Origin of the sequence: Halomonas sp. KHS3 (assembly GCF_000830495.1) — a bacterium.
GTDB lineage: Bacteria > Pseudomonadota > Gammaproteobacteria > Pseudomonadales > Halomonadaceae > Vreelandella > Vreelandella titanicae.
Genome location: NZ_JWHY01000001.1, coordinates 288,358 through 345,357 on the forward strand (window position 1 = coordinate 288,358; position 57,000 = coordinate 345,357).

Consider the following 57,000-nt stretch of genomic DNA (forward strand, 5'->3'; position numbering starts at 1 on the left):
ACCAGGCTGTACAACAACCTCAAACGCGGTTTTAGCTTCAGTATTGGGATTTTGCCCCGGCTCCCAATACTCCATGGAGAGACGCAACTCATGCTGCTCGTCAAATGGTTTGTTAGAGGGCACTGGCCAGGCATAAAACTGAACTTCATTACGACCATTACGTATGTATTGTGATGCTGGCAGCATCGTATTCTGATGTCCCGGCACACCTGAAAAATTCAGCATTATCTCTTGCATGTCCACTGAGGATGCTAACCCATTAACGCTCCAGCGTACGCCAAACTGGTACTCGGTTTCCTGTGCAATTAAGGGCACACTAATCAGCGTCAGCGCAACAATCCAAAAGTAAGCCACCCATTTTTTCATGCTGTTATATACCTTCAGCAACTCGATAAACTGACCTGATGCACTAAGGCTGCACCTTGGCACTGCTCGACGCCGTCATAATCTCGCCGCCGTGATCGGTTTTGCAACCCAGGTAGGCGGTGGGCTTACCATCATGGTTAGAGTGGCTTGAGCCTTCAATAATGGTGGCGCCGCAGCCGGTTTTATCACCCACCCGCGCTACGGGCTGGCCCTCTACTTTAGAGGACGAACCGGTGACAATTTCTGTGGTGCCGTGGCCGGGAATGGGGCAGCGGTGCAGATCGCCTTTGCGGGCAACGGGTTTCATCGGCAGATTTCCCACTGACCATCGCGGCGGATGAAGTAGAGACTTACGTAGCTAGCACGACCTTCCTGTGAAACATTATTAAAACGGATGGGTTCACTTACTCCTTTTGTGGTCAGCCATGCCACGCGATTATCTGCACCCAAGTTTAACGTCATAGGCTCTTCGGGAAAGTCGTCTAACTGGTAGAGATCAGGGTTATCGAAGTACATGGTGTAGCTGAACCTATCCCGCACGTATTCTTCTGGGGTGCCCGAGGCCAGAGCAAGCTCTTGTGTCCTTGTCGACGCGGCCTCTAACAGGGCATCGTTATCACCCGCTGCAAACAGCGCATGTAGCCGACGGTATTCGTGCGTTAGGCTATCGCGGGTGGCCTCGTTATCGCGCAATACCTCACCCTCTTCCCAGCACCAGGTGGGCATCACTTGGCGGTTGTTAAAGGGAACAGTTAATTTAAAGTAGTCCTTATCCCAGCTAATCTCGTTTTCTCGCGGCTGCACGGGGGCGGCCTGATCTATTGACACTATCTCGGGCTTAGCGTCTTCCACGCCCGGCATCATCACTACTTCAAACGCAGTTTTGGCATCAATATTAGGATTTTCACTGGGTTCCCAATACTCTACGGAGAGGCGAAGTTCATGCTGATCTTCAAATGATTCTGCAGATGGTACTGGCCAGGCGTAAAACTGAAGGACATTGCGACCATTACGGACATATTGGGTAATGGGCAACATGGTATTCTGCTCGCTCGGTACCCCTCTAAAATCGAGCATCACGTCTTGTATGTCGATTGATGACGCCAAGCCATTAACGCTCCAGCGAACGCCAAACTGATACTCGGTTTCCTGTGCCATTGCCTGTGCCCCCATAGTGAGTAATACCGATAAAACAAAAGTGATCAATAATTTCATGCGATGCCTTTAACCTGCGTTGTTAAATGGATGAAACGTCCCTGTCCAGCTATCGGCCAAGCGGTAGCGATGGGCCCCACCGTCTTCCTGCCAGCGAGTACCGTCGTCTGTTTCAACCACCTGAGAACTGCTGTGCTGAGTTTGTCGATTTGCTGAAGGCCGTCCACCGTCACTTGACTGGCTATTGCGATCACTTACATCCGCCTTTTTATACCCCTGAACACTCAGCATCGCACCGGCATGGGAAAGCTGGTAGCCCCACTGGCCGTTCTCGATGGCAATCGCGATACTGCCGCTGGTCGCTACCTGAACGCCGTACTTGAACACGGTTCGCTCGGTGAACAGGCTGTCGAAGTACCCCATCATGCCGCCGCTGACCAGTGCGCTTAGCGTGATACTCATTTGCCCTTCCGGCTTCTCGAAGGCGTTGGCCTGTACGTTGTAGGTGGCACGGAGCATGTGATTGCCGAGCGTATCTTCTGTGCCCTCGGGGCCAACCCCCAGCCCCACTTCCATGAACAGAGCAGGCATGAACTGGCCTTCGGCAAAGTACACATTAAAACCATCTTCGACACTTTCCAGAAACTTGACGAGCACAGCGCCACCGCCGGTTCCCCTGGCGGCTATTTTCAATGCTTCGTAGATATCGAGTTGCACCCCGCACTCATAAGCTAGCGAAAGCCCCGGCGTAATCTCCCAGCTCGTTCCGGGACCACCGCTCTCTTCCACCTGCTCAGTGGTCGCGCCCAGCATTAACTCCGGGCCACGGGTGTAGAAGCTGAATAACTTGCTACCATCGCTTTCTGTGCCACTCAGGTTTTTGGCGATACGTTGCGAGGCCTCGGTCAGAGTGCCAATAAATTGCTCAACCGTGTTTTGCTGTTGCCGCTGGTTCTCTGCTTGGCGAAGCGAGGGGCCGGTATCGAGGGTCTCGGTCTCGCTGGGACTTTTACCCACGGTGATTGTTGTGTTTTTAGCGCCACATACGACGGTGAGGTCAGCGTGGATGCCCCAGCCTTGCCGTGCGGTTACCTGCCTTACCCGCGATCCCATGCTCTGTTCTGCGGCGATCATACGGCCTTCCCTTTTTTCGACCGGGCGAGTATCGATCGTGGGCGGCGCGATGGTCACCAACCCATCAAACTTTAGCTGCGGTAGCGTCACTGTAGTGAAATGGAAGTCGTTCGTGCCATCGTAACTGATGCGAAAGCGCTCCTCGTTTACCATGGCGGTACGATTCATGAGTACATTCAGCAACATGACGGCGGCTTTAAAGGCGAGCTCTTCATTCGTTGAGATCACCCCCATCAGCACGCTGGGTAGGGTGATGGGCGGCACGGACTGGGTCATCACCGTAAAATCAACGGTGGAGGTCGCTCCTGAGGCGAGCGCAGTACCGTTAAGCTCGTCGGTCCAATAGAGCGTGTGCTGCTCATGGGGGCAGTTGCTGGCCAGCTTGATCGTTACTTGGCCTTCATCCTTGAGTTGCGTACCGGCTAGAAGATCTTCGAAGGTTCCCTCGCCCGTCACAAACTGATCCGCAACAAAATATATTTTACAGCCCGTAGCAGAGAGTTCATTTTCTCCTTGCAGTACTACCCGAGTATTCTCACCTCCGTGACAAACGACCTCCACCTGTTCGATACAGGGGGTCAGTGAGGCGCACTCAATGCACATGGCGCCAAATTCAGGATCCTGGCGGCTTTCTTCGTCTGCGGGTTCCGGAGGAATCGGGCTTTCAGTGAGTGCCTCCCCATCATTTGCCAAGAAGTCGTTGTAGTGGTTTTGGGCAGTTATCGCCTCCAGTGTTTCACGCTGAACCTCGTCTGCCTGCATAGCATTCTGGATCGACCTTAGCGTTGTCGCAGGGCTGGAGAAGTGCTCCGGTTGGTTCTGCGCTAAATACGCAATGTCTTCGATACTGGGTTGATAGCTCATGGACGTTCCTCGTCAGCGATGGGCCGATAGTTGTCTTCATGCTGACCGGCTTGTTGATAGGGAGCCAATAGCGCATGCCGTATACGCCCTCGGGGTAGCCACTCTTCCAGTAACTGGCACTTCCGCCAGCCAGCGAGTTTCGCGTTGCCGAGGATCCGCTGTGCATCGGGATGCAGCTGGGCAAAATCGGCACCCACCTCCAGCACACAGATGACCAGGGTTTGGATCTGTTTTTTAGAGGCAAGCCCATACCGCTTCCCTAGTTGTGTGGCGTCGATCACCGCACGCATCCGCTCGCCTTCTGATACCTGGGGATAACGTTCTTTTAATGACCTCGCGAGGGCTTGCCTCGCCCTTGACTGCGCAAGCTCCCCAAAGCGTTGATACTCCGCCCCCCCTATCGCAAACTGCCGCCCCTGGCCGTTGGCGGCGCGGGCATCGTCGCTAAGGCCGATGCGCACTAGGCGGCCTTTCACCTCACTCGCATCGGCGTCGAGTTCAATCTCAGGGGTTAGTGTCAGTTCAGAGGGAAACACCATTAAAGGCGAGGCAGGCACTATCACCGTTTCGAGTGGCGCCATAAAAGCCGCCAGCTTCCAGGGTTCCAGGGCTTGGCTCATATCCAGCGCCACCCGGGGGTCGTAGAAGCGGAAGTAGACCGGGGCCTGGTCGTTGGCGGGCGTCCAGAGCATGGTGAACTTGCGCAGGTGGCTGCGCAGTTGCTTGAGGGTGGCGTTGGATTGCAGCCATATCCCCCAGTGTTGATCCTGGGGCAGGCCTTCCAGCCAGGTGCGAATCTCGCTATCGGCGTCAATGCGTACGAGCCACGGGGCGTTGGCCTGGGTAGCGGTGTCGGTGGAGGCGTAGAGACAGGTATGCTGGTCATCGGCTTGGCTAAGGCGCTGCATTGCCTCGCGGCAGTTAACACCGTCGATGACCGCCCATAACGGTGGCTGATGAGGGGCAAACAGCGCCTGCCAGGTGGTCTCTTGATAGTTTACCGGCGGTGTCATCGGCGCCGGTTCAGGCTCAGGCACTTTCTCAGGTAAGAGGGGCAGCATCTCGCCATACGCCACCGGGCATTGCGACGAGGTGGTGTGGGCCAGTTCCACCAGCCCGTGGGCGATACCTTCGCGGCGGCAGCGCTGAAGCAGGGTTTCAATGGCATCGAGGCGGATCAGCCCCAGGCCATCATCGTGGCACTGCTGCTGTAACAGCGCCCTGACCTGGTCTGCGTCCTCGGCCAATACGGCGGCCACGGTGACTGCTTCGTCAGCCTCCTCTTCCCAGCGTCGGGCACTGGGGGAATAAGCCATCACATGGCAGCGGGCGAGCCAGTAGTCGGCCATTGCCATGGGTTATTCCCCTTCGAGCGGGCAGTGGGAGACAAACGGGCTGCCTTCCCCTGCAGCGGCTTCCAGCACAGCGGGAATACTGGGCAGCGCAGCCGCACTGGGCGATGCCGAGCCGACATTGAGTACCGGGGTGACATCCACACTGCCACCGCCGACCACCAGCGCGGCGCCACCAGCGACCAGGGTGATCTTGCTGGCATCAAGGATAAGCTCGCCATCGGCTTTAAAGGTGATATCGCCATTGGCGTGAGTCTGGTAGCTGCCGCCTATCGTTAGCCCGCGATCACCGTCCACCTGTTCGGTATGGTTAGTGCGAACGGTGATATCGCGATTGCCGTCGATGGTTTCGACGCGATCCTTGGCGACAGCCAGATGGGAGTTATTGCCAATGGTGGCGGTGTCGTCAAATTCGACGCGCTTCTGGCGGGAGTTGAGGACATGCAGCTCCAGGTTTTTCTGGGCATGCATGTAGATAAACTCTTCCCCGGCCTTGTCTTCAAAGCACAGCTCGTTGAAACCTTCGCCTTGGTGGGTCTGGGTTTTAATCGTGGTGCGGGTTTTGTGCTCCGGGAGGAGATACGGTGGCGTATTCACGGCATGGTAGGTACGCCCAGTGATCAATGGCTGGTCCGGATCTCCTTCAAGGAACGAAATTGTGACCTCATGCCCGATCCTCGGAATGGCGATGCTGCCGTAGCCAGCCCCTGCCCAGCCCTGGGATACCCGCACCCAACAACTGGCCGTCTCATTAGGTTCAGCGTCACGATCCCAGGGGAACTGTACTTTGACCCGGCCGAATTCATCACAGTGGATCTCTTCCCCTGGTGGCCCGACCACAAACGCCACCTGGGGGCCATCCACCCGCGGCTTGGGATTCGGCGTTGCCCGCCAAGCGGTACTACCTGGCCCCAGCACCAGCGTGTTGTGGTAGCGGGTCATCCCGCCCGTATCGCTACTGGAAATGCTGTCTTCTTCCAGCGCCTGGGGCTGTTCGCCGTAGTGGGTGACCTCGATCAGTTGCCAGTCGCGGTTGAGGGCATCGGCGTCGTGGTCGGTGAGGGTGAAGCGCGCGCCTGGGGCAAGCTCGGGTAGGTCACTCTCGGCGTGCGCCGTAATCGCCTCTCGGCGCAGGTATTCTAAGCGCGTGCGGGTAAACGGTTTGCCAGAGGCATCCTGCTTATAGCGCCCCGGGTAGTCGTAGTGTTCATAGTCGGTGCGCTGGCCGTGTTGCTCAACATCGCGGCCCTGGTGCTCATGCAGCTGTGCATAGGCCGGGTTCTTGAAGGTGTAGTCCTTCAATGTGGCGGAGGAACTGGCCACTCGCGCCGTCTGGCGAAGTTGTCGCACATGGCGGGTGGGCGGCGTTCCCCCCGCGCGGCTGTGATAGGTGCGCTCGCCCAAGCTGCTGAGCATTTTAGGGTCATCGCTAAAGACCAGTCGGTGGGCACCTGCCTCGAAGGTATGGTAGTAGAACAGCCCCTCTTCAGCCGCCAGCCGCTCAATAAAGGCAAGATCGCTCTCACGGTACTGCACACAGTACTCGCGCTCAGCCAGTTCACGGGTTACATCAAAGGTGACATCGCCAATACCGCGTTCCTGGCAGAGGGTGGTGATAATCGTGATGGGCGTGACTTTTTGGAAAATACGCGAGTTGTGCCGTAGCGAAAGCCGCCACAGCGCAGGGCGCAGTACCAGGGAGTAGAAGGTGCGGCGGTGGCCTCGATCGCCCTGGGAAAATTCGCTAACTATGCCATGGATGTGGCGTAGCGCTTCTCCGCTGTGCCACACGGTCAGGGTAGCATCACGATCCAGCAGCTCGGCGGCATTGAGTTGGCCATTGCGACTGGCAAAATTGAGGGTTAGCTCAAAGGGGGCGGAAAGGGCCTCACGGTGGGTAAAGTCCACGACGGCGACATCGTCTACGCCGGGCAGTGTCAGCGTAAAGGATAGCCCGTTGCCGTTTGCCATCGCCTCCCTCCTTGGATCATCGATTACGAATGAGAGGCGCTAGCGTAGCGAGATACCGTGAGGGCGCAACCGCTGGCAGATACACAGCGGGGATGATCTGAGCACGGCTGAGCATTTTAGAGCATGCAAAACCAGCAACAATCAAACAAAATCAATCGCTTGAAAAATAAAAGATTATTACCAGTGCCATATTTGTAAGAGATCTCTTACAAAATTTTCCGAAATGGCTTACACAAACTTTTCCTTCCAGTGCCGTTTAATCATCAGGCTGCTGTTCAGGATACTGGTACAAACCACCGAGCTCTTGATGCGTAGGTAGATACCACCTCAGACACACAAAAAAGCGCCATGACAGCATCACAGCGCTTTTATGTGTTGAGAATAACGACTTAAAAATCAAAAAACACCGTCTCGCCTTCGCCCTGCAGGCGAATATCAAAGCGATAACGCACCTTACCCTCCACCTCTTCGCGCTTGGCGATCAGGGTCTGGCGGCGTGCCGGTGATTCGATACGCGAAAGCACCGGGCACTGGGCATTCGCATCGGTCTCATCATCGAAGTAGAGGCGCGTCTGCAGGTGAATATTCACTCCGCGGGCAAACAGCGTGAGGTTAATGTGCGGGGCCATTGGCTGGCCGCTGGGGTGCTGCACCGCGCCGGGTTTAATGGTCGATAGCGACCACTCGCTACCGTGATCGAAGGTAGTCGCGGTACGGCCAAAGCTATTGAACGGCTTGCTAAGGCCGTAATCGGCTTGGTAGTCACCGTTAGCATCGGCCTGCCACGCCTCAATAAAGGCATCGCGCACCAGGTCGCCGTTACCGTCGATGACAATTCCGACCACTTCGATAGGCTCACCCTTGGCGTCAGGCTTAGCCATCTCGTTCCAGATCTCTTCATCCCTTACGGGGTTGCCCGCCGCAGCGAGAGCAAGACCAATATGCACGTAGGGGCCAGCGGTTTGCGAGGCGGTTTCCCGCAGCATCAGGTCGCTGGTCGGTTGGCTGTTAGGCTGATTCATGATGTATCCCCCTGCCCTTATTAGTTTTCGGCTATTGGTTTTCGAAGAAGGTTTGCAGTTCGCCGCGCACGACCACATCAAAGCGATAAGCTAAGCAGTCCATCGGTTTGCTGTGGGCCATATCGAGCCGTCCAATCATCGTCTCAACCGCAAGCGGGTCTTTCAGGGTATGCACGATGGGGCACAGGGGAATAAGCGGGTCGCCCTCAAAATACATTTGAGTAATCAGCCGGGTAGAGATCGAAGGCCCGGTCACCGATACGTGAATATGCGCAGGCCGCCAGCTGTTCATATCGTTTGGCCACGGGTAGGGGCCGGGCTTGATGGTGCGGAAACGGTACATACCCTGCTCATCGGTCAAGCAGCGACCTACACCGCCGAAGTTAGGATCTAACGGCGCCAGATACTTATCGTTTTTATGCCGGTAGCGGCCACCCGCGTTGGCCTGCCACATCTCTACCAGCGTGTGCGGTACTGGCTTGCCGAACTGATCGACTACCCGGCCAAACATAATAACCCGCTCACCCTGGGGCAGGCCGCCATGGCCCGGATCCTGGCGGAAATTCAGCAGCAGGTCGTTATCGTGGGGTCCCATGCGCAGGTGGCTGAAATCGGGGCCGGTCAGTTCGGATGCGGTTGGCTGCTGCATGCTCACTAGCGCCTGCTGAGGCGAGCGCGCCACCGAGGTTTTATAACCCGGCGCGTAGGCAGGCGGATGCCAGTTGCGGTCGCGGGCCACAAAGCGTTTATTGTCGTGGGTCATCGCCCTTTACCTCTCATCAATTATTTTGATTTGCTACTCACCCCAGCCCAGCTCTTTGGCAAGAGCAAAGGCGTGATTCGCCGCTGGAACGCCGCCGTAAATCGCCACGTGCATCAGCACTTGGCGCAGTTCAGCTTCTGTCAGCCCAATCCGCTTCGCGGTTTTTAGGTGCAGCGTTAACTCTTCACGGCCAAGCGCGGCGAGAATCCCGGTGGTGATCATGCTACGTTCGCGGCGGGTTAGGTCGTCGTTACTCCACAGCTCGCCCCAGGCCAGGCGAGTAATCATCTGCTGGAAGGGCGCATCCAGGCTGTTGGCATTGGCGGTGGAGCGCGCTACATGCTCGTCTCCCAATACCTGCTTGCGGGTTTCCAGGCCAGTGGCGTACGCCACGCCGTGGTTGGCCACATCGCCCAGATCCGTTGCCAGTACGGCGAGGAGCTTTTGCGCAAACAGCGCCGGGGCTTCGACTGCAGGTACGTGGCCGACGCCGTCAAAAATCTCTAGCGGTGCGCCATCTAGCTCTGCCGCCAGGCCTTCCAGCGTCGCGGGCGGCGTGGCCATATCTTCACTGCCGCCATACAGCTGTACCCTGACCTTATGAAGGGTGCTCTTACCTGAGAGCTTGCCGGTAAACGTATCGCGGCCAAGCATTTCGCACAGCTGGGCGTAGGACTCATCGTCGCCACGGCCCATTTGTACGCACCATCCCGCTTGCAGCGCCGGGCTTGTCTCAAAGGCCTTTGGTGCAAACCAGCGGGGAACTATCTCTTCAGACATCGCTGCCAGGCCCTCCTGACGCACGCGACCTGCACGGGTATTCCATAAGTCCGGATTACCGATCACCGCGCCGGTGTTGGTCAGCGTAGCGGAGAGCAGGCGATCACCATGCTCGGCAATCAACTGCTGGCCGACGACACCGCCAATGGAGGTACCGGCAAAGTGAAAACGCTCAGCGCCCGCCCGTTCTGCCAATGCCAGAGCCTCAGCGGCTAAATCAGCGGGAGTGATTTGTGCACCGCTGACTGCCTGACTAGCACCGTGGCCGGGAAGATCCCAGGTCAACACCCGGTAGCGGGGCAGCAGCGCGGGAATCACGTCATCCCATACTGCTTGGCTCATGCCCAAAGGGTGCGCCAGCACGACCAGCGGGTTCACTTCTGCGCCGAGCAGACGATAGGCCACGCTGCGGCCATTGATGCTATGAAATGCCATGACGATCTCCGTTAAACGCGTTCAATCAACGTAGCAATACCCTGACCCACACCTACACACATGGTACACAGTGCGTAGCGCTTGCCGCTGTTTTGCAGCTCATGGGCGGCGGTCAACAACAGGCGGGCACCGGACATACCCAGCGGATGCCCCAGTGCGATCGCACCGCCGTTCGGGTTGACGCGAGGATCATCGTCGGCCAGCCCCAGGTCGCGCATGCAGGCTAACGCCTGGGCGGCGAACGCTTCGTTAAACTCAAACACATCGATCTCATCCATCGAGATACCGGTGCGCTTGAGTAGTTTCTGCACTGCCGGTACCGGCCCGTAGCCCATAATCCGCGGCTCTACGCCTGCGGTGGCCATGCCGATAATTTTCGCCATCGGTGTCAGGCCATGCTGTTTAATCGCCGCTTCGCTGGCCACCAGCATCGCCGCCGCACCGTCGTTAACGCCCGACGCATTGCCTGCGGTCACGCTGCCGCCGTCACGGAAAGGGGTAGGTAGGCCCGCCAGCTTCTCCAAAGTGGTTTCCCGCAGATGCTCATCCTGATCAAAGATCAGCGGCGCCTGCTTGCGGCGCGGGATCTCGATGGCGGTGATCTCCTGGGCAAAGCGTCCGGCCTTTTGAGCGGCGGCGGCCTTCTGCTGGGAGCGCAGGGCAAAGGCGTCCTGGTCTTGGCGAGAGATATTGAACTGCTCGGCGACGTTCTCTGCCGTTTCCGGCATGGAGTCGACCCCAAACGCTTTCTTCATCAGCGGGTTGATCAAGCGCCAGCCAATGGTGGTGTCTTCGAGTTTTTGAGTGCGGGCGAAAGCGCTATCGGCCTTGCCCATCACGTAGGGCGCACGGGACATGGACTCCACGCCGCCAGCCAGCGCCAGCGCCATCTCACCCGCTTTAATGGCGCGAAACGCGGTACCCACCGCGTCCATACCCGAGCCGCACAGGCGGTTCATGGTCGTGCCGGGCACCGAGGTAGGAATACCCGCCAGCAGCGACGACATCCGCGCCACGTTGCGGTTATCTTCGCCAGCCTGGTTGGCGCAGCCCATAAAGACTTCTTCAATGGCGGCAGGGTCGAGATCCGGCGCTTCTGCCAGTACGGCTTTAAAAATCGTCGCGGCAAAATCATCCGGGCGCACGCTGGCCAGGGTGCCACCAAAGCGCCCAACGGCCGTGCGGCGGGGATGACAAAGATAGACATCACTCATAACAGACTCCTTATTCGCCAGCGTGGGCACGCTCGGTGCGCGCTTTTAGTTCGCGCAGGATGGTCAGCTCTTTCTCGCTGGGCTCAGGGGTGCTCTCAAGCTGATCGGCAAAGCGCACCTCCCAGCCGGTGGCGTCGATCACGTCGTCGCGACTCACACCGGGGTGCAGTGACACCACTACCAGCTCTTTGCTGTCCGGGTCGGGCTTCATCACGCACAAGTCGGTGATTACACGGGTGGGGCCTTTACCTATATTGGGCACGTTTTCGCGCCCTTTGCCGTCGCGGCCAAAGCCCAGAGTGGTGACGAAGTCGACATCTTTTACAAAGGCACGCTTGGAGTGCTTCAAAGTGATGAAGACTTCACCGGCGTTGGTGGCGATTTCCGGCGCACCGCCGCCCCCCGGCAGGCGAACCTTGGGCGCTTTGTAATCGCCGATCAGCGTGGTGTTAAGGTTAGCAAAGCGGTCGATTTGCGCGGTACCTAAAAAGCCCACGTCGACTTTGCCGCCCTGGAGCCAGTAGCGGAACATCTCCGGCACCGCCACGGTGGTGAGCGCCGATTCGCACAACTCACCATCGCCAATTGATAACGGCAGAATATCGGGCTTGGTCTGCAGCGTGCCGGACTCGTAAATCAGCACCACATCAGGGGCGTGGGTCAGCCGTGCCAAGTTGGCGGCTTCCGAGGGCAGCCCGATACCCACAAAGCAGGTCATGCCATTTTCCAGCGCCCGCGCGGCGGTCACCGACATCATTTCAGAAGAGGTATATTCCAGACTCATCAGCTGTTCTCCCCTGCATGATTTTGGGCAGCATTAAAAACGTTGTCGTCGAGCCACTGGGTAAAGGTGTCGCGATCGCGAGCGATGGCATCCCACTCTTTATAGAAGCGGTTGCTGCGGCCGTAATAGCCGTGGGTATAGGAGGGCAGCGCGCCTTTCTCGGCTACCGCAATAGCGCTGATGGCCCAGCTGGGAATCACACAGGCGTTGGGGTGAGCGTTGAGGTCATCGACGATCTCCTCCACCGTGACGATACTGTGCTTGGCCGCCAGTACCGCCTCTTTCTGCACACCCACGATACCCTCTACCAGCACATTACCCTGACGATCCGCCCGCTGGGCGTGGATGATCGAGACGTCCGGGCGCACCGACGGCACGGCGGCCAGGCGCTCCCCGGTAAACGGGCACTCGATGAATTTGATTTGATCGTTGACGCTGGGCAGTTCGCTGCCGATATAGCCGCGAAAAACCGCCAGCGGCAATCCTGCTGCGCCTGCTTCAAAAGCGCAGGCCATGGCGGCGTGGCTATGCTCAAGAATCTCGACTTTATGCGGCCAGCCTTTCTCAACCGCATCGCGCAGGCGGTGCAGTGAGCCTACGCCGGGGTTACCACCCCAGGAGAAGATCACCTTTTTAGCGCAGCCCGCGCCAATCATCTGATCGTAGATGATATCCGGGGTCATGCGGATCAGCGTCAGGTCGCGCTTTTTCTGGCGGATCACTTCGTGACCAGCGGCAAACGGAATCAGGTGGGTAAAACCTTCCATGGCCACGGTGGCGCCGTCTTGGACGTAGCGCGCTACCGCGTCATGCAGGCTGAGAAACTCGGCCATGATGGGTGCCTCTTAGCGGGTCGTTGGCGTACTTGTTAGCAAATTTCTGTCGATTGTTCGTTAAGCGAACATAGATCCTCTATACGAACAATCTACTGCTGAACATACATTGGGTCAAACCCAACGGCGCCCGCCTAACGACCTAGCGAACCCATCACCCATTTCACAGCCGAACTTAACGCTTTGTTTTTAAATAGGCTTATTGGGTTTCTAGCCATTTTCTGGCGCGCATGACCTGGGCTGCGCTGCTACCAAGGTATAAAGCGGGGTCGCAGGCATTACGCAGCGCATCGGGGTCTACGGCCCCTTTCACCTCAGGATGCTCGGCAAGCACCTCTGAATAGGGGCGTGCTTCCCGGCGTGAGGTTTCTGCCGCTTCCGCGCTAACCGCTTTGGCTCTCTCCACGCCTAGCGTAGGCGCCAGCAAGCGTGCGACGGGCTCGGCCATAATGCCGCCGCCGGTGGCCGCCAGGTTTCGCCACATATTGTCGGGGTAGACCTCGAGTCCTTCCAGCAGCACGGCCACTTGCTCTAGCGCACCCTCTACCAGCAGAGCGCTCTCCATCAGCGGCGCCCACTCCGCATGCCACTCGCCCAAACCACGTTCAAGGGGTTGGGCGGCAGCGTTGATCAACACGCTGGTGTGGCCATGCACTTGTCGCGCCGCGCCGCGAATCAGCGCGCTGCGTACCGGGTTACGTTTATGGGGCATGGAGGACGACTCCCCCATCCCTGGCGCGGAGGGTTCCGCCACTTCACCGACTTCGGTTTGGGTGAGCAGCGAGACATCCAGGGCGATTTTTTCAGCAGCCCCGGCGACAGCGTCTAACCCCGTGCCGAGGGCATGAATGGGGTAGCGGTCGGTATGCCAGGGCAGTACCGGTACCGCCAAGCCTAACCGTTCGGCCAATGCATCCATCCACTCAAGCCCGAGGTGATCCCAACCCGAGTGCACGCCCACCGCACCGCCAAACTGAACAGGTAGCTCAACAGCGCTTAAACGGCGGCGCGCTTGCTCCAGGCCGATTGCCCAGTGAGCCACCTTCACCCCAAAGGTGATCGGCAGCGCCTGCTGCATTAAGGTGCGCCCCACCATGGGCGTATCGATGTGAGTCTCCATAAGTGCTACCGCCGCCGAACGGCAGCGCAGCAGTAACTCATCCAGCGCCGCTAAGCGTGGCTTAAGCAGCAGCATCAGCGCGGAGTCGACCACGTCCTGGCTGGTCGCGCCTTGGTGCCAGTAGCGCTTGATCTCATCGGCGAGCAGCGCACGGCTCTGTTTAACGAAAGGAATCGCTACATTACCACCGCTGGCGATGCCCTCAGCGATCTCAGCGACATTAACGTTGGCGCGTTCAAGCTGCTCACGCATTTGCTGGCTAACCCCGGCAGGCACGGCTCCGCTGGCTTCTTGAACCTCGGCCAGGGCCAACTCGAAGGCCAGCATGGCGCCCACCATAGCGTCATCGTCACACTCAGCGACGGCGCGCTGGCTCATAAAGGGGTGTTTTAAAAATGCAGAGGGCATGGCGGTAGGCTTCCTATTAACGCTGTCCAGCGCCTCAAAATAGCGTATAAGCAGGGCCCAGGACAAAATTGCACATATGTTCGCTCTTCGAACTATACGCTAACTAGGTAGGCGTGAACTCACAAGCGTCGCCCTGCTTCGGAAGGCAAGCGTGCGGACTAACATGAACTGACTTTTGCTCACCATTAAGGGTCGCCTAGTCAGGACGCACGTAACGCAGCACCATATCGGTAACATGATCTTCTAATTTTTGCTGATTCTCTGGCGCGGCTTGGTGCCAATCAAAAATTCGCGAAAAGGTGTGCTGATTCGAGACATTGAAAAACGACAGCGCGCTAATCAGCCAGTGCAGCTCGCGAGGATCCAGGCCTTCACGAAAACAGCCCGCCTCTACACCGCGGCTATAGACGCTGGTGAGTACATCAATCACCCCGGCATTGAGTGATTGAATCAACTCTGACTGCGCCAAAAAGCGGCCATGATGAATATTTTCGATCATTACCAGGCGAATAAAGTCAGGGTTTTTGGCGTGATGACAAAAGGTAAACCGCACCAGTCGGCTAAGCGCCTCAAGCGGGGCCAGGTGGTCAAGATCCAGCTCAGCCTCCTGCAGACGCACTTTCTGGTAGGCGGCTTCCAGAGTGTGCAGGTAGAGCGTCTCTTTATCATTAAAGTAGTAGTAAATCATGCGCTTGGAGGCGCGGGTTTTCTCGGCGATCTCATCGATCCGGGCCCCGGAGAGGCCTTTCTCTGAGAATTCGCGGGTAGCCACCGCCATAATATCGGCGCGTACGGATTCGGGGTCATTCTTACGCCGTCGCCGCGTGGCAGGGGGGCTGGTCTGGGTCGAAGGGGCTGTCATAGAGCGTGCCTTTTATTGTCGTGGTCGTCTTTTGTCTAGTATGCCACAGCTTGACTGAACGTACCATTTCGTACATTGTTGATTATGACAGGATGAAAAGGCCAAGCACGCCATCGTTTATGGCTTTTTCAAACCCCATGACAACGGCCCGATAAGAGGACAACAACAATGTCTCCAGTGTTTTCACTAAAACAAATATCCATGAAGCGCACGCTGACGGTAGCCGTCGCTGCCGCTACCCTCATTGCCGCAGCAAATGTCTCTGCCCAGACGCTCCGCTTCGCCCACGTTGACCCAGATGACTGGACTACTTCGAAAAAAGGTGCTGCTGGTCAGGTGTTTAAAAACCTGGTGGAAGCCGAAACTGACCTCACCGTAGAGCTCTACCCCGCGGGCTCGCTAGGTGGTGAAACCGAGCTGATTGAGGGCGCCCAGGATGGCACCATCAGCATTGCAATGGTCTCCGGCGCCTACGCCAATTTCTGCCCGGCGGTCGCCGTAACGGATATCCCTTACACCTTCCCCTCAGCGCCAGTGGCGTGGCAAGTGATGGACGGCGAGTTTGGTACAGCACTAGCCGAACACTGCTTGCAACAGACTGGCCTACGCACACTGGCTTACGGCGAAACGGGCTTCCGCCACTTCACCAACTCCGTGCGCGCGATTCAGTCGCCGGAAGATATGCAGGGGCTGAAGTTCCGCGTTCAAACCATTCCGCTCTACCTGGAAATGGTCAGTGCGTTGGGCGGTGAGCCCCAGGGCATCGCCTGGGGTGAAGTACCCACAGCCCTTGCCACCGGCGTAGTCGATGGCCAGGAGAACCCCATCTCGGTGATCTACGGCAATAACTTCTATGAGTTTCAGGATTACTTGACCCTGGATCGCCACGTTTACGGCGTTGATCACCTGTTGATTAACGATGAGATATTCCAGTCGCTTAGCGAAGAGGAGCAAGCTGCAGTGAAGCGCGCCGCTGTGGTCGCCGGCACCACCGGCCGTGCCATTCAGCAGTTCAATTCGGCAGAGGGGATCACCAAACTGGAAGCAGAGGGCATGGAGATCACCCAGCCCACCGCTGAGCAGATGGAGGCCTTCCGCGAAGCCGCCCAACCACCGGTTCAGGCGTACCTGACCGAAGAGCTCGGCGATGACGCAGAGTGGATCGAGCGCCTCTCTTCCGCTGTGGAAGAGGCTTCCGCACGCTTCTAACCCCCGCCGAACCAAAGCGCTTGCGAGTGGGCCTTCGGAGGTTCACTCGCAACCCTGCGTGCCTGACTATCGATCGAAGGTGCTCCTATGTCTCCTCTTCTCACCCGGTTACACCGCAGCCTGATCCTGTTCAATGGCAGCTTGGCAGGAGTTGCCATGGTGTTGATTTTTCTGCTGGTCGCAGGCAATGCCTTTGCGCGCTACACCTTTGGCGGCTCCATTACCTGGGGGGAAGATACCGCCATCTACCTGATGATTTACGGCCTGATGTTTGGCATGTCCTGGGCGTATCTACAGGACAAGCACATCGGCTTTGACCTTATTCGTCGTTTGCTGCCGCCGCGCTGGGTGCGCTGGCAAGCCGTGGCTGTCGACCTGATAGTGCTAGTAGTGGGCATTGGCTTGATGGTGTCAGCCGTTGAATTTATCGCCTCCCGCGGAGGCCGCACCTCGTCGAGCACAGGAATGCCAATGTGGCTGTTTCAAGCCTCCATGCTCATCGGTGGCGGGCTGCTCAGCCTCTCTGCCCTGGTAATGGGCGCACTGCGTTTGAGCGAGCACGCCAGTGAGGAGGCCTCCTCATGATCTTTGTACTGCTTTTAGCCCTTGTGCTGCTCGGCGTGCCGTTTGCCTTTGCCATCCTCGGCTCATTGACGGTGTTAATGAGTAGCGGCGATTTGCCCTACCACATCCGCATCGTTTCGCAGCAGTTTTTCGGCGGCATGGAGTCCTTCCCACTGCTGGCGATCCCGCTGTTTATTCTGGCCGGCGAGCTGATGAATGAAGCGGGTATCACCCACCGAATTATTAACCTGGCCACCGCCATTGTCGGCCGCCTAAAAGCCGGGTTGGCACACGTTAACATCTGGGCCTCGGTGATTTTTGCCGGGCTTTCCGGCTCAGCGATTGCCGACACCTCTGCACTAGGGCGGGTGTTTATACCGTCAATGGAGAAAGAGGGCTACCCCCGGGATTTTGCCGCGGCGCTCACCGCTGCCTCTTCGGTGATTGGCCCGATTATTCCACCCAGTATTCCGGTGATTATCTATGCACTGACGGTGTCGGGTGTGTCGGTACCGGGGCTGTTTTTAGCCGGTATCGTGCCGGGCTTTTTGCTGGCATTGGGGCTCTCCATCTACGTCTACTTTTTTGCCGGTGACCTTGGCGCCACCCAGTCAAAACAGCAGTCGCGCCGCCACGCCCTTCTCCACGGCCTGCTGCCCGCGCTGATGCCGGTGTTTGTGGTCGGTGCCATTCTAGCCGGTATCGTCACGCCCACCGAGGCGGCGGCCTTTGCCGTGGTCTACGCGCTGATTCTGGGCGTGGTGCTCTACCGCAATATCAAGCTGGTGAACCTGCCCGCTATCTTCGCCCGGGCCATGCGCGACAGCGCCGTGATCATGGTCATCATGGGCGCCGTTGCCGCAGCCAACTGGGTATTAACCTTCGAGCGCGTGCCCAACATGCTCACCGAGTGGGCGCTGATGAGCATCGATACCCAGTGGACTTTCCTGATTGCCGTCATTCTCCTGCTACTGGTGGTGGGGCTGTTTTTGGAGGGCATCGCGGCCATTTTGGTACTGGTACCGATCCTTCACCCCATCGCCATGGCGCTGGGTATCGACCCACTGCACTTCGGCATCGTGGTGATCTTCAACCTGATGATGGGGCTGATCACACCGCCCATGGGGCTCTGCCTGTTTGTCGCCGACTCTGTCTCCGGCGTGGGAATGGGGCCGATTATCCGCCGCATTCTGCCGATGCTGGGCGTGCAGTTTTTGATTCTGCTGCTGATTACCTTCGTACCAGCGCTGGTCACTTTCCTGCCGCGCTTGGCGGGTTACTGATATTCCTCAATGTAAGGAGCGTAATGCCATGTACTCATCCATTGCCACGGTTTGCCTAAGCGGCTCCCTGGAAGAGAAGGTAGACGCCATTGCTCAGGCAGGCTTTGAGGGGCTGGAGCTGTTTGAAAATGACCTAACTGCGTTCACCGGTACGCCACGGGAGGCGGGTGAGCTGATTCGCTCCCGCGGCCTTAAGCTGGTGACGCTCCAGCCGTTTCGCGATTTTGAGGGTCTCCAGGGCCGCGCCCGGGAGCGGGCATTTGACCGCGCCGAGCACAAGTTTGACCTGATGGAGGAGCTGGGTACGGATCTGCTTATGGCGTGCAGTACCGTTCACCCTGACTCACTACCGGGGTTAAGCCGCGCCGCCGATGACTACTATGAGCTCGGAGAACGTGCCGCGCGGCGCAATCTGCGCGTGGCCTATGAGGCGCTGGCCTGGGGTCGGCATATTCACGACTACCGCGACAGCTGGGAAGTGGTGCGCCGTGCCGCCCACCCCAATGTCGGCCTGGTACTGGACACCTTCCATATCTTCTCCCGCCAGACCGAGCTGGGCACCATTGGCCGCATTCCGGGGGATCGCATCTTTCTGGTACAGACCGCCGATGCGCCGCGTCTCTCCATGGATCACCTATCATGGAGCCGCCACTACCGCTGCTTCCCCGGCCAGGGCGAGCTGCAGATGGATAAGTTCATGGCCATGCTGGATGAGACCCGCTACGACGGCCCGCTCTCTCACGAGATCTTTAACGATGTTTTCCGCATGGGCCACAGCGACCAGACGGCCCGGGACGGGCTGCGTTCCTACAACCTGCTGCGCAGCATGCAGGGCGACAGCGGTATTCCCGCGCCACAGCCGATCGAGTCGGTCGCCTTTCTGGAAATCGCCGTTGAGCCTGACGATTTAGCCTCGCTGCGCGAGCTGCTCAGCGCGTTGGGCATGGCCTGCGTGGGGCGCCACCACACGCTTAACGCCGAGCGCTGGGCGGCAGGTGACGTTAATCTGGTGCTCAACACTGACGCGAGTTTCACCGGCCGAGTACCGGGACGTGACGCTACCGCTGTCACCGCCATCGGCCTGCGTGTGGGTAACGCTTATGAGGCGTTTAAACGTGCAGACAAACTTGGCTACGATATTGTCGAGCCTGAAGAGGTGGGCGCCAGCCACCGCATGAGTGCGCTGCGCAATGTGGATGGCAGCCTCTCCTATATTATTGATGACTCGCAGCTAAGCCGCACCTGGGATCGCGAGTTCCCTGTCGATGTACAGCCGGTTCCTCAGGGGGCGCTGGTGGATATCGACCATATCAGCGTGGCGCTCTCCTACCACGACTATCTCTCACTAATGCTGCAGTACCGCGCTATTTTCCAGCTGTCGCCCACGCCCTCCTTCGATGTCACCGATCCCCGCGGGCTGATCCAGAGCCAGGTGCTGCAGAACTACAATGGCCGCTTTCGCCTGGCGCTTAACGCCAGCGCCTCGCCGGATACCGCCAGCAACCGCTTCGTACGCCAGTACGGGGGCTCGGGGATCCACCACGTCGCCCTGCGCACCAACGCCTTGCGCGACACCAGTACGGCGCTGCAGCAGGCGGGCACGCCGGTACTGCCGATTCCCGGCAATTACTACCGCGACCTGGCCGCGCGCTTCGACCTACCGGCGCAAACCCTGCAGTGGATGCAAGCGCACCATATCCTCTTTGATCAGGATAGCGACGGCGACTTCCATCAGCTCTATACCCAACCCGGCCGCCAGGCGTTCTTCTTTGAGCTGGTGCAACGGGAGGGTTACCAAGGGCTGGGCGCGCCGAATGCCTTTGTGCGCGTCACTGCACAGCAACGCCTGGAAGCGGAAATTGATGGTATTGCCCAAGAGACGGAAAACCACGACACGGGAGAGAGCCAAGCATGATCAAACTCGGACTGGTGGGCGAGGGCATCGCCAAATCGCAATCCCCGGATTTGCATGAGCGCCTGGGTGCCTCACTGGGCGAGCCGGTACGCTACGATTTAGTCGATAGCCGGGGGGTGGCAGATTTTGACTTCCCCAATGCAATACAAAAGCTGCGTGCCGAGGGCTACCGGGGTACCAACATAACCTTCCCCTTTAAGGAGAAAGCCGCACAGCTGGCCGATATTCGCGGCGAAGGCGTGCGGCGGGTAGGCACCGCCAACACCCTGCTGTTTGACGCTGACGGTCTACGCGCAGAGAACACCGACTACACCGGTTTTATCAGCGCCTACCGCCACTCGTTCGGCAGCCAGCCCGCGGGGGAGGTACTACTTATTGGCGCCGGAGGCGTTGGGCGTGCGGTGGCGTGTGCGCTGGGGGTGCTTGCCGTTAGCCACATCCATATTCTCGAACACGATGCTTCCCGGGCAGAGAGCCTCAGCCGTGATCTTAACGCCATGGGCATTAACGCGGCGTGCATCACATCAGAGCAGGCGCAGCGAGAACTGCCCCATTGGCAGGGCGTGGTCAACTGCTCCCCCATTGGTCACATCAACCACCCCGGCTGCCCCATCGATACCGCTGGGCTGGGCACCCAGCACTGGGTCTTCGATGCGGTCTACATCCCCGCCCACACCGAGCTGTTAAACGCCGCCCACCGGGCGGGCGCCAAAACGCTCTCGGGTGTTGACCTGTTTGTGTTCCAGGGCGTGGATGCGTTTCGCTTTTTCACCGCGGACCGCCTGAACGCTGACACGATCGACCCACACGTCATCCCGTTGCGAGCGCATTATATCGAGCGACTGGTTACCACATTGCCGCGTCAGTAAAAGGGGTAGCAAAAAACCGTTAAACGCAGGCCTTATCCCTAAAGATCCTGCGTTTAGCGGTTATATTGATGCGCTGTTGTTAAACAGTTTTTTCAAATCCTCGATAAAACAGCTACGACTTACTGACTGGAAAGAGGCCCGAGTGGCTCCCCTGGGTTTCCGTTAATGGCGTAACCCCCATCCACCAGCCAATCCGCTCCCGTGATAAAGCCGGAATTCGGCTCGGCTAGAAACCTGACGACACGTGCGATTTCAGCGGGATCGGCCCATCGGCCCACCGCGCTTCGCTCTGCAAACAGCGCATAATCCAGCGTGCCCTCCATCATCTTTTGACGCAGCGGAGCCGTCAACGTGTAGCCCGGTGATACGGTGTTGACGGTAATCCCTTGGCGGCCGTATTCCAGCGCCAGCCCTCGCGTCAGCCCACCGATGGCAGATTTCGCCACGGAGTAGGCAGTACGCCGCTGGAGCCCCACGTGGCCGATGACCGAACCGATATTGATGATCCGCCCGTGACCGCGGTGACTCATGGCTGGCAGTACGGCTGCGGCCATCCGCGATGCCCCACTGACATGAACGTCCAGCATTCTGTCCAGCACCCGCGCTTCCTGTTCATGATGCGGGGCGATTTTAGGCTGCATGATGCCTGCATTGTTCACCAGAATATCGATCCGCGCCTCGCTCTCGATCACGCGCGCGATGGAGGCTTCGTCCGTTACATCGAGCGTGCAGGGCTGACACTCGATACCGCTTTTTGCAAGCCTTTCGGCCAGTGCTTCGGGAGCGGACAGATCCCCCAGGATGACGCGAGCACCGCAGCGCCCGAGTTCCTCGGCGAGCGTCTCGCCGATCCCGCCGCCAGCGCCCGTAATGAGTGCCACCTGATTCATCAATTCCTTGCCTGAAGTATTCATGCCGAAGGCCCCTTGGGTATCGAGTAGTACATCTATATGCAGGATTACTGCATGTGGTACGTTACATGCTAGGTATGATCACTTTTTGCTCACTGTGTGGAACACTCATGTCTTCTAAATCACTCAAGATTCAGCGCCCGCAGTCCTTGGCTACACTCGTGACAGAGCGAATTCGCGACGCCATTGTTTCGGGTGAGTTCAGTCTGGGTGAGAAAATTTCTGAAGAGTCACTGGCCGAAACCTTCGATGTCAGCCGTTCGCCGGTACGCGATGCCCTCAACGCGCTTCAATTTACCGGCCTGGTCGAGATTCGCCCCAAGCGCGGCAGCTTCGTCTTCAATCCGACCATTCTGGATATAGGCCAGCTTTGCGAATACCGTGAAATGTTGGAGCGAGAGGCTTGTATCCTTGCGATGCGCGATAGCCGCGAGGCGCTGCTTCAAGCACTCCAGGGGCTGTTCGATGAAATGACCAGCGTCCACAAAAACGGCGACACACGACGCTATGCCACGTTGGACACGGCCTTTCACAAGGCTTTCTTTCAGCACTGCTCCAACGCGCTGGTACAGGATGCTTACGCCTTGGTCGAGGCGCGGCTGGCCACCATCCGAACCGTGCTGACTTCCGCCCGTCAAGAGCGTCGCGACGCTAGTTATGACGAACATGGTGAAATCATTGACGCTCTGACGCAGCAGGACATGACGAGATTCGAGAACGTGCTGAAAAAGCACGTTCATCGAACCCAGGTCGTTGCCGTGGAACGCTTATCGGAAGTCGATCACGAAACGGCATCTCCTATCAACGCTTGAGATAATCGCGCACGGCCGGGTTGGCCAGGTAAGTCGGTTCGCGTCCTTGCAAGACATCGACCACGTTCTGAGCCGTTTTCGAGCGAATCTCGAACTCGCTACCTTCCGAGTACCAGGCGCAGTGCGGGCTGACAATGACATTTGGCAGCGACAGCAAGGGGTGGTCGGCGCCAATCGGCTCGACCTCGAAGACGTCTAGCCCGGCGCCGGCTATCTGTCCCTCTTTCAGCGCCCGCACCAGCGCCGCTTCATCGATCACCGGGCCGCGAGCGGTGTTGAGTATCAGCGCCGTGGATTTCATGGCCGCGAACTGCTCGTCCGATACCATGTGCTTGGTTTCGTCGGTCAACGGTACGTGCACCGACAGAATATCGGATTCGGCGATCAGCTGATCGAAATCGACCAGCTCCACCCCGGCCTCCGTCGCCACCGCGTCATCGGCGTAGGGGTCGTGGGCGATCATGCGCAAACCAAACCCCGCCATCTTTCTTGCCATGCGCTGGGCGATCTGCCCGAAACTCAGAAAGCCCAGGGTTTGCCCGCGCAGGCGCGACAACGGCTTGGCGGCGGTATAGTCCCAGCTACCGGATCTCAGCGCGCGATCGTAGATGCCGATGCCGCGCTTCAGGCCCATCATCAGCGCAATGGCATGATCCGAGACTTCCTCCAGCGACCCATCGGGCACGTTGGCCACATAGATGCCGGACGCCGTCGCGCGCGGTACGTCGATGGTGTTAAGCCCGATCCCGTATCGTGAAATGACCTTGCAGCGCTCCAGCTTGTCGATCACCCCAGCGGTGAGCTGGCAATACTGATTAATAATGGCATCCGCATCGGCGCAGGCTGCAATGGCCTCGGCTTCGGTCTTGCACTGGGCTTCCACCAGCTCGAAACCCGCCGCTTCGATGACCGCCCGCTCTGGGGCCAGATCGGGAAATTCGAAATCGGTGACAACGATCTTGGGACTCATGAACGCGCTCCATACTGGTCGTCAAATCTGTTAAAGAAGTCTTGATTGACGATATCGGTGAACTGACTGTAGTTGTGCTGGTCGCCGACATTGGCGGGCGTGCCGTCGTCGCGAAGGCGAACCAGCGCGTTCTCCATGGCCTTGCTGGCAGTGAAGAGAAGCGTGACCGCGTAGAACACGACCGAAAATCCCATCTCCTGCAGCGTGGCCCGGTCGAGCTTGACGGTTTCGTTGCCGTCTACAATCGACACGACCTTTGGCCCTTCGACCGCTTTGGCCACCGCTTCGATTTCAGCGATGGTCTTGATACCGTCGACAAATACCAGGTCGACGCCTGCATCCTGGTACATCTTGGCGCGGCGAATCGCTTCCTCGGGGCCAGCGGCGGGCATCGCATCGGTACGCCCGATGATCAGCATGTCCTGATTGCCTCGGGCGGCGACAGCGCCTTTCAAGCGCCGCGCGTTGGCCTCGGCGTCAATCAGGCGAACACCCGCGCGCTGACCGCAGCGCTTGGGCGCTTCCTGATCTTCCAGGTGTATCGCCGCAACACCCGCTTGCAGGTACTCCTGCACGGTGCGATAGATATTGTTGGGGCCGCCGTAGCCGGTATCGGCATCGGCGATGATCGGGATATTGACCGCGCGCACCATGTTGCGGGCGTGCTCGGTCATCTCGGTCTGGGATAAAAGCCCGATATCCGGCATGCCCAGACGGCTAGCAGTGGCGCCGAAGCCCGTCATGTAAATAGCGGGGAAGCCTGCTCGCTCGACCAAGCGCGCCGACAGCGAGTCGGGGGCACCGGGTGCGGCGACGATATCGCCCTTGGCAATAAGGGATCTGAGAAGAGCAGCCTGGGTAGTTGGCCGTGTGTCAGTCATTGGGCACCTTTGAGTGATGGGAGTAGTACGTGTGTGTCAGCGCCGCCCACCGGCGACGCGTAGCACTTCGCCAGAGGTATAAGGCGCATCGAGCAGCAGCCATTCAGCGGCGCCGGCCACTTCCTCGGCGCTGCCCGCCCGACCGAGCGGGATAGCCTCGGCGTTCGCCGCCCCGCCTGGCGCGCCGGTCTGCATGGCGGTTTGAATGATGCCGGGCGCCAAGGCGTTGACCCGAAGCTCCGGGGCCAGATCGCGAGCCATCGCGCGGGTGAGCGCCAACAATGCGCCCTTCGAGGCACCATAAGCGGCAAAGCCCGGCGCGCCTCCGTTTTCACCCGCGATAGACGCCATATTGACGATCGCCCCAGGCGTATCCAGGGCGCGCGCGTTCAGAAAGGCCTTGGTGGCCAGCATTGGGCCTGTCACGTTGATGCGTAACAAGCGCTCGATTTCAGCGGCCTCCAGGTCGAGCCAGCTGCGCTTTTGGCCCAGAATGCCGGCGTTGTTGACCAGATGTGTCGGACGCCACGTGGTCAGATCCGCCGACGTGATGGCGTTTTCATCGGCGATATCGACGACCTCTACCCGGGCTAAATCGCCGAGTTCGTCGCGTGTCTGTTCCAGTGCCGGCGCCGAGACGTCCCAGAGCAGGACACGCGCGCCTCGTTGCACCAGCCGAATCGCGATGGCCCGGCCAATGCCCGCCGCCGCGCCGGTAATCAGTACAGTGGGTCGAGACATGATTCTCTCTTCATTAGTTGCCTGAACGGATGCTGTCGAGCTGCTCCATCATTCGGTCGATGTTGTCACCGCTGAGCGCGTCACGGCTGCTCTCGTAAACCGGCGCCACCGTCTCGCGAAGCTCGGCCATTGCCTCTTCGCTGAGTTCGGTAAACTCCATGCCTTCGGATTCCAGTGCAGCGCGCGCCTCGTCAACGGCTTCACGGGCACGCGTGACCTGGGGGTCGCGCGCCGCGACGGCACACTCGCGCACTAGATTCTGCTCATCTTCGTTAAGACCGTTCCACTTGCTCTCGGACATCAAGACCGGCAACGGGGAATAGGCGTGCTGCGTCAGCGTGGCGTAGTCCTGAACCTCGTAGAAACGCTGGGACTGAATCAGCGGCAGCGGGTTTTCCATGCCATCGACAGCGCCGGTCTCGAGTGCCGTGAACACTTCGCCGAACGACATCGGCACTGGGTTTGCACCGAGCGTGCGGAAGGTGGCGAGATAGATCGGGTTCTGAATCACGCGAATGCTCAGTCCCTCGAAATCTGCCACGCTTTGGATGGGGCGCACCGAGTTGGTGGCATGGCGAAAACCGTTTTCCCAGATCGACAGCATTACCAATTGATGTCCGGCCATCTTTTCGGCCAGATCGTTTGCGTAGGGGCCGGTCATCACCTGATCGACCTCATCGAAATTGGAAAACAGGAACGGTAGGCTGAAAACGCCCATCGCAGGCTCGATGCCCGCCAGCGCGTCGGCCCCAGCAACGACCATATCGATGGAGCCCGAGCGCACCGACTGCGTTGCCTGGGCGTCGTCACCCAGTTGGCCGGAGTAGAAGGCGCGCAGCTTCATCGCGCCACCCGAACCCTCCTGAAGACAGCTAGACATGGCATCGACCCCCGTGGCCACCGGGTGGTCTTGAGCGGCACCGTTCGACACTCGAAAGGTGTGATTGCCGAACTCCTGGGCCATGGCCGGTGCCAGCGTTGTCATTCCGGTCAGGGCGGTCGCGGCGAGGAAGGTCATTTTTTTCATGATGAGTCATTCCTTATTGATTGTTTGAAGACGCAAGTGACGCACCACTGCTTGATCGCTTCGACGTTATCGAGTCAACCACTCCAGTGGCCAGAGAACGATTTGCGGGAACGCGACCAGCAGTACCAGCACCAGTACCTGGGCGATCAAAAAAGGCGCCGCCCCTCGCGCCACCCGATGCAGCGCGACACCGGACACCCCTGAGGCGACGCTCAACACAATGCCGACAGGCGGGGTCACAAGACCGATCGCGGTATTGACGACGAAGATCACCCCGAAGTAGACCGGGTCGATGCCCGCCTCGACGACCACGGGCAGCAGCACGGGCGCGAGGATGAGAATGGTCGGCCCCATATCCAGCATGGTGCCGACCAGCAGCACGATCAGCATGATCACGATTAGCAGCAGACGCGGCGACTCCACCAGCGGGCCGACCAGCTCCAGCACTATTCCCGACAAATCGGCGATGGTGATGAACCAGGCAGTGGCCAGCGCCGCCGCGGCCAGCAGCATGACGACTGCCGTGGTGAGCGCTGCGTTGCGAAAGACCTCGAACAGATGACTGATCTTCAGTTCACGGTGAATCACCATGCCGACGAATATGGCGTAGACCGCGGCGACGACGGCCGCCTCGGTGGGCGTGACGATACCGAATCTGATGCCGCCCAGAATGATGACCGGCATACCCAGCGACCAGATCGCCCGCCGCGTTTCGCGCAAACGCGTCATCCACCCCTGACGCGGCAGCGGTTCAACGTTGTCGCGACGTGCAACGATCAGCCACGCCGCCATCGCCGCGAGCCCCATCAGAACACCCGGAACGATGCCCGCCAGAAATAGCTTGGTGATCGAGAGATTAGTCGCCACCGCAAAGATGATGTAGGCGATGGAAGGTGGGATGATCGGCGCGATGACACCCCCTGACGACAAGAGCCCGACAGAGCGCGCCTCGTCATGGCCCGAGGCGCGCATCATGGGCAGCATGATGGCGATCAGGGCCGCGGTATCGGCGGCGGCAGAGCCCGACAGCGACGCAAGAATGATGGCAGCAAAGATTGCCACGATGCCTAACCCACCCCATAGATGGCCCACGAAAGCGATCGCGAAAGCGATGATTCGCTTGGACATTCCGCCGGCGTTCATCAGCTCGCCGGCCAGTAGGAAAAACGGGATGGCCAACAGGGAAAAGTTGTTGGCGCCAAGCACTAGCTGTTGCGAAATGATCTGTGGATCGAGCAGATCGAGCGCCCAGCCCATCATGGCCGCACAGATCAGCAGCGCAAAGGCCACGGGGACGCCGAGCGCCAGAGTGGCGATCAACGTACCGACAAAGATACCCAGAATCATGGTGTCACCTCACCGCCACGCGGTAGTGAGGTCAGCCGCCCGGTCAGATAGCCCAGCATACGCAGCGCGGCGATCAAACCGATCGCCCCCGCCATGGGGATGACCGCGCCGAAGACCCAAATCATCGGCAGGCGCGTCACCGGCGCGATATTCGTCGCGTTGATATCGAACTGCTGAAGTGCGCCGGTGATGAGCAGCCCACAAACGGCAACGACCAGCCCGTTGGCAACGACGAGCATGGCACGCCTGAGCGGCGCCGGGGCCAGCAAAAGCACTAGATCGAAGCCGATATGCATGTTGCGGTGCATAGCTGCGATGGCGCCAAGAAAGATCAGCCACACGAAAAAGAATCGCGAAAGCTCGTCGGATACGTCGATACCCGAGCCGAAACCGTAGCGCAAGACGACGTTTACAAACACCATGACCGTCATGCCGAACAGCAGTACCACGAGTGCGACGTCAACCACTCTAAAAATCAGGTTGATTGTCCTGGACATCGTTCCTCCGTAGCGGAGTCGGCGCTTGAGGGTGTGCACCGCTTCGCCTCATGTAATGTGTTACATACAACATACAACGAATGATCCAGAAACCGTCAAGTTAAATCTGAGTTTAAACCGCTTAACTAAGACTAAAGTAATAATAAAAAACGCGATTTCGGCGTTTTAATGTCCCTTTACCGAATAATTGCTCATTAAACTTTGATTATTGTGTGTAAGAACTGTGTGCTTTAAATATGCACACGTATGTTCAAGCAGGAAAAAATGAGTGCACAAAATGTCTTTTATTATCATGCCTTTATAAGTTTATTATACTTTTTGATAATGCGTTTTTGAGTATTACTTCTTGACGGTACCTCGCATTTAAATTGAAGTGTTATATGTTACATACAACAAGCTTTTTGATAACAATACGAGACCCTCATGACTCATTCAACGAAGAGCCAAGGCTATAAAGCCCTTGGTATTGCCTCATTGCTGTTGCTTGCATCATCGTCTCTGCACGCCAGTAGCTGGCCTGATAAACCCGTCACGCTGGTCGTTCCCTGGGGCGCCGGCGGTGGCACCGATGCAACCGCTCGTATGATTTCCGCCCTGCTCGAAGAGAGCCTTGGCGTTCCCGTTCCCGTGGTTAACCGCACCGGCGGCTCGGGCGTTATCGGCCATTCGGCCATCGCCAATGCCACGCCCGACGGCTATACGATCGGAATCGCCACGCTTGAAATAGGCGGCATGCATTACCAGGGCCTCACGGATATCACCTACCAGGATTACTCGCCCATCGGGCTTTACAATGCCGATCCAGTTGCCATTTTCGTTTCGTCCAGAAGCGGCTATGAAAGCATCGACGATCTGCTGAAGGCGGTTCGCTCGTCCGGACATCGCGAGCTCAAGGCCAGCGGCTCGGCCCAGGGCGGCGTCAATCACATTGCAGAAGCTGGCATGCTGCTGGCATCAGATATCCCGGCGGACAAAGTGGCTTGGGTTCCTTCCGAAGGCGCGGCCCCAGGCCTTCAGGATCTCGCCGCTGGCGGCGTGGATTTCGCGGCCGCGTCGATGCCGGAAGCGCGGGCACTGATGGATGCGGGGCTCATCAAGCCACTCGTCATCCTGAATACCGAGCGCTCCTCGAGCTCCCCTGACCTGCCGACCTTCGAAGAAGCGACGGGCAATGAGTGGTCGTTTGGTTCCTGGCGTGGACTGGTCGGGCCTGCCGGCGTGGATGAGGAGATCATCGGCACGCTACAGGAGCATATGAGCGACATAGTGAACGACCCGAGCTACCTGGAATTCATGAACAATCGCGGCTACGAAACGCTTTGGCTGGAAGGCGATGAGTTCATGGATTTCATGCAGAGTTCGGATCAGAGAATCGGCGAAACGCTGAAATCTCTGGGCATTGTTGAATAGCAAAAAAGGATACCTTGCCTGCAAGGTATCCTTTTTCTTCAGGCCTTCTCATATGAAATTCAACGATATTGTGATTGGTATTGCCTTCATACTCATTGGCGCGTTGGCGGTTTTCCAGGCACGCACCTTTCCCGCCATGCCAGGGCAGATGGTCGGCCCCTCCACCTTTCCAACGATTATCGGCTGCGGTTTTCTGGTCGGCGGCGCGATATTGATCGCCAAGTACATACTCGCGGGAGAAGCGGCTCCCTTGCTGGTCGCCAACCAGGGCTGGCTGAAAAAGAAACGCGTTCTGGGCTTTTTGCTGCTGATGCTGGGAAGTCTTGTGTTCGCAATTTGGATTGAAGAGATCGGCTTCGTACCCGGTGGGATCATTCTGGCGCTGGCACTTTTGTGGCTTGAAGGCTACCGCCAACCGCTGATTCTTGGCTGCGCCGCTCTTTTCGTCGTTGTGGTTTATTACCTGCTGTCTCAACAGCTCAATGTGCCTCTCCCCGCCGGACCATTCATCTAAGGGTATAACGACATGACCGACAACATCGTGGGAGCGCTGCCCTTAGTCTTCAACTACACCACGCTCAGCGTTATCCTGATCAGTGCGCTTTTCGGACTCTTCGTGGGCGCCATTCCAGGGCTTTCCGCCACCATGGCAACGGCCATACTGGTACCCATCACCTTCTTTATGGATCCGGTGCCGGCCATTGCCGCGATCGTCACGACGGCGGCAATGGCGATATTCGCCTCCGATATACCCACCGCCCTGCTGCGCATTCCCGGAACAGCCGCCTCGGCCGCCTACGTCAGCGACATGAATAGTCTCGCCGTGAAAGGGAAGGTAGGGCAGGCGCTGGGTATTTCGGTTTTCTGTGCCGCTTTTGGCGGCGTCTTCGGATCGCTGGTGCTCATTTTCGCCGCGCCCAAGCTTGCGCTGGTCTCTCTGAACTTCACTTCCACCGAGTATTTCTGGCTGGCGCTTCTCGGGCTGACAGCGGCTGTCATGCTGGGTACCGGCTCCGTTTTGAAGAGTCTGCTCTCGCTGGGAGTGGGGCTTTTGATCGCCACAGTCGGTCTCGATTCGACGGCAGGTTATCCGCGCTTCGTGTTCGGTATCGACGCTGTCATTTCAGGTGTGGCCTTCGTACCGGCCCTGATCGGCATGTTCGCCATCCCTGAGATCATTCGCACCATCGTTCACAAGGAGTCGACCGAGAAGGCGCCTTCACACGTTTCCCTGCGCTCGCTGTTTTCGGGCCTGGGTAAGACCCTATACCGGTACAAGGTCAACATCCTGCGGGGCTCGTTGATCGGCAATATCGTGGGCATTCTGCCCGGCGCGGGTTCCGATATCGGCAGCTGGATTGCCTACGCCGTCTCCAAGAAGATGTCTCGTCAACCCGAAAAGTACGGCTCGGGTCACGACGAAGGGTTGGTAGACGCCTGCTCTGCCAACAACTCTGCGCTATCCGGTGCGTATGTACCGGCCATGGTGTTCGGTATTCCCGGGGATTCGATCACTGCGATCGTCATAGGGGTGCTCTACGCCAAGGGGCTCAACCCAGGGCCGCTGGTATTTATCACGAAAGGGGTCGAAGTGACCGCAGTCTTCATTACCTTTTTGGTGGCCAACCTGCTGATCATTCCACTTGGCCTGATCGCCATATTTGCCTCCCGGCATCTTCTTCAGGTAAAGAAGAGCATTCTAGTGCCTTTCATCCTGATTTTTGCCATTGCTGGCTCCTATGCGATCGACAATACCTACACCGGTATCGTGATCATGCTGGTGCTGGGATTGATCGCTTATTTCATGGAAGAGAATGGCCTGCCTGTCGCCCCGGTCATACTGGGTCTGGTGATGGGTCCCATGCTCGAAAGCAACCTGATTACCTCGCTCATCAAGAGCGACGGCAACCTGCTCGATTTCTTCTCACGCCCCATCGCCGCAACGCTTGGCATCCTAACGCTTTCCATATGGTTTGTGCCGGTCTTGCTACGACTGCTTCGAAAACAAAAGACAGTAACCGGTTGATAGGGCGAATTAATGAAAAACAAATCTCGCATAGGGCCTGTTCAATCCCTGACGGACATCGTTGCCGAACGACTTCGAACGGCCATCATCAACGGGGATTTCGCCTTGGGAGAAAAAATCCCAGAAAAGGCGCTTTCATCGAAACTCGGTGTCAGCCGAACCCCCATAAGAGACGCGCTCGCTCGACTTCAAACGTTAGGGCTTGTCACCGTTAAGCCCAAACGCGGCAGTTTCGTATTCGAGCCAACGAGCGCGGACGTTGTGGATCTTTGCGACTTTCGCTTTATGGTAGAGCTACAGGCAGCGAAGCGCAGTTTTTCGAATAGCCCAATAAGACTCGTAAGATCTCTGCAGTTGATCACTCAGAAGATGCAGTCATCTATGGATAAAGACGATGCTCTGGCGTATTCCAGCCTCGATAGCGCCTACCACCAGATGTTCTTCGAACACTGCAACAACCGGTATTTGCTCGATGCCTTCAACTTGATCAGCAATCGTATTTCGGCCCTGCGAACGTCGATCACGTCACCGCAAACCGAGTTAAGAAATATAAGCTTCGACGAGCATCACGCCATGATCGAGCACCTTAAGAAAAGCGATATCGCAAGCTTCGAAAGCGTTCTACACGCGCACATCATGCGAACCCAGGAGATCTACCTGAAAGCCTTGAGCGATCGCCCGACGAGCCTGACTCGCCAGAACCTGTTTATTCGATGACAGCAGACTAATCGCCACTTCGAGAGTTCAACTCGTTTTCTCGTGAACCATACCGGTTCGCTTTACCGTTCATCCAAACAGACAGCAAAGGGATGGGGTAGGTACAAGTGATTTTTTATTCCTGCCAGCACCGGTCGGTCGCCTTGCTGACTGCTGACGGGTTACTGATTGTTCGATACCAAGGAGCACACGTCCATGTACTCATCCATTGCCACGGTTTGCCTAAGCGGATCACTGGAAGAGAAGGTAGACGCCATTGCTCAAGCCGGCTTTGAGGGGCTTGAGCTGTTTGAAAATGACCTAACGGCGTTCACCGGTACACCGCGGGAGGCAGGTGAGTTGATACGCTCCCGCGGCCTTAAGCTGGTGACGCTCCAGCCGTTCCGCGATTTTGAGGGTCTCCAGGGCCGCGCACGGGAGCGGGCCTTTGACCGCGCCGAGCACAAGTTTGACCTGATGGAGGAGCTCGGCACGGATCTGCTTATGGCATGCAGCACCGTTCATCCCGACTCACTACCGGGGCTAAGCCGCGCCGCCGATGACTACTATGAGCTCGGCGAGCGTGCCGTGCGGCGTAACCTGCGAGTGGCCTATGAGGCGCTGGCCTGGGGCCGCCATATTCATGACTACCGCGACAGCTGGGAAGTGGTGCGCCGCGCAGCCCACCCCAATGTCGGCCTGGTACTGGATACCTTCCATATTTTCTCCCGCCAGACGGAGCTGGGCACCATCGGTCGCATTCCGGGGGATCGCATCTTTCTGGTTCAGACCGCCGATGCGCCGCGTCTCTCCATGGATCACCTATCGTGGAGCCGCCACTACCGCTGCTTCCCCGGCCAGGGCGAGCTGCAGATGGATAAGTTCATGGCCATGCTGGATGAGACCCGCTACGACGGCCCGCTCTCCCACGAGATCTTTAACGATGTGTTCCGCATGGGACACAGCGACCAGACGGCCCGGGACGGGCTGCGTTCCTACCACTTGCTACGCAGCATGCAGGGCGACAGCGGGATTCCCGCGCCGCAGCCAATCGAGTCGGTCGCCTTTCTGGAGATCGCCGTTGAGCCTGCGGATTTAGCGTCGCTGCGGGAGCTGCTCAGCGCCCTGGGCATGGCTTGCGTGGGGCGTCACCACACGCTTAACGCCGAGCGCTGGGCGGCAGGTGACGTCAATCTGGTGCTCAATGCCGAATCGAGCTTTACCGGCCGCACGCCAGGACGTGATGCCACCGCAGTAACGGCGATTGGCCTGCGGGTAGGCAACGCCTATGAGGCGTTTAAACGTGCAGACAAACTTGGCTACGCTATCGTCGAGCCTGAAGAAGTCGGTGCCAGCCACCGTATGAGTGCGCTGCGTAATGTGGATGGCAGCCTCTCCTACATTATTGATGACTCGCAGCTAAGCCGCACCTGGGATCGCGAGTTCCCTGTCGATGTGCAGCCGGTTCCTCAGGGGGCGCTGGTGGATATCGACCATATCAGCGTGGCGCTCTCCTACCACGACTACCTCTCGCTGATGCTGCAGTACCGCGCTATTTTCCAGCTGGCGCCAACACCCTCCTTCGATGTCACCGATCCCCGCGGGCTGATCCAGAGCCAAGTGCTGCAGAACTACAACGGCCGCTTTCGCCTGGCGCTTAACGCCAGCGCCTCGCCGGATACCGCCAGCAACCGCTTTGTGCGCCAATACGGCGGCTCGGGGATTCATCATGTCGCCCTGCGCACCAACGCCATGCGCGACACCAGCGCTGCGCTGCAGCAGGCGGGCACGCCGGTACTGCCGATTCCCGGGAATTACTACCGCGACCTGGCCGCGCGCTTCGACCTACCGGCGCAAACCCTGCAATGGATGCAAGCGCACCACATCCTCTTTGATCAGGACAGCGACGGTGACTTCCATCAGCTGTATACCCAACCCGGCCGCCAGGCGTTCTTCTTTGAGCTGGTGCAGCGTGAAGGGTACCAAGGGCTGGGTGCGCCGAATGCTTTTGTGCGCGTCACCGCGCAGCAGCGCTTGGAAGCGAAAATTAACGGCAGCGCTCAAGATGCTGCGGTTTGACCCTGACCGTCTGCGGGCTGAAAACACCGATTGCATCACCTCTGAACAGATCGATCCGCATGTGATACCGCTGCGTACGCATTATATCGAGCAACTTGTCACGCCTTCTGTTCACTCCATGCCATGAAGCGCAAGAGAAATAGCGTACAATTATTCGTTATTCGAACTTAACCATTTGCCTTCATGCGCTAAGGGGCCGCCATGCTCGCTATACTTGGGATTACCACGCCCATATTCCTACTGATTGGCTTAGGGTATATAGCGAGATGGAGCGGTATTATCCAGCGCGATCAGATGCAAGGAGTGGGCGTATTTGTGCTCTACTGCGCGCTGCCCGCGCTCGTGATTCGTGCATTAACCCAGCAGCCTCTGGAAGATATTTTCAAGCTCCACTATCTGATTGCTTACGGCCTGGGCTCTATTGCTGTTTTCGGTGCGGGGTTACTGCTCTGCTTAAAACTACAGCGCCAACCACTTAACGCCAGTGCCATGCAGGCACTCGGTATGGCAGCGGCTAATAGTGGTTTTGTTGGCTATCCCTTAGCAGCCATGGTGATTGGCTCGCCTGCGGCAGTTCTGTTAGCGCTCAATATGCTCATTGAAAACCTGCTGGTTATTCCCGCAGCACTGATTCTGGCCGAAATGGATAACCACCAAGGCTCCAGCGTATGGAAAACGTTTAAGCAGACAGCCCTTAACCTCATCAAAAACCCCATATTGGTAGGCTTACTAACCGGCATCTGTCTGGCCGTTTCCGGCGTCAAGATTCCCGCGCCGCTGTTTAAAGCCATCGATATGCTCGCCGAAGCGGCGGGCCCAGCGGCGCTGTTTGTGATCGGCGGCGCACTATTTGGCCTTCAGGTTAAAGGTATGGCGAATGATGTTGGTCAGATCGTTGTCGGCAAACTGCTTATTCACCCGCTGGTCATTTTCATCGCCTTCTATTTTGTTCCAGACATTGATCCCCTTTATATGGCCGGTGCATTGCTGTTTGCGGCCTCGCCAATGATCAGCATTTACCCACTGTTTGGCCAGCGTTATGGTTTAGGCGGCGTTAGCGCTGCGGCTATGCTTGTGGCAACGGTGGCCTCCTTCTTCACGCTTAGCCTGATCATCGGTTTGATGTCACTTTTAGGAGTGCTAGCGTTTTAAAACTATTAAAAACAAATCTTTACCGTATATAAGGACAATAAAAAAATGGGCCAGCATTCTGATCAGGACAAAACGTCACCACAGCCCTGCGCCGTGGTTACCGGCGGGGCTAGAAATATCGGCCAAGCCATTGCTCTGCGCCTCCAGCAGGATGGCTATCAGGTTATCGTGGTGGATATCGTCGAGCCGGAAGCAGATTCTTTGCAAGCGGACGCCTACCAAGTCGATCTTGCCGACGCCAACGCTACTCACCGGGTGATGGAGGAAATCGCCGAACGATATGCGGTGTCCCGGCTAATCAATAATGTGGGTATTGTGGCACCAGCGCTGCTTGAAGAGGCACGGATTGAGGACTTCGATAAGCTCATGCATCTGAACGTGCGCTCGGCGCTGGTCTGCACTCAAGCGCTACTGCCCACTATAAAGGCACAGGGCATGGGCCGTATCGTCATGAATGCCAGTCGTGTGGTGCTCGGTAAAGAGGCGCGCACTATTTACAGCGCGACAAAGGGAGCACTGCAATCCATGGCCCGCACCTGGGCGCTGGAGCTTGCTGAGCACGGTATTACGGTCAACTGCGTGGCACCCGGCCCTATCGCCACCAGTGCCTTCTGGCAGAACAACCCGCCCGACTCTGAGCGCGCCCGACGTATCATCGATAACATTCCGCTAGGCCGAATGGGACAACCTGAAGACGTGGCTCAGGCTGTCAGTTTCTTTTGCGACGAGCGCAGCAGTTTCATTACCGGCCAGACGTTGTTTGTCTGCGGTGGAGTCACGGTCGGTTAGACCGGGCAACTCAGGTTTGGCGTGACTCGTCAGTGCTATTTCGCGCGCCACGTCGGGATGCAGCAAAGCGATAAACGGCTAGGCCAATAGAACCCACCGTCAGCACGATGAAAGCCCAGGTGATAGGCCCACGCACGAAGATCGACAGGTCGTTGGAGCCGATGAGCAGAGAACGACGCAGGTTGTCTTCGAACATCGGCCCCAGAATGAAGCCAATCAGAAAAGGCGCCGCCGGTATGGCGGCACGATTGAAGATATATCCCAACACCCCAAAAGCCAGCATTAGCCACACGTCGAAAGTGGTGTTATTGACCGCATAAGCGCCGTAGACGCAGAACATCAAGACGATGGGAAAGAGAATTGACTTGGGGATATCAGCAATTAACGAGAAGTACTTGATGGCAACGTTACCCACCACTAGCAGGATGACCGAGCTGCACATAATACCCAGGAACAGTGCATAGATCAGCGACAGATTTTCCTGGAACATAAGCGGGCCAGGCGTTAACCCATGCACCATAAAAGCCCCCAGGATAATGGCGGTGATGACATCCCCTGGAATACCTAGCGATAACAGCGGAATTAGTGTTGCCCCGGCCACGCCATTGTTACCGGCCTCAGCCGCTGCCACCCCTTCTACCTCACCCTTGCCGAAATTTGCTTTATTGGGAGAGCGTCGACGTGCATCGCTGTAGGAGATGAACGCTGCCGCCGTCGCCCCAGTGCCGGGGATAGCGCCAATAATGACGCCAATTAAGCTGCCGCGCACAATGCTTTTCATACAACGTTTGAGCTCAGAGAAGGCCAAACCAGCACCACTTGCCTTCGCCTTAATATGAGGGATCGCTTTCTTACGATAAAACTCGATAATCTCTGGAATCGCAAAAAGGCCAATCAACAAGGGGATAAAGGAGATGCTGTCCATCAAGTTGTAGTTGTCGAAGGTAAGCCGCTGGGAACCGAAGACCTCATCCAGCCCTATCATGGACAACAAAATGCCTAGCAGCGCTGCCATCAGGCCCTTGATCATAGAACCGCTGGCTAGCGAGATAATAATGGTGAGAGAAAAACAGATCAGCCAGAAAAATTCGGGTGCCCCGAAGTTCAGTGCAATTTTGGCCAAGTAGGCGGCAAAAAAGATCAACGCTATGTTGGAGATAAAATCGGCAATCACCGACGAATAAAGCGCAGCCTTTAGTGCTTTTTTTGCATGCCCCTGCTGTGCCATCGGGTAGCCGTCTAACAACGTACAGGCCGAGGCGGGGGAGCCAGGGGTTCTGATTAGAATGGCGGTAATGGAGCCGCCGTACATCCCCCCTTTATAGATACCTACCAGCAGCAGGATAGCGGCAACCGGCTGCATGGAGAAGGTAAAGGGGAGTGCCAATGCCACCGCCATGGTGGCGGTTAAACCGGGGATAGAACCAACAACCACGCCGATAACCACGCCTACGGCTATGGCCAGAAAGTTGTCCAGGCTAAAGAATATCCCAACGACTTCCGAAAAATTTTCCATAGGTCACCTAGCACTCTCTCGGTGTGTGTCAATCTCGGTCTGTGCCAACCCCGGTGTCAGGAGAGTTGTCACGAATCAGAATCCGAGCGGCATTATAGGTAGCGGCACGTTCATTACTTCTACAAATAAGAGCGCCACAACAACAGGAAACAGAAATGCCAGACTATATACCCACCAGGTGCGAACCGGGTGCGCTACGAAAAGAACTAATGTTGCCAAAATGCCGCAGAACACGGCGCCCATCACCTCAAACAAGGCAATATATATCACCAGCGATAGCACCATTAGCACGAAACGCCGCGTAGAGCCTTTCTCAATCGCTCTCTCATCCTCCTCGGTTTTTCCCTCCAAAATGAAGGCCTGAAGAATGAGTAGAATCGAAAACAGCAGAATCAACCAGCCGATAATCGCCGGCAGCCACCGTGGCGACATCATTGGGTTTTGTAGGATCGGCGGTTCGTTTATATAGTTGGGTACCAGGTAAAAGACCAACACAATGGCAAATCCCAGCAAAACGATGCCGGTGATGAGGTCGCTGGTGTCTTTTATTTTTACTCTGCGCTTGGAACCCGAGGGTGTCATCGCGGCCTTCTCCTGGGAAACAAGAGAGGCGAGGGCAGCGGCCCTCGCCTCAGTGCTATGACGGAAGACTACTCAGTTACTGGCTAATACCGGCCTGTTGTGCAACACCTTCCCAACGTTCAACTTCATCGGCGATGAACCGCTTGAACTCTTCGCCAGACACCTGACCCGGTTCGGCGCCCAACTGATCAGCAAAGTCCAAAAACTCTTCACGTTCCATCACTTTAGCCAGGGCGTCCTGCATAACGCTTTGCGCCTCTTCAGGGAAAGAGCTGTGTGCCACCAGGCCAAACCATGCCGTCGTGACGAACTGGTCGAGGTTATATTCGCCCACTTCCGACAGGGTGGGTACATCCGGCAAGTACTCTGACCGCTCAGCGGAGGTTACCGCCAGAGCGCGCAAGTCACCCGAGCGAATGTGCGAAAGAACGGTCGGCATGTTCTCGAATGAGACATCGACATCACCACTCAATAGCGCAGGAAGCGACGCACCGCTGCCGGCAAAAGGCACTGCCGTCATATTGGACTCAGTCAACGTTTTAAATAACTCACCGGACATATGGATGGAGCTACCCACGCCGCTGTGGCTAAAAGTCATGTTTTCTTCTTTGGCCGCTTCAACGAACTCAATAACACTTTCATAAGGGCTATCGGCGGGCACCACCATGACATTGGGAATATCGATCATATTTTGCAGGAAGACAAAATCTTCGACTGGATCGTAGGTAAGGTCAGGGTAAATGGCAGCGCCAATGGTGTGACCAGGTGATGCCATCAGAATCGTATGGTTGGCATCACGTCCACCGCGGGCGAGACGACCGGTGCCCACCGTAGAGCCCGCCCCCGGGCGGTTCTCCACAACCACGTTAGCATCAAGCTCTTGCTGAAGAAGATCCGCGACGCGGCGGGACAACACATCCGTAGTGCCACCTGGGGCGTAAGGGACGACAAGACGAATATCGTCGGTGGGCCACTCATTGGCACTGGCGGAGGAAACCACAAGGCCCAGCGCCAGAGCGCTACCGAAGGCAGCCAGACATGTTGCGCTAAGGAGTTTATTCATTGTTATCTTCCTGTGCGTTGCTAAGCGATTGCTTATACTTAACTATTGTTCGTAAGACGTACACGTATTCGTAATATCTAGCTTGAGATTACGTTGTTGCTAACCCTTTAAAAAACACAACTTTAGTAGTAAGAGGCGAGATAGTTGGCTGGAAGAGTGAGGCACGTTCGCACTGCGAACTTTTTTACGCTAATCTTTTATCTCAGATTTTAGGACAATGGATAGTAAAAATGCAGGAAGAAATGCTGAGTGAAGACAATCGCGACTTTGTAACGGCGCTTGCTAGTGGCCTGGAAGTTATCCAGGCATTCGATCATGAGCACCCGCGTATGACACTAAGCGAAGTCGCCGCGCGCACGGGAATGAATAGAGCAAAGGCTAGGCGCTTCTTGCTCACTCTGCATGCACTGGGGTACGTGCGAAAACAGCAACGTTACTTTGAATTGGCACCCCGCGTGCTTCAGCTCGGCTATGCCTTTTTATCGGCTAATAATTACCGAGATGTTATTCAGCAACATCTCGAAGACATTACCGCTGAAACCGGTGAGTCCTCCTCGCTTGGTGTGCTCGATGGCAATGATGTTATCTACGTAGCGCGCTCGGCAGCAAAGCATCGCTTGATGGCGATTACGCTTTCAGTGGGCACTCGACTGCCAGCAGCTCATACCTCCATGGGGCGCATGTTGCTCGCTCAACTCAGCGATACCGACCTTGATCACTTTCTTTCGTCGGTTGCTCTAGAGTCTTACACCGATAAAACGGTGACAGATGTGAGTGAGCTACGAAACCAGATAATAAAAGCGCGGCAGCAGGGCTATGCAATTTCTGATCAAGAGCTTGACTCCGGCTTGCGCTCCATTGCCGTTCCTGTCTATGACGCCAAGCAGCATTTAATGGGCGCAATCAATATCAGCACTAACGCTGCCCGGGTCGATCTTGATACGTTGATTAATGTGTACTTACCTGTTTTACAAAATAAAGTGGCTCAAGTAAGGGCGCATATTAATTAGCCTCTACCATCACTGCCTCTAGCGCAGCTCGATAGCCTTGAACCCCGAGGCCAGCAATGACGCCATCGGCGCGCAGCGAGACGTAGGAGTGATGGCGAAAGGCTTCGCGCTTGTGAACATTGGATAAATGCACCTCAATTACTTTGCCATCAAAAGCATTGAGCGCATCAAGAATGGCCACTGAGGTATGCGTGTAGGCAGCGGGATTGATAATAATCGCTTGGGTGCCATCCAGGCGTGCGGCGTGAATGGCGTCAATCAGTTCGCCTTCATGGTTGCTCTGCAGGCATGTGATGTCCCAGTCGGCCATCACTGCTTTCTCCCGCAAGATGTTATTCACGTCGTCTAACGTCTCGTACCCATATATTTCTGGCTGACGGCTACCCAGCAAATTTAAGTTGGGGCCATGTAATACCAATACCTTTCCTTGACTCATAACTCTCTTCAACCTTCAGCGTTAGTGGGTAAATTGACGTAGCTACCTGTTTTATCACTTAAACCGCCAACTGCGCCAGCGCCTGTTCAAGCGATGCTTCCTGGCGCTGGGCATACAGCTCGATTTCATCGATGACGGCTCTCCCCAGGGCCTGCTCAAACGCCTGCTGGCTTGCGCTACTGGCGTAATGGTCATGACTGCTTCCCCCCAGGTTGGATTGAAAAATACCGGCCGCACTCACGGGTAAGAAGTCTTCATAAATCATGGGGGTAACTCTCAGAGCGCCTTGCTCGATCAAGCTATCCACCTGCTCAACTGAGATCGGCCCTTGCACAGATACACCTTGAACCGCCTGGTAGTGGAAAAACGCTAATCCTTCACGACGCAGCGTTTCATACGTATCGGGAAACTCTTTAAACACGTCAGATAAATGCGCTTGATGGGCGTCATTATTGGCTGCTGTGGGCGAGTTCTCTTTGGTAGCTGCTAGCAGGCGGTCGTATAGCTCGCGTCCTTTGCGCGTTAATGCGATACCGCGCTGTTCGATTTCACCAAAGCGGGCGGTGTGTTTACCTTCAGCAGCGTCCGCGAAAGCAATCGTCTCCTCCAGTGCTTTGAAGCTGGTTTGACGTAGAAGGATTGGGCAATCCCGGCGTGGTGGGCCTTCAATAGTCGCTTTAGGGTCGATGCCAACGCTGGGCATGCGCCGCTGCACTTCATCAATGTCTAACGTGCGCGGCGTTAGGTGGTTAATGTGCGGGCCGCGGAAGCAGACCACATCGGCAATTAAGCGGTGTTCGGCATGCAAACGCTCATAGGTGGCCAAGTCGACCGTGGCGTTGTCGTGCCAGCGGAACGTTTCCAACGCTTCCTGAACAAACTGCTTGGCATCATCGGCGCTTAGGCCACCCTGCTGCTCAAAACGCTTGATAAGCGCTTTCACTTTGGCAGTGAAGATATCGCGGGCACTTAAAATTTCACTCGCCTGTTCTCTTAGCTCGAACTTTTCAATTAGTTCAAGGCGCAACAGCGAGGTAAAGACACGAAAGGGGTTACGCTTGAGCGCACTATCCGCGACCGGCCGAAACGCGGTGGAATGTACCGGCACGCCTGCGGTCGATAAGTCGTAATACCCCACTGGCTCCATCCCCATGACCGCAAACATTCGCCGCAGCATAGCAAGCTCGCCTGGACTCCCCACTCGAATAGCGCCGTGGCGTTCAACGTTGATACGCGCCAGCTCATCGCTATTTTGCAATGCGTTATTTAGCCCTGGGTTAGCGGCTAGCACCTCCTGGTTGACTGCCTCAACCAGTGACAGCAAGGTGCCGTATTGCGGCACCTCCTGCTGATACATTGCCGACATCGCTTGGGAAAACTGGTCGCGGATTTCATCACTGCTAACGTAAGCTGAACACATGGCGCTATCCTGTTTGTAAACGGCTACTGCCAATAAAGGGCTATACCTACATAGTAGCGCTATCGGCGCCTTAACAATTTCACTTTTTCCGCGCCTTGCTATACATATAAGCCATACAAAGGTTATATGAAAGCCGCCATTCACGCTTAACGGGCAAGGCTCTTAACCTGTTACATTAGCGCTTGATCTTGTCGATGTAGGCTGGCACCCATGACGCTTCCTCTTTATCTAGGCTTGCCTATGTGGGCCAATCAAGACTGGCTGGGCAACCTTTATCCACGCCACGCCAAAACTGAGCTGCTAAGCGATTACGCGGCGGTGTTTTCCAGCGTTGAGGGCAACACTACCTTTTATAGCGGTACCCCAAAGCCGGACACCATTGCTGCCTGGGCGCGCCAGGCACCATCCCACTTTCGCTTTTGTTTTAAATTACCTGCCAGCGTAACCCACGATCAACGGCTAACGCGGTTAGAGGAGGCCTGGGCATTTTTAGCGGCGCTAGAACCTCTGCACGACCGCCTTGGCCCCACCATGGTGCAACTACCACGAGATTTCGGCCCCCAAGAGCTTCCCCAGCTTGAAGCGCTACTTGCCGCTTGGCCTACCCATTTGCCTTGCGCGGTCGAGGTTCGGCATCCTGAGTTTTTCCACAAAGGGGCCGCCGAAATTGCCCTTAACCGCCTGTTGATAACTTATTCGGCCAACCGCGTGATGCTCGACGTGCGCCCGCTCTTCTCAACCCCGGCAAATGACCATTTGGGCTTGGCCCACGCCCAGCAAGAAAAGCCGAAACTCCCGCTACACGTGCTTTCCACGGCAAATTTTCCTGTCATTCGCTTTATTGGCCATATTGACAAAACGATTAATAGTGACTACTTCACCGCCTGGAAAGCCCGCCTAAAGCTGTGGATAAGTCAGGGGAAAACCCCTTTCTTATTTGTGCATACTGCGGACAACCGCGAGTCTCCCCACATGGCCCGCTTACTCTATAACGCACTAGGAGAAGTGACGCCATTACCCGCTCTTGGCCCCTTCGCGGGTGAAAAGCAAAGCCAACTGTTTTAACCCACCTTTTTAGGTCAGCTAACTGGCATGCTTGCGGTCGATCAGATAAATTGCGCTTACTTTCGGAAAAGTACGCTGGCAATGACGCAATTTTCCGAAAACTAGCGTGTTCAACACGCAGTGACTTACACAACAATCGACTTAATGGGTGATGTATGGCGAAGCTTGCGCATGCGCAGTGGTCATCGCGAATGACCTTTGTGCTGGCCGCCGCTGGTTCAGCGGTGGGTCTAGGGAATATCTGGAAATTTCCGTATATGGTGGGTGAAAGCGGCGGCGCTGCTTTCGTATTTGTGTATTTGCTCTGTATCGCGCTGATCGGCTTGCCCATTCTTGTCTCTGAGTGGCTATTGGGGCGGCGCGGCCAGAAGAACCCCGCCAGCACCATGTCAGAGCTAGCGCGCACGGCGAAAAAGCCCAAAGCCTGGGCCATCGTGGGCATTAGCGGCATTGTCGGGGCCTTCTTGATTTTGTCGTTTTACAGCGTGATTGGCGGCTGGTCACTCTACTACACCGTCAACTCGGTGAGCGGTGCTTTTAGCGGTCAAGATGCCGATGGCATTGGCGCGCTATTTAATGGCATGTTGAGTAACCCTGGGTTGCTGCTGCTGGGCCACTCCGTGTTTATGCTGCTGGTCATTGGGATTGTCGCCCGCGGCGTTACCAAAGGCCTTGAAGGCGCTGTACGCATTCTGATGCCAGTCCTCGCACTACTGCTGGTCGTGCTGATCGGTTATGGCATGACAACCGGCCACTTTGGCGAGGCGTTGACGTATATGTTCAACCCGGACTGGAGCAAGCTCACAGCAGAAACCGTGCTAGCCGCCTTGGGCCACGCCTTCTTCACCCTCTCACTGGGTATGGGCATCATGATGGCTTACGGCTCTTATTTGGACAAAGAGATCGATCTGCTGCAAACCGCCCGCACGGTCATCATCATGGATACCGTCATCGCTTTAGGCGCGGGTTTAGCTATATTCCCGATCGTGTTTGCTAATAATCTGGATGTCGCTTCGGGCCCAGGGCTGATTTTCGTCACCCTACCACTGGCCTTTGGCAATATTGATGGTGGTTTACTTTTAGGTTTGATGTTCTTTCTGCTGCTGACGTTTGCGGCATTAACATCGGCCATTTCACTGCTTGAGCCCGTGGTGGAATTCATTGAAGAGCGCACGCCGCTAGGCCGCGTCATGGCTACCGTTGTGGCCGGTGTGGGTGCTTGGTTACTGGGTATTGCAGCGCTGCTGTCATTTAACGTGTGGAGCGAACCGCTGCTGTTTGGACTGGGCGTGTTTGACCTGCTGGATACGCTGACCAGCAAAATAATGCTGCCGCTGACGGGGCTGGGTGCAATCCTATTCACCGCTTGGTGCCTGGAGCGCAGCAGTGTGGAAGACGAACTGGGTCTTTCAGCGACCGGCAAGAGCGTATGGAACATCATCGCGCGCTATGTAGCGCCCGCTGGCGTTATTGCCGTGTTCGTAACAGGGCTAATCTAAGCTGAGCCGCCAAGGCCCTGCTAACCGGCAGGGCAGCGTGGTTCTGCGCAGATAATAGTTGCGCCCCTAACCTCTTGGCACCCTAAAACTTAGTGCAATTCGCTCTCTTGCCGATCTTCATCAGGCAAGGGGGCGATATCCCGCGATAACTTTTGAAACTCACGATGAAGCTCAATACCCCGCCGCGCTCTTAAGCTGCGTTGGGCAGCGCTGCGCTGGCGCTGGGCATGCTCATCGACTTCCATACTCATAAAGATGTCGAGCAATTCGCTTTTAACCGAGGTGATTCGTTCGACGTTTCTCATAATCGACGTTCCTCCAGATGAATATGCCTTCGTCCACCTGCATCCGTGACGACTGTGATGATGCAGTGCGGCACTTCAATTATTACTATAACCTACTTGACAAAATGATGACCAATCTTAAAAAAACTGACTAACGACCTTAAACGCTGTTGGATCACTGCCTAATAGTTTGTGGCCCTATGGGCTCATTGAGGCATACTGTCCTTATCGCATTGAAGCAATACGAAGCATCACAGTGAGCAGATAGGCAGAAACGGTCGTTTAAAACGACTGTATATTGGCGTACTGTTGACTACCTGTTGGTTGAGCACCCAAGGAGCTGAACGTGAGTCGCGCCCTGTTCGATGAAATGAGACGCCGCATGGAGCACTTTCGACGCTCCGAGCAAAAAGTGGCGCGGTTTGTACTGCGCAACCCCGAAGAGGTCATCCACATGCGCATTGTGGATCTGGCCACCGAAGCCACCGTTAGCGAACCTACCGTGGTGCGCTTTTGTCGTGCGCTGGGGTGCAATGGCTTTCAGGATTTCAAGCTACAGCTGGCGCAAATGCTGGCCAGCGGCAGTCAGTTCGCGCAATTCTCCATGAACGACAGCGACTCGGTCGCTGAATTTTCCCACAGCATCTTCGATTCGACCGTGGGTACACTGCTCTCGGTTCGTGACCGGCTGGATAACGATGCCCTGGGCCGTGCGGTAAACGCCCTGGCGATGGCCAACCGGGTCGAGTTCTATGGCTTTGGGGCTTCCGGTGCAGTGGCCTTTGATGCCCAGCACAAGTTTTTTCGCCTGCAGATCTCCACTTCTGCCTACGCCGACCCGCATATGCAGAATATGTCGGCAGTGACCTTGAACGATGGCGATGTGGTGGTGGCAATTTCACAAACCGGCCGTACCAAAGCGCTAGTCGCCAGCGTACGCCTGGCTCGCGAGGCGGGTGCAACAGTCATTGGCCTGTGCCCCAGCGGCTCGCCACTCGCCGAAGAGGTCAGCCTGCCGCTGTATATCGATGTTCATGAAGACACCGAGATTTACACCCCGCTTAGCTCGCGCATTGCCCATCTGGTGCTGATCGATGTACTCGCCGTGGGTGTGGCCAAAACCCGCGGGCCGAAACTCGCCGAACAGCTCAAAGCGGTTAAAAAGAGCCTAAATACGCTGCGCTTTCCTGAAGAATCCTAATCGTTAACCTGTATACACAGCCAGTTCGCTGGCTGTGCTAGACTAGCCGCCTATTTTTTGATCCGGCAGCGGCTACTATGGACGACGTCACGGCGATTCTCGATCAGCTCAACTCCGCCCAGCGCGAAGCAGTGAGCGCCCCCCAAGGTAATCTGTTGGTGCTCGCAGGCGCAGGCTCCGGTAAAACCCGCGTGCTGGTGCATCGCATCGCCTGGCTGATGCAGGCCGAAGGGCTGTCCCCTTATGCCCTGCTGGCAGTGACCTTTACCAATAAAGCCGCCAAAGAGATGCGCACCCGCCTTGAGGCACTGCTGAGCATCTCGATGCGCCATGTATGGGTGGGCACCTTTCACTCCATCGCCCACCGCCTGCTGCGCACCCACTGGCAGGACGCCAAGCTGCCGCAACACTTCCAGATTATCGATTCTGACGATCAGCTACGCCTGGTCAAACGGTTGCTGAAAGATTACTCCATCGACGACGAACGCTTCCCACCCCGCCAAGTGCAGCACTTTATCTCCGGCTGCAAAGAGGAGGGGCTGCGCCCGCACCAGGTCAATGTGGATGGCGATGCCTACATGGGCCAGATGGTTGAGCTCTACGAGCGCTACCAGCTCACCTGCGAGCGCGGCGGCCTGGTCGATTTCGGTGAACTGCTGCTGCGAAGCCTGGAGCTACTACGCGACAACCCGGCGCTGTTAAACCACTACCAGGAGCGCTTTGGTCATGTACTGGTAGATGAGTTCCAAGATACCAATACCCTGCAATACGCTTGGCTAAAACTGCTCACCGGCATGAAGACGCCGATGACGGCGGTGGGTGATGACGACCAGTCGATCTACGGCTGGCGCGGTGCCAAGGTGGAGAATATCAGCCGCTTTGAGCAAGAGTTTCCGCAAACCCACACCGTACGGCTTGAACAGAACTATCGCTCCACCAGCGCCATCCTGGAAGCCGCCAATACGCTGATCAGCCACAACAGCGAGCGGATGGGTAAAAACCTGTGGACTAACGGCATCGAAGGCGAGCCGATCTCAATTTACGCTGGGTTTAACGACCTGGAAGAAGCCCGCTATATCGTCGATACCATCAAGGAGAAGGTCGACGAAGGCTTTAACCGCCGTGATATCGCGATTCTCTACCGCTCAAACGCTCAGTCGCGGCTGCTGGAAGAGACGCTGATTCGCCAAGGCATGCCCTACCGTATTTACGGCGGCCACCGCTTCTACGAGCGCCTGGAAATCAAGAATGCCCTGGCCTACCTTCGCCTGATGCTCAACCGCGACGACGATGCCTCGCTGGAGCGGGTGATTAACGTACCCACTCGCGGCATCGGCACGCGCACGGTCGAGATTGTCCGCCTGCGCGCTCGGGAACAAAGTATCCCTCTCTGGCAAGCGCTCCACGATGCGATTAACGACGGCACCTTGAAAGGCCGCGCGGCCAATGCCGTGCAAACCTTCGCCAACCTGATCGAGCAGCTCGATAACGATGCCTCTGGCATGGCGCTGCACGAAATTATCGATCACGTCACGATACACACGGGTCTGATAGAGCATCACAAAAGTGAGCGCGGCGAGAAAGGCCAAGCGCGGGTCGAGAACCTGGAAGAGTTGGTTACCGCTGCCCGTGCCTTTACCCAAGGCGATGTCTTTGAAGCGCCTGAAGCGGGCGAAGGCATGGCGGCACTGGAAGCATTTCTCTCAGAGGCCGCTCTTAACGCAGGCGACCACGAAGCCGAAGAGTTTGAGGACAGCGTACAGCTGATGACGCTGCACTCCGCCAAAGGCCTGGAGTTCCCGGTAGTATTTATTGCAGGTGTCGAGGAGGGGCTGTTTCCACACAAGATGTCCCTGGAAGAGCCGGGTAGGCTCGAAGAGGAGCGCCGGCTCTGTTACGTCGGCGTCACACGCGCTATGCAGAAGCTCTACCTCACACACGCCGAAACCCGCCGCCTGCACGGCAAAGAAGTGTTTCCACGCCCGTCGCGTTTTTTGCGCGAACTACCGCCGCACCTACTCGAAGAAGTCCGTCTGCGCGGGCATATTTCCCGCCCAGTCACCGCGTCGCGCACCTCCTTTGCTCAGCAAAGTGTCGAGAGCAGCGGTGATATACCCGCCTTACATGTCGGCCAAGGCGTTGAGCACCCGGTATTCGGCGAAGGGATTATTCTTAACGCGGAAGGCGAAGGTGCCCGCGCCCGGGTACAGGTCAGCTTTGAAGGCGAAGGGGTCAAATGGCTAGTGCTTGGTTTTGCTAAGCTAACGCCGCTTTAAGCCGCTACGCGCGTGGCGTTGAGTGCAATGGCTTGCCGATTAAAACCCGCTTAGCGCATACTGGCGAACGGACATTGCGCCTTTGTGCGCGCTGACAAAAAAATCCTATAATCTCCGGAGTTTTGCTCACCATGCAACGCCGTCACTTCCTCAAAACTGCCAGCCTTGGCGTCGCCGGGGCCGTTGCCGCCCCCTTCGTAACCACCTCAAGTGCTCGCGCTCAAGAAACCTTCACCTGGGACATGGTCACCTCGTGGCCAAAAAACTTCCCTGCCCTGGGTACTGGTGCGAATGATTTCGCCCGCCGGGTAGAACAGCTTTCCAACGGCCGCATGCAGATCCGCGTCCACGGCGCGGGTGAACTGGTACCTGCCCTGGAAGTCTTCGATGCGGTAGCAGCTGGTACCGCTGAAATGGGCCACTCTGCCTCTTACTACTGGCGTGGCAAAGTCGCTGCCTCACAGTTCTTTACCGCTGTACCCTTCGGTATGACGACTACCGAAATGAACGCCTGGTTGTACCACGGCGGCGGTCAGGAGCTTTGGGATGAGATCTACGCCAATCACAATCTGAAGCCGTTTGCCGTGGGCAATACCGGCACGCAGATGGCGGGCTGGTTCAAGAAAGAGATCAACTCACTCGACGACATGCAGGGGCTGAAACTTCGCCTGCCGGGCCTGGCGGGTGAGGCGATGAACGGCATCGGCGTCAGTACGGTTACTATGCCAGGCTCAGAAATTTTCACCTCGCTGCAAACCGGCGCGCTGGATGCCGCTGACTGGGTGGGGCCGTATAACGATATGGCATTCGGCCTGCATCAGGTGGCTGACTACTACTACACCTCGGCGTGGAACGAGCCCTCTGCGGTACTGGAAGGGACGATCAACCTGGATGCCTGGAACTCCCTGCCAGAAGACCTGCAGGACGTGATCCGCGAAGCGGCGCGGGCGTCTAACCTGGCCATGATCAGCGAATTTGCCTTCCGCAACGCGCAAGCACTGGAAACTCTGGTCGATGAGCATGGCGTTCAGCTACGTACTTTCCCTGACGACGTAATGGCAGCGCTTCACACCTCTTCACTGGAAGCCATCCAGCGCCAGGTCGACAGCGACGAAGAGTCTCGCCGTGTTTACGAGTCTTATTCAGCTTTCCAGAAGCTGCTGCGCCCGTTCAGCGATGTGGGTGAATACGCCTACCTCAAGAACCGCGATAACGTCGACGGTTAATGAGCCGCTAGACAAATAAACGATAAGCACGACAAAAGGGCGCCCTAAGCGCCCTTTTGCTATTTCAAGTTGAAGTGAGCTAGTCGCTATGTACTGCTCGGATGCGCCCATTATCGTCCAGCGCAACCATCACAAAGCGCGCCTCGGTAACTTTTTGGCGCTCCTCTATGCGTTGCCCATGGGGAGGACGCACCCAGACCTCCACATCAATCTTGATCGAGCTATGACCAATTTCTTGCACTTGGGTGTAAACGCTGACCATTGAGCCAACGCGCACCGGGCTTAAAAAGTCCATGGCTTCAATCGCCACGGTCGCCGTGCGACCACCCGCTTCACGACCGGCCGCCAGCTCAGCCGCCTGGTCCATTTGATTGACCAGCCATCCACCGGGTATATCACCATAAAAATTGGTATCTTGGCGGGAAGCCAGTAGTTTTAAAGTAAGCTGCCCTTGAGGGGCCGGTACGTCATCCAAATCGGTTTCCAGAAGAGTCATGAGTTAGTCGCTTAGTCAGTTTATTGTTGTAAACGTTGCAGAGTGGCACGTTGTTTATGCGTGTTGCTGCATCGCAACACAAAGGAATGAATTTAGTTAACCATAAGAGGACGCTCGTTTGAATACTCGTTTGACGACTCTTTGCATTAATCGGAGGTTAACTTCCGCCGTCCGTCGCACCGTATTGAGCGGAGTGGCGTTTATACTGATGCTGATAACGCCCCTGACCTGGGGGCAGCAGCCAACAGTTATTAGCGGCACCTTGGGCGCGGTGGGCTCCGACACTATGGCGGGGCTAATGCTGCGCTGGGGTGAAACCCTCACCACCCGCTATCCTGACGTAAAGCTGCAGTTTCAAGCAAGTGGTTCAGCCAGTGCGCCCACGGCGCTGATGGCTGGCACCACCCGGCTTGGTCCGATGTCTCGTCCGATGACCAGCGAAGAGCGTGATAACTTTATTGAGCGCTATGGCTATCCACCGCTGGAATTAAAAGTCGCCCGTGACGCACTGATTGTAGTCGTACACCGCCATAACCCCTTGCGCGCTCTGACCCGCCAGCAGGTTGATGCGATCTTCTCAACCTCGCTGGCCTGCGGTGGTGAAACGCCGATCAGGCGCTGGGAGCAGCTATCGGCAACCCGTGACTGGTCATTTGGTAGCATTGCGCTGCATGGGCGTAACCTTGCCTCGGGTACCCATGGGCTATTTCAACAGCGGGCGTTATGTGGCGGTCTTTTTCGTAACGACATTAGTGAGCACCCCGGCTCATCGGCGGTGGTCGCGGCCGTTGGCGAATCTGCCAATGCGATGGGCTATGCGGGGTTTAACCACCTCACCCCAGCCGTGCATGCATTGAGCCTGTATAACGATGATGGCATTGCGATACCGCCCGATGAAGCGGCGATACAGAGCGGTGACTACCCGCTGTCGCGCTATCTTTACCTCTATGTGAACCTACCGCCGGGGGAGAACTTACCCCCCGCCGAGCAGGCACTGCTCAAGTTGATTATGTCCGATGAGGGCCAGCAGATTGCGCGCGCATCCGGCTTTGTACCATTAACCTCCAGTGTCCTTAGTGCACAACAGAGGTGGTAAATCACTGTCATCTAACTGACACATAATTGTCTTAGGGTAGGGATCCTGTCTATGCACTGTTTTTCACCACATTCTGGTTTTTCACTACCTATTGGTCAGCGCTATGATCACCTCGGTTTTGCCATGATATCCACATGACCCTACCTCGGTTAACCTCTTCTCGACAGCCACTTAGGCTACTGCAAGACCGCATGGCCACCGGTTTAATCACCGCTGGCGGCATAGGCGTGCTGCTGGCAATTCTGGCTATCGGTGTCTTTTTGGTGTGGGAAACCCTGCCGCTGCTGGCGATTGGCGATACCTTAGCGCTGGCTAAGCTTTCTCCCCTGGCTTGGGGCACGCTCAAAGCCGCCCTAGCCGCACTGCTGTTCGCCATTCCCGTGGCCTTGGGGGCCGCCATCTACTCCGCGCTGTTTATGTCAGCGCGCCTGCGCTCGCGGATCAAGCCCGCGCTCGAAATGATGGAGGCGATCCCCGGTGTGGTGGTGGGCTTTATTGCCGGCCTTATTTTGGCACCTTGGGTAGAACGCCATCTCGCCAGCGCTTTGGTGCTGATCATTTGGCTGCCGCTTAGCGCAGCGCTTGCCGGCTTACTCTGGCAGTGGGCCAAAACACGCCTACGCCGCCGCTTACCGCTCTCCTGGGCGGGCCTCTGGCTCGTTCCCTGGCTCGCTGTAATGGTGGCGATAGCACTATGGCTCGCGCCCTGGATGGAGCAGCAGTGGTTAGGCGGTGATTTACGCCAGCTACTCGACCAGCGCTATGGCATGGATTACGCCACCCGTAACGCACTGATTGTCGGCATTGCCATGGGCTTTGCCGTTATTCCCAGCATATATTCACTGGCAGAAGACGCGCTCGCCGATGTGCCTGCTAGCTTAATCGAGGGCGCCCAGGCGATGGGGGCCAGCCGCTGGCAGGCGCTATGGAAAGTGGCGCTGGTGGCAGCGGGCCCAGGTATCTTCTCGGCGATAATGATCGGTGCGGGCCGGGCGGTGGGCGAAACCATGATAGTGCTTATGGCCAGCGGTAATACGGCTCTGTTTAGCGCCAGCCCCTTTGAAGGCATGCGCTCCATGGCCGCGGCTATCGCCATTGAGCTGCCTGAAGCGTCACCCGGTGGCCAAACCTACCATCTGCTGATCTTGGCTGCACTGGTGCTGTTTATCTTCACGTTTCTGGTCAACACCCTTGCCGAGGTCGTCCGCCAGCGTTTACGCCGCCGCTTCCGCCAGATGGGGGGCACATGATGAACTCTGCGACCCACACCGCCTCTCGCCGCCGGCGCTTTAGCCGGGTAAATGATGTATGGCCCTGGCTTTGCGCAGCCAGCGTAGCGCTCTCCCTGCTGATGCTGGGCGCCTTACTCGCGCTACTGCTGGTACGCGGGCTAGGGCACTTTTGGCCCGCTACGCTGGAAGAGGTCACCCTTGACTCGGGTGAAACCTTTGCTGGTCAAGCTGTGCGCGAAGTCGCGCTACCCCAGCGAGCTGGGGATGAACGCCTCTACTTTACCGGCAACCAGGATATAGAGGGCGTTCGCTGGCGCTGGGTGGCGATTGATGAAATTGCCGAGCGCGCCCAGCCAGACGATTTGATTCGTCTTGATCGCAGCCCCTGGGGTGACTTTATTGGCCGCTTGGTGGCCATTGAGCAGCATGATCAACGCTGGGAGGGAGACGCTGCCTGGCAGCGATTAAACGCTTTATTGGCACTTCCCGCCAGCCAACGCCAGAATAGCCAACTGCTGCTTACCACCGTGGACGGCCAAACTCTGCGCCAACCGCTGGCCAGCGTGGCGAACGCTCAGGCTCCCAATGCCATGAGCGTGTGGCAGAAAACGCTCGCCTGGGGGGATGCAGTTTGGCGGTTTCTGAGTGAGGGGCCACGGGCCGCCAATACCGACGGTGGCGTCTGGCCCGCGATATTTGGCACGGTGCTGATGGTGATTTTAATGTCGGTGATGGTAACCCCGTTTGGGGTGCTGGCCGCTATTTATCTCAATGAAATCGCTCACCAGGGGCGGCTGACCCGGCTGGTACGTATTGGTGTGCGCAACCTGGCGGGCGTTCCGTCGATTGTGTATGGCGTATTTGGTTTGGGAGTGTTTGTTTACGGCATTGGCGGCTCGCTGGATGAGTGGTTTTTCAGCGATACCCTACCTTCGCCCACCTTTGGCACCGGCGGCCTGTTATGGGCGTCGCTCACCCTGGCACTGCTGACCCTACCGGTGGTGATTGTGGCAACAGAAGAGGGGTTAGCGCGGATTCCCGAGGCGCAGCGGGAAGGCGCCGTGGCGCTCGGCGCTACGCGCTTAGAGATGCTCACCCGCATTGTACTGCCCATGGCAGCCCCTGCCATGCTGACAGGTATCATTCTAGCAGTAGCTCGCGCGGCCGGCGAAGTGGCGCCGCTAATGCTGGTTGGCGTCGCTAAGCTGGCGCCTCAAATGCCCATCGATGGAGAGTTTCCTTACCTACATTTAGAGCGCAAGTTCATGCACCTTGGCTATCATTTATTTGATACCGCCTTTCACGGCGAAGATGTGCAGGCTGCCATACCGCTGGTTTACGCCACAGCGCTACTTTTAGTGTTAATTGTGCTGGTGCTTAACCTAACTGCCATATTTCTGCGTCATTATCTTAGGCGTCAACGGGGAAACGAATGCTAGCGTCATTACATTCAGCCAATACCTCTCAGGCACCAGTGGCGCACTTTTCGTCCGAGCACAGCTGCCTGAGTATCGATAACTTTAGCCTCGCCTACGCGGGGAAAGAGGCGTTGCGCGAGTTAACCCTCAGTGTTCCCCGGCATCGTGTAACGGCCTTTATCGGCCCGTCAGGTTGCGGTAAGTCGACGTTGTTACGGGCAATTAACCGTTTGCACGATCTTAATGAGTCAGTCACCCACAGCGGCCAAATCACGCTGGAAGGGCAGGATATTCATGACCCGCAAATGAATGTGACTGAGCTGCGGCGGCGTGTCGGGATGGTGTTTCAAACGCCCAACCCCTTCCCCATGTCGATCTATGAAAACGTGGCCTTTGGGCTACGACTGCAACAGCGCATGCCCAAGCGCAAAAGGGACGACATTATTGAGTGGGCGCTAACATCCGCCGCTCTGTGGGATGAAGTGAAAGACCGCCTACACCGTTCCGCTTGGCAGCTTTCCGGTGGCCAGCAGCAGCGTCTGGTGATCGCCCGTACCTTAGCAGTACAGCCCGACGTGCTGCTGCTTGATGAGCCAGCATCAGCTCTAGACCCAATTTCAACCCTCAAAATTGAGGAGTTGATCCGTAACCTCAAGTCGGAGCTGACGCTGATCCTGGTCACCCACAATATGCAACAAGCGGCGCGCGTATCGGATTACACCGCCTTTTTGCATCAAGGGGAGCTGGTTGAATACGGCCCTACCGATCAGGTCTTCACCAACCCCCGTTTGCAACGCACTGAAAACTACATCACCGGCCGTATCACCTAGGCCTTAGCAACTGAACCGTCAGGAGTGCTCCATGGATATTACTAGCGACTCTCACAGCCAGCATATCTCTCGCCAGTTCAACCAGGAGCTGGAAGAGCTGAAAACCCACCTGATGGCCATGGGCGGTCTGGTGGAAAAACAAGTGCAGGACGCTGTCTTTGCCCTACTGGAAGGAGACACCCGGTTAGCCGAGCAGGTGCGTGACAATGACCGCCAAGTCAACGACCTGCAGCTGCAAATCGACGACGAATGCACCCGCGTACTGGCGCGCCGCCAGCCTGCTGCTTCCGATTTGCGTCTGGTGCTGGCCGTCATCCGCGCCACCTCAGACTTAGAGCGCATTGGTGATGAAGCCAGTAAAATCGCCCGCAACGCCCTGCTCCTGAGCGAAAGTTCTAGCACCATTCGTGGCCTGGTGGAGGTGCGTCACATTAGCGAGCACGTACGTAAAATGCTGCGCGATGCGCTCACCGCCTTTGCCCGCTTTGATACCGACCTAGCTATGCAGGTCGTACGCGAAGACGAACTGGTGGATGACGAGTACAGCAGCGCTATGCGCTCATTAATGACCTTTATGATGGAAGACTCACGCTCTATTACGTCAGTACTCAGCATCATGTGGGTACTGCGCGCGCTAGAGCGGGTAGGCGACCACGCCGATAACCTTGCTGAGTACGTGGTCTATCTCGTCAAAGGTTTGGATATTCGCCATAGCGACACCGATGAACTGGAACCACAGGTGCCAAAAAAGTCTTGACCTGATGGGGCTTTCCTCCTGCAATACGTCCAGGCTGCCACGCAGCCTGGACGTTGGAATCACGAGGAGCTCACCTAAATGCTGGATGCTGTCACTGCGCTTAGCCGAGGTACACGCTGTGTGTATCAACCGGGTATGCGCCGCTATGTTTTTCTGCCTATTCTGGTCAACCTGATTGTCTACGTGAGCATGTTCAGCTTTGTGCTCAACCGTTTTGATGGCTGGCTCGCCCATTGGATGGGCATGGTACCCGCTTGGCTTGACTGGTTATCCTGGCTTATCTGGCCCCTGTTTGTGATTAGCCTGTTGGTGGTGGTGTTTTTTACCTTCACGCTGGTTACCAGCTTGATTGCAGCCCCTTTTTACGGCTTTTTAGCCGCCAAAGTTGAAATCCAAGCCACTGGCCGCGAACCCATTGATGACCGAAACCTGACCAAAACAGCCATCGATGCTGTGGGACGCGAGTTTGTTAAGCTCGCCTATATTCTGCCTCGTGCCGCAGGCCTATTTGTGCTTAGCTGGATTCCAGGCGTCAATATAGTTGCTCCGCTACTCTGGGCACTGTTTTCTGCCTGGGTGATGGCAATCACTTATCTAGACTACCCAATGGATAACAACAAAGTAACGTTTGCCGATATGCGCCAACGGCTCTCTAAGCGCTGGTGGCAAAGCCTCACCTTTGGGGGGTTAGTGACCTTAATTACCTGGATTCCGCTGGCCAACCTGTTTTTGATTCCCGGCGCCGTTGCGGGTGCCGTACTGCTGTGGGACGACCACTATAGAGACGTACGTAGCGACAAACGTGGCGATGCACGTGGCATTACACCGCAGTAGGCGCCTATTACCCAGGCTACGTCACTTTGCTACCTTTATGTTTTGTTCGTCTATCCTGGGCTCAATCAACAACAAAGGAATCACCGCATGATAAAACCGATGGCTTGGCTGGGTGGCGTACTCTTGATTGGCGCTATGTCTATTTCGATGACATCTATGGCGTTAGCCCACGACGTAAAAACAGAGACTCTTCGCATTGCGCACCCCTTCGCTACCCCAACCCCACCGGGTGCGGTAAACGGTGCCGCCTACCTTGATATCACCGCCGTTTCAAGCCCCGTCACTCTGGTTGGCGCGAGCAGTCCTGCGAGCAGCAACGTTGAGCTGCACGATATGCAAATGGACGGCGATATGATGCAGATGCGGCATGTGGACGAGATTCGTGTCGAGGCAGGGGAGACTTATACCATGCGCCCTGGTGGCGGCTTTCACTTAATGCTGATTGGCTTAACCGAGCCGCTGAAGGAGGGTGAGCGGTTTCCCCTCACGCTCACCTTCGCTGAACAAGGTGACGTAGA

General features: G+C 56.9%; 54 protein-coding genes (2 of these 54 cut by a window edge). 26 read left to right on the top strand and 28 right to left on the bottom strand.

The window, feature by feature from the left end; translation table 11 throughout:
* The 14 genes from RO22_RS01370 to RO22_RS01435 form a co-directional block, all read right to left on the bottom strand.
* Positions 1-366: the 5' portion of a hypothetical protein gene (locus tag RO22_RS01370; RefSeq protein WP_041157388.1), read on the bottom strand. Its footprint begins 549 nt before the window's first position; 366 of the gene's 915 nt are visible here — the first part of the coding sequence; the start codon lies at positions 364-366; its stop codon lies off the left edge, out of view.
* A gap of 43 nt (positions 367-409) precedes the next feature.
* Positions 410-673, bottom strand: a complete 264-nt coding sequence (locus RO22_RS01375) for a PAAR domain-containing protein (protein ID WP_041157389.1) — start codon at positions 671-673, stop codon at positions 410-412.
* Positions 670-1,581, bottom strand: coding sequence for a hypothetical protein (locus tag RO22_RS01380; protein WP_041157390.1), 912 nt, complete (start codon positions 1,579-1,581; stop codon positions 670-672). The genes RO22_RS01375 and RO22_RS01380 overlap by 4 nt, the downstream gene beginning before the upstream one ends.
* Positions 1,582-1,590: 9 nt before the next feature.
* Entirely contained in the window at positions 1,591-3,519 is a 1,929-nt protein-coding gene (locus tag RO22_RS01385; RefSeq protein WP_041157391.1) for a hypothetical protein, read from the bottom strand.
* Positions 3,516-4,874, bottom strand: coding sequence for a DUF4123 domain-containing protein (locus RO22_RS23770; RefSeq protein ID WP_052475478.1), 1,359 nt, complete (start codon positions 4,872-4,874; stop codon positions 3,516-3,518). Before RO22_RS23770 ends, RO22_RS01385 begins: the two co-directional genes overlap by 4 nt.
* A gap of 3 nt (positions 4,875-4,877) precedes the next feature.
* The gene (tssI, locus tag RO22_RS01395; protein WP_041157392.1) at positions 4,878-6,842 is read right to left on the bottom strand and encodes a type VI secretion system tip protein VgrG; all 1,965 of its coding nucleotides are present in this window, start codon (positions 6,840-6,842) and stop codon (positions 4,878-4,880) included.
* Positions 6,843-7,231: 389 nt separating this feature from the next.
* Positions 7,232-7,864 (bottom strand): protocatechuate 3,4-dioxygenase subunit alpha, encoded by a 633-nt coding sequence (pcaG, locus tag RO22_RS01400; protein WP_200890209.1) that lies wholly within the window; start codon positions 7,862-7,864, stop codon positions 7,232-7,234.
* 31 nt (positions 7,865-7,895) lie between these two features.
* Positions 7,896-8,627 (bottom strand): protocatechuate 3,4-dioxygenase subunit beta, encoded by a 732-nt coding sequence (gene pcaH / locus RO22_RS01405; protein ID WP_041157393.1) that lies wholly within the window; start codon positions 8,625-8,627, stop codon positions 7,896-7,898.
* A gap of 33 nt (positions 8,628-8,660) precedes the next feature.
* Positions 8,661-9,842 carry an alpha/beta fold hydrolase gene (locus RO22_RS01410; protein ID WP_041157394.1) on the bottom strand — a complete coding sequence of 394 codons (1,182 nt, stop codon included), beginning with the start codon at positions 9,840-9,842 and terminating at the stop codon, positions 8,661-8,663.
* Between the two features lie 11 nt (positions 9,843-9,853).
* Entirely contained in the window at positions 9,854-11,056 is a 1,203-nt protein-coding gene (gene pcaF / locus RO22_RS01415; protein ID WP_041157395.1) for a 3-oxoadipyl-CoA thiolase, read from the bottom strand.
* Positions 11,057-11,066: 10 nt separating this feature from the next.
* Positions 11,067-11,834 carry a CoA-transferase subunit beta gene (locus tag RO22_RS01420; RefSeq protein WP_318025883.1) on the bottom strand — a complete coding sequence of 256 codons (768 nt, stop codon included), beginning with the start codon at positions 11,832-11,834 and terminating at the stop codon, positions 11,067-11,069.
* A gap of 5 nt (positions 11,835-11,839) precedes the next feature.
* Positions 11,840-12,673, bottom strand: coding sequence for a CoA transferase subunit A (locus RO22_RS01425; protein WP_041157397.1), 834 nt, complete (start codon positions 12,671-12,673; stop codon positions 11,840-11,842).
* 199 nt (positions 12,674-12,872) lie between these two features.
* Positions 12,873-14,201, bottom strand: coding sequence for an adenylosuccinate lyase family protein (locus tag RO22_RS01430; RefSeq protein WP_041157398.1), 1,329 nt, complete (start codon positions 14,199-14,201; stop codon positions 12,873-12,875).
* A 196-nt stretch (positions 14,202-14,397) separates the two neighbouring features.
* Entirely contained in the window at positions 14,398-15,063 is a 666-nt protein-coding gene (locus tag RO22_RS01435; RefSeq protein ID WP_041157399.1) for a TetR/AcrR family transcriptional regulator, read from the bottom strand.
* Between the two features lie 168 nt (positions 15,064-15,231).
* Here RO22_RS01435 and RO22_RS01440 point away from each other — a divergent pair, with 168 nt between their 5' ends.
* The 5 genes from RO22_RS01440 to RO22_RS01460 all read left to right on the top strand — a co-directional run bounded on the left by RO22_RS01440 (position 15,232) and on the right by RO22_RS01460 (position 20,903).
* A complete protein-coding gene (locus tag RO22_RS01440) occupies positions 15,232-16,272 on the top strand; it encodes a DctP family TRAP transporter solute-binding subunit (RefSeq protein ID WP_200890210.1) in 1,041 nt (346 codons plus the stop codon).
* Between the two features lie 87 nt (positions 16,273-16,359).
* On the top strand, positions 16,360-16,857 hold the full coding sequence (locus tag RO22_RS01445) for a TRAP transporter small permease (protein ID WP_041157400.1): 498 nt from the start codon (positions 16,360-16,362) through the stop codon (positions 16,855-16,857).
* Positions 16,854-18,119 carry a TRAP transporter large permease gene (locus tag RO22_RS01450; RefSeq protein ID WP_041157401.1) on the top strand — a complete coding sequence of 422 codons (1,266 nt, stop codon included), beginning with the start codon at positions 16,854-16,856 and terminating at the stop codon, positions 18,117-18,119. The genes RO22_RS01445 and RO22_RS01450 overlap by 4 nt, the downstream gene beginning before the upstream one ends.
* A 28-nt stretch (positions 18,120-18,147) precedes the next feature.
* The gene (locus RO22_RS01455) at positions 18,148-20,034 is read left to right on the top strand and encodes a bifunctional sugar phosphate isomerase/epimerase/4-hydroxyphenylpyruvate dioxygenase family protein (protein ID WP_084625222.1); all 1,887 of its coding nucleotides are present in this window, start codon (positions 18,148-18,150) and stop codon (positions 20,032-20,034) included.
* Positions 20,031-20,903 (top strand): shikimate dehydrogenase family protein, encoded by an 873-nt coding sequence (locus tag RO22_RS01460; protein ID WP_052475480.1) that lies wholly within the window; start codon positions 20,031-20,033, stop codon positions 20,901-20,903. The genes RO22_RS01455 and RO22_RS01460 overlap by 4 nt, the downstream gene beginning before the upstream one ends.
* 119 nt (positions 20,904-21,022) lie before the next feature.
* Here the strand turns inward: RO22_RS01460 and RO22_RS01465 are convergent, their stop codons facing one another.
* Positions 21,023-21,817: an SDR family NAD(P)-dependent oxidoreductase gene (locus tag RO22_RS01465; RefSeq protein WP_041157402.1), complete on the bottom strand. Its 795-nt coding sequence runs from the start codon at positions 21,815-21,817 to the stop codon at positions 21,023-21,025.
* Between the two features lie 107 nt (positions 21,818-21,924).
* Here RO22_RS01465 and RO22_RS01470 point away from each other — a divergent pair, with 107 nt between their 5' ends.
* On the top strand, positions 21,925-22,626 hold the full coding sequence (locus tag RO22_RS01470) for a GntR family transcriptional regulator (protein ID WP_041157403.1): 702 nt from the start codon (positions 21,925-21,927) through the stop codon (positions 22,624-22,626).
* Here RO22_RS01470 and RO22_RS01475 read toward each other — a convergent pair.
* The 6 genes from RO22_RS01475 to RO22_RS01500 all read right to left on the bottom strand — a co-directional run bounded on the left by RO22_RS01475 (position 22,616) and on the right by RO22_RS01500 (position 28,089).
* The gene (locus RO22_RS01475; RefSeq protein WP_041157404.1) at positions 22,616-23,596 is read right to left on the bottom strand and encodes a C-terminal binding protein; all 981 of its coding nucleotides are present in this window, start codon (positions 23,594-23,596) and stop codon (positions 22,616-22,618) included. The genes RO22_RS01470 and RO22_RS01475 overlap by 11 nt on opposite strands.
* Positions 23,593-24,477, bottom strand: a complete 885-nt coding sequence (locus RO22_RS01480) for an oxaloacetate decarboxylase (RefSeq protein WP_041157405.1) — start codon at positions 24,475-24,477, stop codon at positions 23,593-23,595. The genes RO22_RS01475 and RO22_RS01480 overlap by 4 nt, the downstream gene beginning before the upstream one ends.
* Positions 24,478-24,513: 36 nt before the next feature.
* A complete protein-coding gene (locus RO22_RS01485) occupies positions 24,514-25,218 on the bottom strand; it encodes an SDR family NAD(P)-dependent oxidoreductase (protein ID WP_041157406.1) in 705 nt (234 codons plus the stop codon).
* A 13-nt stretch (positions 25,219-25,231) separates the two neighbouring features.
* Entirely contained in the window at positions 25,232-26,245 is a 1,014-nt protein-coding gene (locus tag RO22_RS01490) for a DctP family TRAP transporter solute-binding subunit (protein ID WP_041157407.1), read from the bottom strand.
* 66 nt (positions 26,246-26,311) lie between these two features.
* Positions 26,312-27,592 (bottom strand): TRAP transporter large permease, encoded by a 1,281-nt coding sequence (locus RO22_RS01495; RefSeq protein WP_041157408.1) that lies wholly within the window; start codon positions 27,590-27,592, stop codon positions 26,312-26,314.
* Positions 27,589-28,089 carry a TRAP transporter small permease gene (locus tag RO22_RS01500; RefSeq protein WP_041157409.1) on the bottom strand — a complete coding sequence of 167 codons (501 nt, stop codon included), beginning with the start codon at positions 28,087-28,089 and terminating at the stop codon, positions 27,589-27,591. Before RO22_RS01500 ends, RO22_RS01495 begins: the two co-directional genes overlap by 4 nt.
* 423 nt (positions 28,090-28,512) lie before the next feature.
* Here RO22_RS01500 and RO22_RS01505 point away from each other — a divergent pair, with 423 nt between their 5' ends.
* The 7 genes from RO22_RS01505 (at position 28,513) to RO22_RS01535 (ending at position 36,241) form a co-directional block, all read left to right on the top strand.
* Positions 28,513-29,499 carry a tripartite tricarboxylate transporter substrate binding protein gene (locus tag RO22_RS01505; protein ID WP_041157410.1) on the top strand — a complete coding sequence of 329 codons (987 nt, stop codon included), beginning with the start codon at positions 28,513-28,515 and terminating at the stop codon, positions 29,497-29,499.
* A 52-nt stretch (positions 29,500-29,551) separates the two neighbouring features.
* Positions 29,552-30,013 (top strand): tripartite tricarboxylate transporter TctB family protein, encoded by a 462-nt coding sequence (locus RO22_RS01510; protein WP_041157411.1) that lies wholly within the window; start codon positions 29,552-29,554, stop codon positions 30,011-30,013.
* A 12-nt stretch (positions 30,014-30,025) separates the two neighbouring features.
* Complete coding sequence (locus RO22_RS01515; RefSeq protein ID WP_041157412.1) at positions 30,026-31,525, top strand: tripartite tricarboxylate transporter permease; 1,500 nt, start codon at positions 30,026-30,028, stop codon at positions 31,523-31,525.
* 12 nt (positions 31,526-31,537) lie between these two features.
* Positions 31,538-32,242, top strand: coding sequence for a GntR family transcriptional regulator (locus RO22_RS01520; RefSeq protein WP_052475482.1), 705 nt, complete (start codon positions 31,538-31,540; stop codon positions 32,240-32,242).
* 195 nt (positions 32,243-32,437) lie between these two features.
* The gene (locus RO22_RS01525; protein WP_041157413.1) at positions 32,438-34,300 is read left to right on the top strand and encodes a bifunctional sugar phosphate isomerase/epimerase/4-hydroxyphenylpyruvate dioxygenase family protein; all 1,863 of its coding nucleotides are present in this window, start codon (positions 32,438-32,440) and stop codon (positions 34,298-34,300) included.
* Positions 34,301-34,501: 201 nt separating this feature from the next.
* On the top strand, positions 34,502-35,452 hold the full coding sequence (locus tag RO22_RS01530; RefSeq protein WP_041157414.1) for an AEC family transporter: 951 nt from the start codon (positions 34,502-34,504) through the stop codon (positions 35,450-35,452).
* Between the two features lie 45 nt (positions 35,453-35,497).
* Positions 35,498-36,241: an SDR family NAD(P)-dependent oxidoreductase gene (locus RO22_RS01535; RefSeq protein WP_041157415.1), complete on the top strand. Its 744-nt coding sequence runs from the start codon at positions 35,498-35,500 to the stop codon at positions 36,239-36,241.
* A gap of 10 nt (positions 36,242-36,251) precedes the next feature.
* On the opposite strand, the gene RO22_RS01540 is transcribed toward RO22_RS01535, so the two are convergent.
* The 3 genes from RO22_RS01540 to RO22_RS01550 all read right to left on the bottom strand — a co-directional run bounded on the left by RO22_RS01540 (position 36,252) and on the right by RO22_RS01550 (position 39,402).
* On the bottom strand, positions 36,252-37,757 hold the full coding sequence (locus RO22_RS01540) for a tripartite tricarboxylate transporter permease (RefSeq protein WP_041157416.1): 1,506 nt from the start codon (positions 37,755-37,757) through the stop codon (positions 36,252-36,254).
* 75 nt (positions 37,758-37,832) lie between these two features.
* Complete coding sequence (locus RO22_RS01545; protein ID WP_041157417.1) at positions 37,833-38,339, bottom strand: tripartite tricarboxylate transporter TctB family protein; 507 nt, start codon at positions 38,337-38,339, stop codon at positions 37,833-37,835.
* 76 nt (positions 38,340-38,415) lie between these two features.
* On the bottom strand, positions 38,416-39,402 hold the full coding sequence (locus RO22_RS01550) for a Bug family tripartite tricarboxylate transporter substrate binding protein (RefSeq protein ID WP_041157418.1): 987 nt from the start codon (positions 39,400-39,402) through the stop codon (positions 38,416-38,418).
* 230 nt (positions 39,403-39,632) lie between these two features.
* Here RO22_RS01550 and RO22_RS01555 point away from each other — a divergent pair, with 230 nt between their 5' ends.
* Positions 39,633-40,412, top strand: a complete 780-nt coding sequence (locus RO22_RS01555) for an IclR family transcriptional regulator C-terminal domain-containing protein (protein WP_009286285.1) — start codon at positions 39,633-39,635, stop codon at positions 40,410-40,412.
* Here the strand turns inward: RO22_RS01555 and aroQ are convergent.
* Entirely contained in the window at positions 40,405-40,848 is a 444-nt protein-coding gene (aroQ, locus tag RO22_RS01560; RefSeq protein ID WP_039857779.1) for a type II 3-dehydroquinate dehydratase, read from the bottom strand. The genes RO22_RS01555 and aroQ overlap by 8 nt on opposite strands.
* Positions 40,849-40,906: 58 nt before the next feature.
* Positions 40,907-42,268, bottom strand: a complete 1,362-nt coding sequence (locus RO22_RS01565; protein WP_041157419.1) for a VOC family protein — start codon at positions 42,266-42,268, stop codon at positions 40,907-40,909.
* Positions 42,269-42,478: 210 nt separating this feature from the next.
* On the opposite strand from RO22_RS01565, the gene RO22_RS01570 reads away from it, so the two are divergent.
* Together RO22_RS01570 and RO22_RS01575 are read left to right on the top strand one after the other, a co-directional pair.
* Positions 42,479-43,333: a DUF72 domain-containing protein gene (locus RO22_RS01570; protein ID WP_027958715.1), complete on the top strand. Its 855-nt coding sequence runs from the start codon at positions 42,479-42,481 to the stop codon at positions 43,331-43,333.
* 155 nt (positions 43,334-43,488) lie between these two features.
* Positions 43,489-44,832 (top strand): sodium-dependent transporter, encoded by a 1,344-nt coding sequence (locus RO22_RS01575; RefSeq protein WP_041157420.1) that lies wholly within the window; start codon positions 43,489-43,491, stop codon positions 44,830-44,832.
* 89 nt (positions 44,833-44,921) lie between these two features.
* Here RO22_RS01575 and RO22_RS01580 read toward each other — a convergent pair whose 3' ends face one another.
* Positions 44,922-45,137 carry a PA3496 family putative envelope integrity protein gene (locus tag RO22_RS01580; RefSeq protein WP_022521120.1) on the bottom strand — a complete coding sequence of 72 codons (216 nt, stop codon included), beginning with the start codon at positions 45,135-45,137 and terminating at the stop codon, positions 44,922-44,924.
* Positions 45,138-45,462: 325 nt separating this feature from the next.
* On the opposite strand from RO22_RS01580, the gene hexR reads away from it, so the two are divergent.
* The 3 genes from hexR (at position 45,463) to RO22_RS01595 (ending at position 49,819) form a co-directional block, all read left to right on the top strand.
* Positions 45,463-46,317, top strand: a complete 855-nt coding sequence (hexR, locus tag RO22_RS01585) for a transcriptional regulator HexR (RefSeq protein ID WP_022521119.1) — start codon at positions 45,463-45,465, stop codon at positions 46,315-46,317.
* Positions 46,318-46,394: 77 nt separating this feature from the next.
* The gene (uvrD, locus tag RO22_RS01590) at positions 46,395-48,593 is read left to right on the top strand and encodes a DNA helicase II (protein WP_041157421.1); all 2,199 of its coding nucleotides are present in this window, start codon (positions 46,395-46,397) and stop codon (positions 48,591-48,593) included.
* A 131-nt stretch (positions 48,594-48,724) separates the two neighbouring features.
* Positions 48,725-49,819, top strand: coding sequence for a TRAP transporter substrate-binding protein (locus tag RO22_RS01595; RefSeq protein ID WP_022521118.1), 1,095 nt, complete (start codon positions 48,725-48,727; stop codon positions 49,817-49,819).
* A gap of 79 nt (positions 49,820-49,898) precedes the next feature.
* Here the strand turns inward: RO22_RS01595 and RO22_RS01600 are convergent, their stop codons facing one another.
* Positions 49,899-50,315 (bottom strand): acyl-CoA thioesterase, encoded by a 417-nt coding sequence (locus tag RO22_RS01600; protein ID WP_022521117.1) that lies wholly within the window; start codon positions 50,313-50,315, stop codon positions 49,899-49,901.
* 208 nt (positions 50,316-50,523) lie between these two features.
* Between RO22_RS01600 and RO22_RS01605 the strand changes: the two genes are divergently transcribed.
* From RO22_RS01605 to RO22_RS01635, 7 genes are all read left to right on the top strand, one after another.
* On the top strand, positions 50,524-51,411 hold the full coding sequence (locus RO22_RS01605; protein WP_230804270.1) for a PstS family phosphate ABC transporter substrate-binding protein: 888 nt from the start codon (positions 50,524-50,526) through the stop codon (positions 51,409-51,411).
* A gap of 134 nt (positions 51,412-51,545) precedes the next feature.
* Positions 51,546-52,661, top strand: coding sequence for an ABC transporter permease subunit (locus tag RO22_RS01610; RefSeq protein WP_009286291.1), 1,116 nt, complete (start codon positions 51,546-51,548; stop codon positions 52,659-52,661).
* Positions 52,658-54,082, top strand: a complete 1,425-nt coding sequence (gene pstA, locus RO22_RS01615) for a phosphate ABC transporter permease PstA (RefSeq protein WP_041157422.1) — start codon at positions 52,658-52,660, stop codon at positions 54,080-54,082. The genes RO22_RS01610 and pstA overlap by 4 nt, the downstream gene beginning before the upstream one ends.
* Positions 54,076-54,891: a phosphate ABC transporter ATP-binding protein PstB gene (gene pstB, locus RO22_RS01620; RefSeq protein ID WP_041157423.1), complete on the top strand. Its 816-nt coding sequence runs from the start codon at positions 54,076-54,078 to the stop codon at positions 54,889-54,891. The genes pstA and pstB overlap by 7 nt, the downstream gene beginning before the upstream one ends.
* A gap of 31 nt (positions 54,892-54,922) precedes the next feature.
* The gene (gene phoU / locus RO22_RS01625; RefSeq protein WP_009286294.1) at positions 54,923-55,648 is read left to right on the top strand and encodes a phosphate signaling complex protein PhoU; all 726 of its coding nucleotides are present in this window, start codon (positions 54,923-54,925) and stop codon (positions 55,646-55,648) included.
* 78 nt (positions 55,649-55,726) lie between these two features.
* The gene (cysZ, locus tag RO22_RS01630) at positions 55,727-56,482 is read left to right on the top strand and encodes a sulfate transporter CysZ (RefSeq protein ID WP_009286295.1); all 756 of its coding nucleotides are present in this window, start codon (positions 55,727-55,729) and stop codon (positions 56,480-56,482) included.
* A gap of 87 nt (positions 56,483-56,569) precedes the next feature.
* On the top strand, positions 56,570-57,000 hold the 5' portion of the coding sequence (locus tag RO22_RS01635) for a copper chaperone PCu(A)C (protein WP_041157424.1). It continues 64 nt past the right edge of the window; the window shows 431 of its 495 coding nt (coding positions 1-431); it begins with the start codon at positions 56,570-56,572; the stop codon falls past the right edge of the window.

Bases quoted from the DNA above. Each gene is read 5' to 3' on its own strand.
- RO22_RS01550 (WP_041157418.1), bottom strand. From the start codon at position 39,402: ATGAATAAACTCCTTAGCGCAACATGTCTGGCTGCCTTCGGTAGCGCT.
- RO22_RS01495 (WP_041157408.1), bottom strand. From the start codon at position 27,592: ATGATTCTGGGTATCTTTGTCGGTACGTTGATCGCCACTCTGGCGCTC.
- RO22_RS01430 (WP_041157398.1), bottom strand. From the start codon at position 14,201: ATGCCCTCTGCATTTTTAAAACACCCCTTTATGAGCCAGCGCGCCGTC.
- RO22_RS01580 (WP_022521120.1), bottom strand. From the start codon at position 45,137: ATGAGAAACGTCGAACGAATCACCTCGGTTAAAAGCGAATTGCTCGAC.
- uvrD (WP_041157421.1), top strand. From the start codon at position 46,395: ATGGACGACGTCACGGCGATTCTCGATCAGCTCAACTCCGCCCAGCGC.
- RO22_RS01505 (WP_041157410.1), top strand. From the start codon at position 28,513: ATGACTCATTCAACGAAGAGCCAAGGCTATAAAGCCCTTGGTATTGCC.
- aroQ (WP_039857779.1), bottom strand. From the start codon at position 40,848: ATGAGTCAAGGAAAGGTATTGGTATTACATGGCCCCAACTTAAATTTG.
- RO22_RS01425 (WP_041157397.1), bottom strand. From the start codon at position 12,673: ATGGCCGAGTTTCTCAGCCTGCATGACGCGGTAGCGCGCTACGTCCAA.
- RO22_RS01375 (WP_041157389.1), bottom strand. From the start codon at position 673: ATGAAACCCGTTGCCCGCAAAGGCGATCTGCACCGCTGCCCCATTCCC.
- pstA (WP_041157422.1), top strand. From the start codon at position 52,658: ATGATGAACTCTGCGACCCACACCGCCTCTCGCCGCCGGCGCTTTAGC.
- RO22_RS01385 (WP_041157391.1), bottom strand. From the start codon at position 3,519: ATGAGCTATCAACCCAGTATCGAAGACATTGCGTATTTAGCGCAGAAC.
- RO22_RS01520 (WP_052475482.1), top strand. From the start codon at position 31,538: ATGAAAAACAAATCTCGCATAGGGCCTGTTCAATCCCTGACGGACATC.
- pstB (WP_041157423.1), top strand. From the start codon at position 54,076: ATGCTAGCGTCATTACATTCAGCCAATACCTCTCAGGCACCAGTGGCG.
- RO22_RS01480 (WP_041157405.1), bottom strand. From the start codon at position 24,477: ATGACTGACACACGGCCAACTACCCAGGCTGCTCTTCTCAGATCCCTT.
- RO22_RS01545 (WP_041157417.1), bottom strand. From the start codon at position 38,339: ATGACACCCTCGGGTTCCAAGCGCAGAGTAAAAATAAAAGACACCAGC.
- RO22_RS01595 (WP_022521118.1), top strand. From the start codon at position 48,725: ATGCAACGCCGTCACTTCCTCAAAACTGCCAGCCTTGGCGTCGCCGGG.
- phoU (WP_009286294.1), top strand. From the start codon at position 54,923: ATGGATATTACTAGCGACTCTCACAGCCAGCATATCTCTCGCCAGTTC.
- RO22_RS01470 (WP_041157403.1), top strand. From the start codon at position 21,925: ATGTCTTCTAAATCACTCAAGATTCAGCGCCCGCAGTCCTTGGCTACA.
- RO22_RS01575 (WP_041157420.1), top strand. From the start codon at position 43,489: ATGGCGAAGCTTGCGCATGCGCAGTGGTCATCGCGAATGACCTTTGTG.
- RO22_RS01450 (WP_041157401.1), top strand. From the start codon at position 16,854: ATGATCTTTGTACTGCTTTTAGCCCTTGTGCTGCTCGGCGTGCCGTTT.
- RO22_RS23770 (WP_052475478.1), bottom strand. From the start codon at position 4,874: ATGGCAATGGCCGACTACTGGCTCGCCCGCTGCCATGTGATGGCTTAT.
- pcaG (WP_200890209.1), bottom strand. From the start codon at position 7,864: ATGAATCAGCCTAACAGCCAACCGACCAGCGACCTGATGCTGCGGGAA.
- RO22_RS01600 (WP_022521117.1), bottom strand. From the start codon at position 50,315: ATGACTCTTCTGGAAACCGATTTGGATGACGTACCGGCCCCTCAAGGG.
- RO22_RS01510 (WP_041157411.1), top strand. From the start codon at position 29,552: ATGAAATTCAACGATATTGTGATTGGTATTGCCTTCATACTCATTGGC.
- RO22_RS01445 (WP_041157400.1), top strand. From the start codon at position 16,360: ATGTCTCCTCTTCTCACCCGGTTACACCGCAGCCTGATCCTGTTCAAT.
- RO22_RS01525 (WP_041157413.1), top strand. From the start codon at position 32,438: ATGTACTCATCCATTGCCACGGTTTGCCTAAGCGGATCACTGGAAGAG.
- RO22_RS01530 (WP_041157414.1), top strand. From the start codon at position 34,502: ATGCTCGCTATACTTGGGATTACCACGCCCATATTCCTACTGATTGGC.
- RO22_RS01555 (WP_009286285.1), top strand. From the start codon at position 39,633: ATGCAGGAAGAAATGCTGAGTGAAGACAATCGCGACTTTGTAACGGCG.
- RO22_RS01475 (WP_041157404.1), bottom strand. From the start codon at position 23,596: ATGAGTCCCAAGATCGTTGTCACCGATTTCGAATTTCCCGATCTGGCC.
- RO22_RS01485 (WP_041157406.1), bottom strand. From the start codon at position 25,218: ATGTCTCGACCCACTGTACTGATTACCGGCGCGGCGGCGGGCATTGGC.
- RO22_RS01465 (WP_041157402.1), bottom strand. From the start codon at position 21,817: ATGAATACTTCAGGCAAGGAATTGATGAATCAGGTGGCACTCATTACG.
- RO22_RS01460 (WP_052475480.1), top strand. From the start codon at position 20,031: ATGATCAAACTCGGACTGGTGGGCGAGGGCATCGCCAAATCGCAATCC.
- RO22_RS01515 (WP_041157412.1), top strand. From the start codon at position 30,026: ATGACCGACAACATCGTGGGAGCGCTGCCCTTAGTCTTCAACTACACC.
- RO22_RS01610 (WP_009286291.1), top strand. From the start codon at position 51,546: ATGACCCTACCTCGGTTAACCTCTTCTCGACAGCCACTTAGGCTACTG.
- RO22_RS01565 (WP_041157419.1), bottom strand. From the start codon at position 42,268: ATGTGTTCAGCTTACGTTAGCAGTGATGAAATCCGCGACCAGTTTTCC.
- cysZ (WP_009286295.1), top strand. From the start codon at position 55,727: ATGCTGGATGCTGTCACTGCGCTTAGCCGAGGTACACGCTGTGTGTAT.
- RO22_RS01410 (WP_041157394.1), bottom strand. From the start codon at position 9,842: ATGGCATTTCATAGCATCAATGGCCGCAGCGTGGCCTATCGTCTGCTC.
- tssI (WP_041157392.1), bottom strand. From the start codon at position 6,842: ATGGCAAACGGCAACGGGCTATCCTTTACGCTGACACTGCCCGGCGTA.
- pcaF (WP_041157395.1), bottom strand. From the start codon at position 11,056: ATGAGTGATGTCTATCTTTGTCATCCCCGCCGCACGGCCGTTGGGCGC.
- RO22_RS01605 (WP_230804270.1), top strand. From the start codon at position 50,524: ATGCTGATAACGCCCCTGACCTGGGGGCAGCAGCCAACAGTTATTAGC.
- RO22_RS01435 (WP_041157399.1), bottom strand. From the start codon at position 15,063: ATGACAGCCCCTTCGACCCAGACCAGCCCCCCTGCCACGCGGCGACGG.
- RO22_RS01500 (WP_041157409.1), bottom strand. From the start codon at position 28,089: ATGTCCAGGACAATCAACCTGATTTTTAGAGTGGTTGACGTCGCACTC.
- RO22_RS01535 (WP_041157415.1), top strand. From the start codon at position 35,498: ATGGGCCAGCATTCTGATCAGGACAAAACGTCACCACAGCCCTGCGCC.
- RO22_RS01570 (WP_027958715.1), top strand. From the start codon at position 42,479: ATGACGCTTCCTCTTTATCTAGGCTTGCCTATGTGGGCCAATCAAGAC.
- pcaH (WP_041157393.1), bottom strand. From the start codon at position 8,627: ATGACCCACGACAATAAACGCTTTGTGGCCCGCGACCGCAACTGGCAT.
- RO22_RS01490 (WP_041157407.1), bottom strand. From the start codon at position 26,245: ATGAAAAAAATGACCTTCCTCGCCGCGACCGCCCTGACCGGAATGACA.
- RO22_RS01440 (WP_200890210.1), top strand. From the start codon at position 15,232: ATGTCTCCAGTGTTTTCACTAAAACAAATATCCATGAAGCGCACGCTG.
- RO22_RS01380 (WP_041157390.1), bottom strand. From the start codon at position 1,581: ATGAAATTATTGATCACTTTTGTTTTATCGGTATTACTCACTATGGGG.
- RO22_RS01455 (WP_084625222.1), top strand. From the start codon at position 18,148: ATGTACTCATCCATTGCCACGGTTTGCCTAAGCGGCTCCCTGGAAGAG.
- RO22_RS01540 (WP_041157416.1), bottom strand. From the start codon at position 37,757: ATGGAAAATTTTTCGGAAGTCGTTGGGATATTCTTTAGCCTGGACAAC.